The following is a 42,864-nucleotide window of genomic DNA, read 5'->3' as shown; positions in this document are numbered from 1 at the left end:
GCGCAGACTTCGCGCGCGCCAACCGCTTCGACGCCGCCAACCGCTTCGACGCCACTAGCCGCTTCGACGCCACCTGCGCCGCAGACCGGCGCGGCTGCCGGGACGCCGCCCGCTGCGGGCCAGATGCAGCCGATCCCGGACGTGCTCGATGAGGACACGCCGCCGCCCGCGCCGAGCGATGCGAGCGGTGAGGACACGCCGGGGGTCGAGTGACGATGCCGCGCCTCGAACCCTATACACCGACACCCGCGGCGCGCGCCGGGCGCATCGTCGTCACGGTTCTGCCCTTCATCATGGGCCTTGCCTGCGTGCTGCTTTCCTTCGTGCCGATGGGCCGCATCTTCGGCACCTCGGTCATGCCCGCCTTCGCGCTCATGGCGATCTATTACTGGGCGATCGTCCGCCCAGAGATGTTCCCGGTCTATGCGGTCTTTCTGGTCGGGCTCCTTTCCGATCTCCTCTCGGACGGGCCGATCGGGTTGTGGGCCTTCGTCTATGTGCTGACCTATATCGTCGTGCTCACCCAGCGTTTCCTTGCCGTGAATGCGCCGTTCTCGGTGTTCTGGCTCGGTTTCTTCATGGCGGCCGCGCTCGCCGGATTTGTCGGCTGGGGCGCCGCCTCGCTTTTCTACGGCACGGTCCTGCCGCTGAAGCCGATCGTCTGGCACATGTTCGTGACAGTCGCGACCTTCCCGATCTTTGCTATGATCTTCGGGCGCATCGAGCGCCGGATTCTTCCGACGGGCTAGGGGGAGCGCGGCGATGAAGTTCGACAGCAGGGACAACTCGCGCTACAAGACCTTCACGCGCCGGGCCGCGATCCTGGGCGCGGGGCAGGCGGCGGCTTTCGCCCTCCTCGCCGGGCGCATGTATTACCTTCAGATCCTGAAATCCGACGAATACCGGATGATGGCGGAAGAAAACCGCATCAACGTGCGGCTTCTCGCGCCGCTCCGGGGACGGATCGTCGATCGCTTCGGCACGGTTCTCGCCTCCAACCGGCAGAACTACCGGGCCGTCCTCATCCCTGAACAGACGCCGGATCTCGAGGACACGCTCGACAAGCTCGCCCGCATCGTTTCCATCACGCCTTATGATCGCAAGAAGATCATGCGAGATATTGCGCGCTCGCCGCGCTTCATGCCGGTCACGGTGGTCGAGGGGCTGACCTGGGAGCAGTTCGCGCAGATCAATATCAACGAGCCGGACCTTCCGGGCATCCAGCCCGATGTGGGCGAGACGCGGCATTATCCGTTCACGACGCATCTTGCTCATGTGGTCGGCTATGTGGGCGCGGTTTCGGAAAAAGATCTCAGCGCCGCCGAGGAAGTGCAGCCGCTGATGAGGCTGCCCGGCTTCCGGATCGGCAAGAGCGGCATCGAGAAGACCTATGACCCGAAGCTGCGCGGCACGGCGGGCGCGAGCCATGTCGAGGTCAATGCCTATGGGCGCGTGATCCGCGAACTCTCGAAGGACCCGGGCAAGCCCGGCGAGGAAATCGTACTGACGCTCGACATGGGCATTCAGGAATTCGCCTGCGAGCGGCTGAAGGAAGAGTCGGCAAGCGCTGTCGTGATGGACATTCACACCGGCGAGGTCCTCTCCTTCGTTTCGACGCCTGCCTTCGATCCCAATGATTTCAACATGGGCCTCAGCCAGGATCAGTGGAAGGCGCTGGTCGACAATCCCTACAAGCCGCTGACCGACAAGGCCCTTGCGGGGCTTTATCCGCCCGGTTCAACCTTCAAGACGGTGACGGCGCTCGCCGCGTTGCGCGCCGGGATCGACCCCAACCGCACCATTCATTGCAGCGGCCAATATGCGCTTGGCGATCACTTCTTCCATTGCTGGAGGAAGGAAGGCCATGGCTCGATGAACATGCATGATGCGATCAAGCATTCCTGCGACATCTATTTCTACGATGTCGCTCGCCGCATCGGCATCGATGCGATCGAGAAGATGGCGAGGGAATTCGGCCTTGGCCAGACCTTCGATCTGGAAATCCCCGGCGAGAAGCAGGGCATCGTTCCGAGCCGCGCCTGGAAGCGGGCGGTGACGGGCGTTTCCTGGCAGCAGGGCGAAACGCTCATCACGGGCATCGGCCAGGGTTTTCTGCTGACGACGCCGCTGCAGCTTGCCGTGATGACGGCGCGCCTCGCCAATGGTGGCTATGCGGTTAAGCCGCGCCTCACCCGCGCGATCGGCGGCGAGCTTCTGCCGGTGCCGCAGGCGCCGAAGATCGACGTCGATCCGGAATGGCTGAAGATCGTGCAGGGCGGAATGAATGGCGTTTCCAACGAGCCGGGCGGAACGGCCTTCCGGGCGCGTATCACCGAAGCGGGGATGGAGCTTGCCGGCAAGACGGGCTCGGCGCAGGTGAGGCGCATCAGCATGGCCGAGCGCCTTGCCGGTGTGCGCAAGAACGAGGCGCTTGCATGGCATCTGCGAGACCACGCGCTCTTCATCTGCTTCGCGCCGGTGGCGGAGCCCCGCTATGCGATGTCGCTCGTCATCGAACATGGCGGATCGGGCTCGGGTGCGGCGGCGCCCGCGGCGCGCGACATCATGCGCGAGGTGCAGTTGCGCAATCCGGTCAGCCGGCAGGCCTATGCGCCCTTGCGCGGCGCGCTCAATGCGGTTGAGGAGGGGTGATGCTCGATCTGCGCCGTTTCACCGGCCGGGAAATGCGGCTCGGCGACAAGCTCCTCGAATTCAACTGGGGCTTCCTGCTGCTCATCACCGTCATCGCGTCAATGGGATTCGCGATGCTCTACTCGGTGGCGGATGGAAGCTTCTCGCCCTGGGCCTTGAAGCAGATGCTGCGTTTCGCGCTCGGCGTGGGCATCATGATCGTCGTGGCGATGATCGACCTCAGGCTGTGGATGCGCGTCGCCTATCCGCTTTACGGGGTGGCGCTGGTGCTCGTCACGGCCGTCGACATTGTTGGCTTCAAGGGCATGGGGGCGCAGCGCTGGCTCAATCTCGGCATCATCCAGCTTCAACCGTCCGAAGTGATGAAGGTCGCGCTTCTGCTGGCGCTTGCGCGATATTTCCACGGGCTCGCGCTCGATGAGGTTTCGCGGCTGAGGAATCTCATCGTGCCGCTCCTCCTCATCGCGGTGCCCGTCGCTCTCGTGGTGAAGCAGCCGGACCTTGGCACGGCGATCCTTCTCACAGTTTCGGGCGTCGTCATCTTCTTTGCCGCCGGGCTTGCTTGGCGCTATTTCGTCGCCGGCGGGCTTGCCGTGCTGGCGGCCATTCCCATCGTCTGGGATCGCCTGCACGATTACCAGAGGGACCGCGTCTTCACCTTTCTCGATCCCGAGCGCGATCCGCTGGGCGCCGGCTATCACATCCTGCAATCCAAGATCGCCCTCGGATCTGGCGGCATCTTCGGCAAGGGCTTCATGGCCGGCACACAGGCCCATCTGAACTTTCTGCCCGAGAAGCAGACCGATTTCATCTTCACGATGCTTGGCGAGGAGCTCGGCTTCATCGGCGGGATCACGCTGCTCGCCTTCTACTGCATCGCGCTCGCCTTCGCCTTCAGCGTGGCGTTGCAGAGCCGTAACCAGTTCGGCCGGCTATTGGCGATGGGCGTGGCGGTGAGCTTCTTCTTCTATGTGTTCATCAACGCGGCCATGGTGATGGGGCTTCTGCCGGTGGTGGGTGTGCCGCTGCCGCTCGTCTCCTATGGCGGTACGGCGATGCTGTCGATCATGTTCGCCTTCGGCCTGCTGATGAGCGTTTACGTCCACAGAAATCTCGAAATCTCCCGAAGCCCGAGCGCCTTCTGGTGATCCGGCAAATGGTCCGGAACAGGGGCAAAAGGACATAGGGAGGTTTTTTCCAAGTGTGCTGGACAGGCTCCGTCAGCTTTGCTATAGGCAGCCTCCTGCAAGGGATTTGGTGGTCCCAAGGATCCGACACCATGACTGTTCCCGCGAGATTCGGGGGGGCAGGCACCGGTCGGGCGCATAGCTCAGTTGGTAGAGCAGCTGACTCTTAATCAGCGGGTCCCAGGTTCGAGTCCTGGTGCGCCCACCAAACTTTCCGCCGCGGCCGGGCAGCCGCCCCGTTTAAATGCCAGATTGCAGCACCGAGGGTAGCGAGGTTTAGGGCGCGATCGTTGCCGCCTCGTTCTTTATCGGCGCCATTGCGGGAGCGTCTGCGGTGACCGCGGGAAATGCCTCGGCGGGGAAGCTGGCAATCGTTGCACCATCCGGGCCGAGGATTGAGACGGACACGAGCTTTCCGTAAAGCACGGCGCGGTGAGGGCCATTTTCCGCCCCGGTGACGGTAAAGGCGACGCGCGTTTCAACATTGCCTTTGCGATGCTCAACCTCGTTCAATAGTTTTTCCGCCGCGCTACGAGCGAGAGTAATGCCGTCAATCTCCACCCAGCGGTCGAGCGCGAGATTCATTTCATCGGGCCGGAACCCGAAGCGAGCGCCGCTCCCAATGAGGCCTGCAAGAGCCGGCACCGTTCCGGCATCATCCGCAGCCAGATTTTCCTTGATCTTGTAGACGGCCATGCTCCGGGCTTTTTGAGGCAGGCCGGGCGATGGCTGATAGGCGGCGGGCGTATTTGACGGCACGCCATAAACGAGATCGAGCGCGGGCATCAACAGATCGAACAGGCCGGGTCGCACACGAGGGCGGCTATAGCAGCACTTCGAGATCAGTTTTCCGGTGTTATCGTCATAGCGCAGCTCAAGGAGCGTGGATTTCGCGATCAGCGTGTCCGGTGCCGCCTTGATGCGGGTGGCGATATCGGCCTTCAAGACAGGCGCAAGCTCCGCGCTCGCCATGCCGGGATTGCGATCCTTGACTTGTGCGGCGGAGAAAATCGGCTCCATGCCGCGAGATGGCGCGTGGGAAAAATAGTGCGACTGCGCGGCGCGTATCTGCTCCTCTGCAAGCTTGTTCCAGATTTTATCGCTGAGCAGATTTGGGTTGGTGCGAAGCGCATTCAACATGATGAGGTAATAGCTCATCGGAGCCGCGCCGTTGGATTGCGCCATGACAGGCGGCGTAAAACCGATCATCGTCACGGCGATTGCGGCCATTGCCACATGTCTTGCAGTATCCAGAGGACGTTTCAATATATTCACCTCAAATTGGCGGCTTCCTTTGCATTCTGTGCTATCAGTTCAGTTGCTTCATCCAGCGATGCAGGGCAGACACTGACAGCTCGCACGCCGTAGATGCGTGCCAGGCTTTCTCTCGTGGAAAGTTGGCGTATCAGCTCCAGATAGTCCGGGTGCACACTATTGTGCCAGAAACTAAGCACTGTTCGATGGAGCTGTCCGTTCACGACTTCCCTGTCATATGTGCATGTGAGGATTTCGTAGTCGGATGGTTGGTCAAGCCTTGATGCATATCGCTCGATGATGGCGTCATCTTCAGCCGGCGAAGCCAGTTTCCAGAGCTTCAGCGTCATGGAAACAGTTTTTGATGGCCAGGTTTTTGTCTCCACCAGTTTTCCAATGCCAGGATAGCGCGGCGAAGGCTCTCCATTTTTCTGAGCTGTTTCTGGCTGCGCAGGGGAATGCGTGGATTTCTGGTAAGTGAAATCCAGATCGACAGTGATGTTGGACATTCCGTAGATCGAAAACTGGTCTTCCAGATTGTCGATGTCCGTCATGTACGAGAATGTTTCGAGGCGCTCACCATTGCCGCATTTCTGCAGTTCCTCCTTCGACCATACATATGCCTCGAAAGCATTTTCAGGGTGCACGCAGAATTTCTCTTTTCTTGTGGGCCACTCTATCTGGTCGCCGCCAGTCACCTCGACATGGAGCCAGATTTCGTAATACTTCACGTCCTGCAGAGGCACGGTGTATTCGCACTTGCTGGCTGGAATTTTCCACCAGCCCTGACGGCGCCATCCGGTCGCCATGAGTGCCGCGATGCCCCAGGGAATGGCTTGCGTTGCAACGGCAACTACAACGTCATGAGTTTTGTTCGTGTTGCAGACCAGAAGCGAATCCGTTGTGGAATCCCAGGCTTCCGCAGGCTCGATCAAAAAAGCGGAAAGAACCCCCGCAAGCAGCAGGGCGAGACCCCTCTTGAGCCTGAACCTGGATGCGATCATCGAGATCTTTCCGGACCGTCCGCTCTTTACCGTCATCATACTGATCGCATGGACGTGAGGAGTCGATAATTGAGGGTGAGTACTCCGATTGGCGACCGCTTGTCGCCTCAGGTCAAAAACGTCTTTCTTCCCAGCGCGGCTGGATGAGTTTCGCGGTGCAGCTCATGCGCGGGTTTGGCGGCATGGCCCGCGCCGGACGAGATGGGCAATACGGCCAGTGCGAGGAGATGCTTTCTCACCGGTTTACCTTTCCGGAAAGGGCCACTGCATCAATCCAGCCACAAAACGGCTATGGTGTTCACTGACTGGCGGGGCGCTGGAAGCCAGCCGCGCAAATGAGATGAGTATGAGCAAGGCCTTCACAAAAGAGACTGATGAAGACGATGACGGCCATGATGCAGCAGATACGCTGCCGGCCGGCTTCAAGAATTACATCACGCCCGAAGGGCTCGAACGGCTCCACGCGGAGCTGCGGCACCTGCAGCGCGTCGAGCGGCCCAAGGTGGTGGAGGTGGTCGCCTGGGCGGCGGGGAACGGCGATCGCTCGGAGAATGGCGACTACATCTACGGAAAGAAGCGGCTTCGCGAGATCGACCGGCGGATGCGCTTTCTCGCCAAGCGGATCGAGATTGCCGAGGTTGTCGATCCGGCGCTGCAAAAGAACCGGGAGCGTGTCTATTTCGGTGCGACCGTCACCTATGCCACGGCGGCGGGCGACGAGCGGACGGTCCGCATTGTCGGCGTCGATGAGGCGCGGCTCGAGGAGGGCGAGGTGAGCTGGATTTCGCCCATCGCCCGGGCGCTGCTCAAGGCGGAGGAAGGCGACACGGTCGAGCTTCGCACACCCGCCGGGCCGGAAGCGATCGAAGTGGTGAAGATCAGCTATGGCGGCCGGTGATTTGCGTCGCGCCGCCATGCTAGCTTCGCTTTCGCGGGCACGGAAGATTCGGGAAGCGAAGGGCACAGGGGATGCGTACTCTCGACGAGTTGATGGCGGGCTACAGGGCCGAGCTGATTTCCCCGGTCGATGAGGCCGGGCAGGCTCTGGTCGAGCGGCTGATCGCGCCCAACGGAGATGCGATTCTGCGCGACATGCTGGCGCTCCGTGCGGAAACAGATCGGTTCATGCTTGGGCGGATCGCGGCCGCAAAGCCGGACGATGAGGGCATAGGCCCGCGGGCGGCCTATCCGGTGAGCTACTGCCTCGAGATCACGCGGCGGATGCTGCACCTCATGGGGCGCGCGCCCGCGCCCGCTCATATGACGGGGCTCGGGGCGATCCAGGAATTCGCCCGCGCCGGGGGCGTCGTCAAGCGCGTATGGGGCACGCTTCGGGACACCTATTTTCAGAATGCCATTCAGGTCGGCAACTACTATCTCGATGTGGCGAACGACACGGTCAATCCGAAGAAGGACAAGATCGAGCTTCTCCCGATGGCGGAGGCGAATTTCCGCAGCGTGGAGAATTTTTTCGAGTTCCAGAAAGTGGGGCGGGGCTATTGGGAGAGCCACATGATTCCCAATCGCCACTTCCCGAACCTCGCGCCCTATTTTCCTGTCATCACATTTTCCAGGCGCGGCGTGATCCGGCTCGACAGCGCGAATGCGTTCATGTTCCCGATGAATATCGAAAAGGGATTCGAGCCCGCCCGCGAATTCGTGCTGGGGGGCGAGGTGTCCGGCGGGGCCGAACCCTATGTGGAAGTACTCGCCCGGCTTGCGGCCCTTGACCCGCGCATGAGCGATCCGTCGAGCTTGCTCTGGTTCACGAAGGTCGCCGACAGAACGCGCCTTGAGGAAAGCTTCGTCCGTGTGCGAGGGCTTGGCCGTGCGGCGCTCGAGGCCGATGTGCAGCGCGTACTTGGCGTCGATCCCATACTGGGCAAGGGGCGGGCAGCGCAGCCGGCGCTTCACTAGGCCACGAAAGAAAACGGCCGGGTGTTCTGCCCGGCCGTCTTGTCACTTGCGATTTCAGCTCGCCGCCGATGCGCTGCGCTGGCGCTTCCGGCTGCGGCTTCCGGGCCGGTTGCGGCTTTCATGCCGCCTTGCCTCTCCATCGCGGGCCTCGCCCTGCGCCGGGCGGCCATGGCGCTTCGGCTTGCCGCCCCGGTGCCTCTTCGGCTGGCCGTGGGGCCGCTCCGGCCGCGGGCTTCCGCCTTCGCCGGCCTGCGGCGTATGCGGAGCGGTCTCGCCGATCAGCGGGCGCGTATCGACCACGGCAAGCGAACGGCGCGTCAGGCGCTCGATCGCCTTCAGATGCGACCGCTCCGAGGCGTCGCAGAAGGAGAGCGCAATGCCGCTCGCGCCGGCGCGTGCCGTGCGGCCGATGCGGTGGACGTAGCTTTCCGGCTCGTTCGGCAGTTCATAATTGACGACATGCGTGATGCCATCGACGTCGATGCCGCGCGCGGCGATGTCGGTTGCGACGAGCACCCGGGCGCGGCCCGAGCGGAACTCCTCGAGCGCCTTCTGACGCGCATTTTGCGACTTGTTGCCGTGGATCGCTTCCGAGGCTATCCCGCCCTTTTCGAGCTGCTCGCTCACCCGGTTCGCGCAATGCTTCGTGCGAGTGAAGATGATGACGCGCGACATGTCGGCGTTCTCAAGGAGCTTTGCCAGAAGCTCGCGCTTGCGCTTCTGATCGACGAAAAGCACATGCTGCTCGATGCGATCGACGGTCACGACTTCCGGCGTCACCTCCACGCGAACGGGAGATTGCAGGATGTCGGCGGCAAGCGACTCGATCGACTTCGGCATGGTCGCCGAGAAGAGAAGCGACTGGCGCGCGCGCGGCATGGCGGCGATGATCTTCTTCACGTCATGCACGAAGCCCATGTCGAGCATGCGGTCGGCTTCGTCGAGAACGAGCGTCGTCGTCTCGTCGAGGCGGACATGCCGCTGGTTCATCAGGTCGAGAAGGCGGCCCGGCGTCGCGACGAGAATGTCGACACCCTGCGAAAGCGCCTTCACCTGGCGGAACTGGCTGACGCCACCGAAGATGACCGTGTGACGCAGATGCAGGTGCCGGCCATAGATGCGCAGGCTTTCGTCGATCTGGATGGCGAGTTCGCGCGTCGGGGCGAGGATGAGCGCGCGCACGCCGCGCGGCGTGCGCTTGCGCTTTTCATTGGCGAGCTTCTGCAGGATCGGCAGCGAGAAGGCAGCGGTCTTGCCGGTGCCGGTCTGGGCGAGGCCGAGGAGATCGCGGCCTTCGAGCAGCGACGGGATCGCGCGGAACTGGATCGGGGTGGGGGTTTCGTAACCTTCCACGCTGAGCGCGCGGCAGATGGGCTCGGCAATGCCAAGCTCGGCAAATGTAGTGGACGTCATTCGATAAATATACTTTCTGACAAGCGCAACGAGCCGGCTCGAATGGCCGGACCTTCAACGCGGGTTTTCCGCGTCCAACGCGCTTGGATCGGGGGATCTGACTGTTTCGGGATTAGGCGCAGCCCGGGCGCATGGCCCATGGGGGCGGCGCAAAGCGCGCTCGCCAAAACAATCTCGCGCTAAATGCGCTTTTGTTCCGCTGATGTCAAGCAGCGAAGAGTGACTGCGAATTCATCATGCAATCCAGAGGCATAAGCGATTGTCGTTCGGCCCCAATGGGGGCATGATCGCCCGAATTGAAGGCGCGCTCCGGGGCAACGATGATCACAGCCTATGTCAGAACGAACGGTACCCTCAGCTCGCATGCTGTAGAACCGTCCGGCGTGATCCCCGAAGATGTCGTCTGGATAGATCTTCTCGAACCGACGCCAGAAGAAGAGCGCTTCGTCGATGAGGTGCTCGGCCTCGACGTCCCCTCCGAAGAGGAAATGCAGGAGATCGAGGTTTCGAGCCGTCTCTATCAGGAGCGGAATGCGCTTTACATGACGGCGACCGTCATGACAGGCGCGGACACGGCGAAGCCCGGCCGCTCCCCCGTGACCTTCGTTCTAGTGGGGCACCGTCTTCTCACGCTGCGCTATGCGGAGCCTCTGCCGTTCCGCGTCTTCGCGGCCAAGGCGCGGCGCCATGCGGCGAATTTCAATACGGGCGAGGAGGTGCTTGCCGGTCTTCTCGATGCGATTGTCGATCGCGTCGCCGATATTCTCGAGCGCGTGCAGGGCGAGATCGACATACTTTCCAGCGAGATCTTCGTCCGGGAAGAGAGCGCCCCCAAACTCGATTTCGACGAGGTGCTGAGGCGCATCGGCAGGACGCAGGCGCTGACCACGCAGGCGCGGGAAAGCCTTGTCAGCATCGCGCGCCTCCTGAGCTTCATCGGCAGGCCGGCGGAAACCAAGCTGCCGAAAGCCTTCGAGCGCGGCTTCAAGACGATCTCGCGGGACGTCATGGCGCTCAGCGATCATGCGAGTTTTCTGGCGAGCAACATCAACTTCATGCTCGATGCCACGCTCGGCCTGATCAACAGTGAACAGAACGGCATCATCAAGATTTTCTCGGTCGCCGCCGTCGTCTTTCTGCCGCCAACGGTCATCGCCAGTATCTATGGCATGAACTTCCAGAGCATGCCCGAACTGGGCTGGTCGCTGGGCTATCCGTTCGCGCTGGGATTGATGGTGCTTTCGGCCGTTCTTCCCTATTACTATTTCAAGCGTCGAGGCTGGCTCTGATTCGCCGCTCGGGAAGCGCGAAAGTAACCTTCCGCCGCCGGAAATAGGATCAAAATCCCTTGCGGCAGCGGGCAATAAAAGGTTCACTACGCGCGAACAAGCAGGGCGGGTTCCGCCCGGAGTGCCCGGAATATGGGCGGTTTCGGGGGACGCGAGGCTGAACCCGCGAGAAGTCGTGTTTAGCGCCGGCCCCGCGCCAGCAAGAGGGACGCATGGGCCTCAAGGTTCTGATACTCGGTGTCAATGGCTTCATCGGCAGCCATCTCAGCGAAACCATTCTCAAGACGCGCGACTGGGAGGTCTATGGAATGGACCTCCAGCAGGACAAGCTGGACGGCTGTCTTGGCCACCCGCGTTTCCACTTCGTCGAAGGCGACATCACGATCAACAAGGAGTGGATCGAGTATCACGTCCGCAAATGCGACGTGGTGCTGCCGCTCGTCGCGATCGCGACGCCCGCCATCTATGTCTCCGATCCGCTGCGTGTGTTCGAACTCGATTTCGAGGCGAACCTCGCTGTCGTGCGCTATTGCGTGCGCTACAAGAAGCGCGTGGTCTTCCCCTCGACCTCCGAAGTCTATGGCATGTCGCCGGACAAGGAGTTTGACGAGGAAACGAGCAATCTCGTGCTCGGGCCGATCAGCAAGCAGCGCTGGATCTATTCCTGCTCGAAGCAGCTTCTCGATCGCGTGATCCATGCCTATGGGCTCAAGGGCCTGCTGCGCTACACGCTCTTCCGCCCGTTCAACTGGATCGGGCCGAAGCTCGACAACATCCAGGCGGCGAATGAAGGCTCGTCCCGCGTTCTGACGCAGTTTCTCGGCAATATTCTGCGCGGCAAGGATATTCAGCTCGTCGATGGTGGCGCGCAGAAGCGCTGCTTCCTCTATATCGACGATGCGATGGGCGCGCTGATGAAGATTCTCGAGAACGGGAACGGCATCGCCGATCAGCGCATCTTCAACATCGGTAATCCGAAGGCGGAGCTTTCCATCGCCGAGCTTGCCGAGATGATGCTGTCCGTCGTGTCCGAGTTTCCGGGCTATGAGAATGTGCGCGACCGTGTGCGGCTCGTGAAGACGAGTTCCGGCGAATATTACGGCCAGGGCTATCAGGACATGCTGGTGCGCGTGCCGTCGATCAAGGCGGCGCAGACGCATCTCGGCTGGCAACCCACGACGGATGTGAGAAGTGCCATCAAGCAGACGGTCGAATTCTATATCGACCAGTTCGGCTCCGGCGCCGACAGAGGGGCGGTCGAAAGCGAATTGCTGTGAGCATGGCGGAATGAGCGCACCGAAGCTCGCCATCAAGATCGACGTCGATACCGATCGCGGCACTCGCGAAGGCGTGCCGGCGCTGCGCGACCTGCTGCGAAAGAAGGGCGTGCCCGCCACCTTCCTGTTCTCGCTCGGCCCGGACAATACGGGCCGCGCGATACGCCGGATTTTCCGTCCGGGCTTTTTCAGGAAGGTGAGCCGCACGAGCGTCGTTTCGGTCTATGGCCTGCGCACGCTGATGAATGGCGTGCTGCTGCCCGGCCCCGACATCGCCAGGCGCAATGCGGCGGTCATGCGCTCGGTCGCCGATGCGGGCTTTGAAACGGGCATCCATTGCTGGGATCATGTTTTCTGGCAGGACAGGCTTTTCGCGCTGAGCGAGGCGTGCGTGCTGGAGGAATTCGGCAAGGCGCGGCGGGCCTATGAGGAGGTTTTCGGCAGGCCCGCAAGGACGGCGGGCGCCGCCGGCTGGCAGGCGAATGCGGCAAGCCTCGCCGCCTATGATGCCGCCGGGCTCGACTATGCGACCGATGTGCGGGGCGGCGCGCCCTTCTTCCCGGCGGTCGGCGCCCGCAGGTTCAGGACGCTGCAGATCCCGACGACGCTGCCCACGCTCGACGAGCTTATGGGCAGGCCGGAATATCCGCTGGGGAAACTTGCTGATACGCTGCTTGCGCGGCTGGAACCGGGGAAGCTCGATGTCTTCACGATACATGCCGAAATCGAGGGCATGAGCATGCTCGACTGGTTCGGACAGTTCATTGATCGCGCGAAGGAGCGGGGCGTCGCCTTCGTCTCGCTCGCCGACGAGGCGGCGGCGCTCAACGCCCGGCGCGATGCCGTGCCCGTCGCCCGGCTCGATCAGGGCGAGGTCGATGGCCGGTCCGGCACGCTCGCCGTGCAGGGCGCGCGCATCGAGGAGCGGGCCGCATGACGAGATATCTTCCGCTCATCTTCACCGGCGTCCTGCTGAATGCGGTGGCGCAGCTCGCCCTAAAGCAGGGCATGCGCCAGATCGGACATTTCGATTTCACGCCGGCGACGCTCTTCGCCATGAGTTGGCGGATCGGCACGAACGGCTATGTCGTGCTCGGCCTTGCCTGCTATGTCGTCAGCGTCGCGGTGTGGCTTCTCGCCCTGTCGCGCGTCGAGGTGAGCTTCGCCTATCCGATGCTCTCGGTCGGCTACATCGTCACCGCAGTCGCGGCATTTTATTTCTTTGGAGAGGCGCTAACGCCGGTCCGTATCGCCGGAATCATCGTCATCATCTTCGGCGTATATCTGATTTCACGGACCTGAACCCGAGCCAGCGGATCTTCGATATGAGTGACGCCACGATCACCGAACCCGATGCGAAGACGCTTCAAAGCGCGCCTGAAATCAGCATCGTCATCCCCGTCTATAACGAGGCGCAGAACCTGCCTCTGCTGTTCGAGCGGCTTTGCGCGGTGGTCGACCGGATGGGGCGGCCGTGTGAGGTCGTCTTCACCGACGATGGCAGCAAGGACAATTCGCTCGAAATCCTGAAGGGATTTGTCACGAAGCGCCCGGACATCATTCGCGTCGTGGAGTTCGATCGCAATTACGGCCAGCACATGGCCGTCATGGCGGGGTTCGAGACGGCGCGCGGCGAGATCATCGTCACGCTCGACGCCGATCTGCAGAACCCGCCGGAGGAAATTCCGAAACTCGTCGCCGAGATCGACGCCGGCCACGATGTCGTCGGCTCCTATCGGCGGAACAGGCAGGACAGCGTCTTCAGGACGCTCCCCTCGCGCATCGTCAATCTCGTCCGCGAGCGTATCACCGGCATCAAGATGCGCGATCAGGGCTGCATGCTGCGCGCCTACAGGCGGAGCATCGTCCGCATCATCGTCGAGAGCGGCGAGACGTCGACCTTCATCCCGGCGATGGCGCAATTCTATGCCGAGCGGCCGAGCGAGGTGGAAGTGGAGCATGCGGCGCGGCATGCAGGCGTTTCCAACTATAATCTCTACAAGCTCATCCGGCTCAATTTTGACCTGATGACGGGCTTCAGCCTCGTGCCGCTGCAACTTTTCACCATGGTCGGCATGGTGGTGTCGGGCGCGAGCCTGCTCCTCGTCGTCTACATGCTGTTGCGGCGTCTCTTCATCGGACCGGAAGCGGAGGGCATCTTCACGCTTTTCACCATCCTCTTCTTCCTGCTCGGCGTGGTGATTACGGGGCTCGGCATTGTCGGCGAATATGTCGGCCGCATTTATCAGCAGATCAGGGCTCGTGCGCGCTTCCGCATTCGCGCCATTCATGAGAAGCGCTGACCGCAGTGTCCGACCGACCGGCAAAGCAGGGGATCGTCGTCTTCGCCTATAGCGAGGTGGGGCATGCCTGCCTCAAGGCGCTGCTCGATCGCGGCGAGAACATCCTCGCGCTCCTCACGCATGAAGATGCGGCGGACGAGCGGCTCTGGTTCCAGTCCTGCGCGCATCTCGCGCGTGAGCGCGGCGTGCCCGTCTATACGGCGGAGCCGAAGGATCCGGATGTCGAGCGCACGATCCGCGATCTCGCGCCCGATCTCATCTTCTCCTTCTACTACCGCAAGATGATACCGGAGCGCGTGCTCTCGCTCGCGCGGCTCGGCGCCTACAACATGCATGGCTCGCTCCTGCCGCGATATCGCGGCCGGGCGCCGCTCAACTGGGCGATCATTCATGGCGAGAAGGAAACGGGCGTCACGCTTCACGTCATGGTCAAGGCCGCGGATGCGGGCGACATCATCGATCAGGAAAGCGTGCCGATAGGGCCGGAGGAAACGGCCGGCGAGGTTGCGCAGCGCATTCCGGCCGCGGCCGTCAGCGTCATCCTGCGCCAGATCGACCAGCTGAAAGCCGGGACCGCGGTGCGTCATGCGCAGGACGTGTCGCGGGCGAGCTATTTCGGCATCAGGCGGCCGGAGGATGGCCGCATCGACTGGTGGCAGACATCAGCAGACATCTTCAATCTCGTGCGCGCCGTTGCGCCGCCCTTTCCCGGCGCTTTCACGGAGGCGCGCGGGCGCAGGCTCATGGTCTGGAAGGCGCGCGTAACCGCGGGCACAGGGCGCGCCGGCGAGGTTATTTCGCTTTCGCCTCTCGTCATCGCGACGGGCGAGGGCGCGGTGGAACTCGTGCATTTCGGCTATGAAGGAGAAAACGACACAGGTGCGAGCGCTTCGGTTCTCGCAAGCCTGCATGTCGGCGATCTATTGGGGGACGGGGTTTGAAGCTCGGTGAAATTCTCGACAGACGCGGCGTGATGGCGCTTCTCGCGCTTCTCTTCGTCGCGCTTTTCCTTTTCGATATTGGCGGGCGCACGCTCTCCTCGCCGGACGAGGGACGCTATGTCGAAATTCCGCGCGAGATGGTCGAGAGCGGCGACTATGTGCTGCCGCGTCTCAACGGCATTCTTTATTTTGAGAAGCCGCCGCTTTTCTACTGGCTCGAAGCCTCCGCCATAAAGGTTTTCGGCATTTCCGAATGGTCGATGCGGCTCTGGCCGGCCCTGCTCGGTCTTTTCGGCTGCTGGATGACCTATGCATTCGGCCGCCATTTCTACGGGCGGACAGCGGGCGTCGTCTCGGCGGGCGTACTGGCGACGACGCTGCTTTATTACGCGCTGGCCCGCTTCATCATTCTCGACATGGCCGAGGCCGTGTTCATGACGGCCGCGCTCTTCGCCTTTCTTCTGTCGGCAGAGGAGAAGGAGGAAAGACGCGCGCTCTGGTGGGCGCGGGCGGGCCACGCCGCCGCGGCGCTCGCCGTGCTGTCGAAAGGGCTCATCGGCGTCCTGCTGCCGGGGCTGGTCGGGCTCGTCTGGGTGGTGATGCTCGGGCGCTGGTCCTTCGTGCGGCGCGCCTTCTGCCCGTCGGGCATACTTATCTTCCTCGCCATCGCCACGCCCTGGCATGCGCTTGCGGCGATGAGGAACCAGGATTTCCTCTGGTTCTACTTCGTGCATGAGCATCTCCTGCGCTTCACCACCGATGTCCACAGGCGCGAAGGGCCACTATGGTATTTCGTTGGCGTGCTGGCCGTCGGCTTCCTGCCATGGACCGGCTATCTCTGGAATGCGGTGAAGGAAGCCCTGCCCGCGAGCTGGGCGAGGCGGCGCGAGCGCCCCGTCGAGCTGTTCCTGATCCTCTGGGCGGGGGTCATCTTCGTCTTCTTCTCGGTGTCGAGTTCCAAGCTGCCGCCCTATATCCTGCCGATCTTTCCGCCGCTGGCGCTTCTCACGGGACGCCTGCTGGCGCCGCGCCTCGAGGCGATGGAGAAGGACGATCTGCCCATCGGGCGGATTTTCTTCATCGGCATATTCGCGCTGCTCGCAATTGGCGTTCCCGTTGCCTATCTGACGCCGATCTTCGCTGCGAACGAGGATGTCGGGCCCTATCTCGACATCGTCGCGCCCTTCGTCATTGCGATGGCGGCGATCTTCGCCGCGCTGGTCATCGCCGCGATCGTTCTTCCCCGCCGCTATGGCATAGGCGCGACGGTTGCCAGCGTGACGCTTGCGGGCGTTCTCGGCTGGACGGGCGTCAGTCTCGTCGCCTCGGCGGCCGATCCGAATTCGGTGAAGCCCGTCGCCGATGTCATCAACACCTATCGCAAGCCGGGTGAAATCGTCGCGAGCTACGGCACGCTGTTTTACGATCTGCCGCCCTATATCGACGATAAGGTGCTCGTTGTGGACAATACGGGCGAGTTCGTCTTCGGCATGTCACAGGAAGATGTGAGCCGCTACCTGACCGACTCGGCGCAATTCGCGAAGATGTGGAACGGGGAGCAGCGGATGTACATGGTGGCGCGCACCAGATACTTCCGGACATGGGAGGCGGAAGGACTCGCGCGGCGCATGTGCATCATCAAACGCACGAACAGGGCCGTTGCCGCCGCCAATTATCGCGTGCTCGATGCGGAGGGACGCTCGATCTGCGATCCGTGGTACGACCATGAGGGCGGATCGTCTCAAGGCACAGAAGGGCCGCGATCGTGAATGCGGGAAGCCGCACCGACTGGTTTCTGATACGCCATGCGCCGGTGCAGGGGCAGGAGGCGCGATATTACGGCCAGCTCGATGTGGCGGCTGAGCCGGTGAGCCCGGTCGTCGCCGCCGGGCTTTCCCGGCTGTTGCCGCCGGTCGCCGTCTGGATGTCGTCGCCGCTTTCGCGCACACGGGCGACGGTGCTGGCGCTGAAGCTCGGCGCCGATCCCATCGCGATACAAGATTTCACCGAGCAGAATTTCGGCCTCTGGCAGGGGCGCGGCCATAACGAGGTCTATGCCGCGAACAAGGGGTTTGACTGGAACAATCCGGCGAAGATCAGGCCGCCCGAAGGCGAAAGTTTCGCTGATCTCACCGCCCGCATCGCCAATGCCATGGAGCGGCTGACCGCGCATTATGCGGGCCACTCCATCGTCGCCGTCACCCATGCAGGCGTCATCCGCTCCGCGATCGGATTTGCCCTCGGCCTCGATCCGGGTACGGCGCTTCGCATCGACATTGCGCCGCTGTCGCTGACGCGGCTCACCTGCCGCATCGTCAATGGCGAGCCGGTGTGGAGTCTCGGCTGCGTCAATTACGAAGTCGTCGTCTGAAGGCGCGTTCCTGGTCCGCTTTGGTGGAAGCTGCCCTAGTCCGCCTTGGCGGAAGCTGCATCGTCTCCGAGCGCGGCGAGCATGGCGCCGATGCGTTCTTCCAGGTGCTGAAGGGCGGTTGCCAGCCGCGCCGTGCGCTGGCCGGTCATGTCCTGGAACGAGGATGCCATGAAGATACCGCGCGCATGCGTGTCGAGTTCGTCGCAGAGATCGCCGTCCGCGCCCTGTCCGCGCAGCCGCTCGCCGATTTCCTGAACGCGCTCCGCGGCGGCGAGAATATCGCGTGTCGCCCGTTCCGCCGCCGAGGCGATGGCATCTAGATCGGCCGCTTCCGCATGATGCGGGCCGCCATCTCCGCTTGGTTTGATCGCGGCGAGGTCGCTGCGGGTCTCCTCGATGGATTTCCGCATCTCTTCGAGATCGTGGCGGATGTAGCGCGCGGCGGCGGCCTCCCTGCTGCCGGTCGCCGCCTCGTATAGCCTTTCGATGGCGTCGAGGAGTTCGGCCGTGTTGGCGGCGCGGTTGCGGCGCGCGAATTCGGCGAGGAACCAGCGTCCGCGCGCGCTCTCGCTCACGGCCTCGACGATGGCCTCATAGTCCGATTGGCTGCTGGCCGCGGGTTCGCTCATCTGATCTCCATCAAGCGCAAGCCACGCATGTGGTTTCGCGGTCGCGCTCAAGCCGGGATGGCGGGCGAAGGGCGATTATCCGGACGATTGCTTACCTTTTGCTTATCATTGCCGCGTGGCCCCGGCCTTGCGGCGGGGGCCAAGGCGTGGCACCCATGGCGGAATGAAACCCCGCGCAAGGAAAGACCGATGACCGCCCGTCAACTGCCCATCGACATCGAAGCCGTGAAGGGGTTCATGGATGCGGAGGAGGGCTGGGCGCTTCACGATGCGGCGCTCGATGCCTCAAGGCGCGGGCCTTGCCTCGAGATCGGCTCTTATTGCGGCAAGTCGACCGTCTATATCGGCGTCGCCTGCCAGAGAAACGGCGCGGTGCTTTATGCGCTCGACCATCATTACGGTTCCGAGGAAAACCAGAAGGGCTGGGAGCATCACGACGCCTCGCTCTACGATCCGGAGACGGACCGCCTCAACACGTTTCCGCTCTTCCGACACACGCTCAGGCTTGCGCGTCTCGAGGATACGGTCGTGCCGGTCGTCGCGCCCTCGACGGTCGCCTCGAAGGGCTGGGCGACGCCGCTTGCCATGGTTTTCATCGATGGTGGGCATGGCATGGAGCCCGCGCTCGACGACTATCGCCATTGGGCGCCGCGCGTGATGCCGGGCGGCGTGCTGGCGATCCATGACGTCTTCCCGGACCCGAAGGATGGCGGCCGCCCGCCCTATGAGATCTACAAGATGGCGCTTGCGTCCAATCTCTTCGCGGAAGAGCGGGCGGTGAAGAGCCTGAGGCTACTCCGCCGCCTCGGCTAGCGTGCGCTCGGCGAAGAGGCGGGAGGCAGGCGTGGTGCCCGTCACCGCATCGGTTGCGAGGATGACGGCCGCCGCGGTCCAGGCCGGCCTTTCGGCGGGCCAGGCGACGTTCTGGTCGAACTGGAAGCCCATCCAGTAGGCGCCGCATTCCGCGCGCCATTGATGCTGCCAGGAAAGAAGCTCCTCGGCGCGCTTGCGTTCGCCCGCAACTAGAAGCGCCATGACGAGTTCGGCCGATTCCGCGACCGTCACCCAGGGCTGGTCGAGCACGCAGCGGCAGCCCTTGCCTTCCTCGACGAAGATGTCCCATTTGGCCGCGAGGCGCTTGCGGGCCGCCTCGCCCGTGACGGCGCCGGAGAGTACCGGATAGTACCAGTCCATCGAGTAGCGGTCCTTCGGCTCCCAGGTCCGGTCGAAGCGATGGGGCTTCTCGCGCAGCGCCTCGCCGAGCCGCACCCGCGCCGCGCTCCATTCGCGCGTCGGGTGGCCCAGTTCGCGCGCGATATGGATCGCACATTCGAGGCTCTTGTAGATCGACGAGCAGCCGGTCACGAGCGCATCGTCTTCCGGCGTATGCGGATCATTGGCCGCCCAGCGCACGTCGCCATGCGCGGTCTGATGCGCGACGACGAAGCCGATCGCCGCTTCCACATGAGGCCATATTTCCACGAGCCACTGGCGGTCGCGCGTCACCAGATAGTGATGCCAGGCGCCGGTGGCGATATAGGCGGTGAAGTTCGTGTCGCGAATGGGCTTGCCCGCGCCTTCATCGCCGCCCGTATACTGATGATCGTCGTCGAAGGGAACGGCCGAGCCGAGCTGGCCCCACCATGAGCCGTCGGGGAGCTGCGTTTCTGCAAGATAGCGAAAGGCGCGCCGCGCATGCAGGGTCTCGCCGATGACGGTGAGGCCCATCGCCGCCTCGGTGTGGTTCCACGGGTCGATCACGCCGCCGTCGTACCAGGGGATCGCGCCATTGTCGCGCTGCAGGTCGAGAATGCGCGCGCGCGCGCCATCGAAGAAGTTGTCGGGAATGGCATCGCCGAGGGTGAGAAGTGTCATGCTCACGCCGTTCCCTTGGTGAAATAGAGGACGACGCTCTTGCCCATCAGCGGACCGGCCACCTTCTCGAGCGTTCGCGTCAGCCACGGCCGCTCCAGAATGTCCCATTCGAGAAAGCGCTTGTAGAGATTGACGATCTTCACATCCTCGCGCTTCACGCCGAAGGCGCATTTGAGCCACCAATAGGGCGAGTGGAGGCCATGCGCGAAGTGCTTGTAGAAGTGCCTGAGGCCCTTTTCCTCGACCGCGCCCTTGAGTTCGCTTTCCTTGAAGATGCGGACATGGCCGCCGGGCTCATTGTGATAGTCGTCGCTGAGCGCCCAGCAAACCCATTCCGTCCAGAAGCGCGGAACGCTGATGGCGAGAGTGCCGCCAGGCTTCAGCACGCGCGCGATCTCGCTGACCGCCTGACGGTAATCCGGGATGTGCTCCAACACTTCCGAGCAGATGATCTTGTCGAAGGTCGCATCGGCGAAGGGCAGTTGCAGCGCATTGCCGACCGAGAGCGAGTAGTGGTGCTTCTCGATCTCGTCCGGGTCCGTCCAGGCGGGGAAGAGGCCGGGCTTTCCGGGCGTTGCATCCGAACCGCCGAAAGCGGCGACGAAACCATCGCGCGTATGCTTCACATCCTCGAAGCCAAGGTCGAGGCCGACGACATGGCAGCGCGCATGGAAATACATGGCATGGACGTGACGGCCCCTGCCACAACCAAGGTCGAGCGCTCGCTCGCCGTCCTTAAGCCCGAGCGTGTTCAGATCGACGGTCTGCATCAGCTATGGTCTGCCTGTAGATTTCGGTGACTTCGCGCGCGGCGCGCTCCCATTTGAACTTCGCGAGAATACGCTCGCGTCCCGCCGCGCCGAGGCGCGCGCGGGCTTCCGGATCGTCGAGAAGCGCGCCGATCGCGGTTGCGAGCGCGGCCGGGTTCGAGTGCTGGACGACGATGCCCGCATCGCCGACGACCTCGGGCAGCGAGCCGCCATTGGTGGCGATGACCGGCGTGCCGCAGGACATCGCTTCGCCCGCCGGAAAGCCGAAGCCTTCATAGACCGAGGGCGAGATCGCTATCGTCGCCTCGTTGTAGATCTCGGTGATCTGCTCGTCGGTGATGCCGCCGATGAACTCGACCTTGTCCATGATGCCGAGTTCGCGCAATTCGTCCGACGTGTTGCCCTCGCGCAGGCGGCCGATGACCCTGAGCTTCAGGTTGGGGCGCGTCTTCAAAAGCTCCGCATAGGCGCGGATGAGATAGATGAGGCCCTTCAGCGGCACGTCGGCGCTGGCGCAGGCGACGATGAGATCGTCGCGGCGCTTGATATGCGGCATCGGTCTGAACTGGACGTGATCGATGCCGTGGAGCACGAGCCGGGTGCGCTCCGGCTTCACGCCGAATTCGCGCACGATATCGCGGCGCGTGCTTTCGGAAACGACGATCAGCGGATCGAGCTCGCGCGCCACCTTCATCTGCATGTTGAGGAAAGAGTACCAGCGCCGCTTGAACAGCCGCAGCTTCAGCGTCTTGGCATGCGCGATGTCGATGCGGCGATCCATGGTGATCGGGTGGTGGATCGTGCCGACGATCGGCAGGCCCATGTCCCGCAGTTTGAGCAGGCCCCAGCCGAGCGTCTGGTTGTCGTGGCAGACGTCGTAATCCGAGACAGTGCCGCGGACATAGCGCGCCATGCGCTCGCAGAATGTGTAGGGCTCGGAGAAGCCCCCGGTCGCATGGCTCCACCACTCATAGAGGTCGATCGGCCAGGCGAACATCCAGGGCCGCAGCGAGCGGATCGGATGCGGGTTGGCGTAGAGGTCGAGCGAGGGAAGCTTGATGAGCTTCACGCGCGGATCGAGTTCGGGATAGGGCGGCCCGGAAATCACGTCGATCTGGTGGCCCATATCCGCGAGCGCCTTGGCGATGTGGCGCATATAGACGCCCTGGCCGCCGGTCGTGGGGTTGGAGCGATAGCTGGGCAGGAGGATACGCAGGGGCCGGTCGCCTGCTATGGCGGCCTGCTTCGCATGTGCATCCAGCGTTTTCGGGGCGTGAGCAATGTTCATCGATTCATCGCCCGTCTCATCGCGCTCCAGCACTTGCGACATGCGTGGTGTTCCTTGCTCTGGTCTGTGCCGATGGCGGCGCGGAGTGTGAAGGGGTTCCTCACATCTATCTCATGCTGCGCCGCGGTCAAAATGGTGGCGGATCATAACGGCTAAGGCCTTGAGCAACAAGCGCTTACACGATTGTAAATACCGCAGGCGGCCTGAAATTAATGGCAGACGTCAATTTTGTTTGTGCCCTAAGGCAATCCTCGAGATGGCACGCAAAAAGACGGCCGGCAATGTGCCGGCCGCCGGATTTCTGCGCATATCCCCGGTTCTCCCGACCAATGCCGCCCCTGGCGGCCGCATCGCGAGATCGGGGAGGCGGGTTCAGCCGAAGCGCCGCTTCAGCCAGTCGACCATCAGCGCGTTCAGGGCCTCCGGCTGCTCCGATTGGGTCCAGTGGCCGCAATTCGCAATGACATGCTTTTCGAGGTCGGGGACATATTGCTCCATGCCATCGGCCATGGAGGGCCTGAGCACATAGTCGTCGGCGGCCGAGATCATCAGCCCCGGCACGTTCACCTTTTCAACGATGCCTTCCGACTGGCGCCAGTTGCGCGAGAAGTTGCGATACCAGTTGATGCCGCCTTCATAGCCCGACTTCTCGAAGGCACGGACATAAGTGTCGAACTCCTCCTTCGTCAGCAGCTGTTCGCCGCCCCATGTGCTTTCGTCGGCCTGGAACGCCTTGAGGAAGGCGAGGTTTTTTTCGGAAGCGGGCCGCGCGTCGAATTCGGCGAGCGTCATGCCGCTCCTGCGATACCAGAAGCGCATGGAGCGCGCGACATCGGCCCCGAGCAGCTTTTCCGCCTCGCCGTATTTCTGGAAATAGACGATGTACATGTCCTCGCCGAAGACCATCCTCATGCCTTCGATCGGATCGATCGGCCCGCGCGGGATGAAGGGCGTGTTGACGCCGATGACGCCCGCGACACGGTCGGGATGCATGAGCGGCATCTGCCAGACGACGAAGCCGCCCCAGTCGTGGCCGGCGAAGATCGCCTTTTCGAGGCCAAGCGCATCGAGCAGGCCGACGAGGTCGCCGGTCAGGTGCTGCATGTCATAGAGCGGGATCGCGTCGGGACCCTTCGGGCCGCCGGTATTGCCATAGCCGCGCTGATCCGGCGCGATGGCGCGGAAGCCGGCCTTGGCGAGCGCGGGGAGCTGGTGCCGCCAGGAATAGGCGATCTCGGGAAAGCCGTGGCAGAGAATGACGGGCACGCCGTCCTTCGGCCCCTCCTCATATACGGCCATGTCGAGGCCGTTGGTCTTGACGTAGTAGGGCTCCGGAAACGCCATTAATTTTCTCCCGTTTGGAATTTTCTCAAGTGTCGGCTTTCAGCCGCTCGAAATCCACCGTCGGCGAAAGGCCGAGCGATGTCAGCATGGCGCGGCGGCCGGGGCCGAGCGTCGGCGGATAGAAGGCCGCGTTGCGCTTGCGGCCACGGAACCAGACGCGCAGAACCTTCGCCATGTTGCGCATGTCCTTCAGCCAGAGCGAGGGATGTTCGATCATGTGGAAGCCGCGCATGAAGGCGCGCATCAGCGTCACATCCGAGCGCACGGCGGTCATCACACCATCTTCCATGAAGCTTGCCAGCAGTCTCGCCTTGAGGCTCGGCCTGTAGTCGGGATTGAGCGCGTTGCGGGCCGCGCGAATGGCGGCGGTGTCCTGCTGCACCATCGTGTCGTAATAGGGCCGCAGGTTCTCCTCGACGCGGGCGTGGAAGGCGACCGCGCGTTCGGCCGGATCGGCGATCTCTTTCAGCACATCGCGCAGGAGATGCGCCTGCACGGCGGCGAAGGAGCAGCCGCGCCCATAGAGAGGATTGGTGCGGATGACGCCGTCGCCGAGCGGGAAGAAATTGAGAGCGAGCGGCTTTCCGTCCTTGACCATTAATCGCCAGCGGCTCTGCAACTCGCCCATGCCGAAGACGCGGCTCCGCGCTTCCGATGTTTCGGCCGAGGTCCAGCGCGCGATGCCGGGGATCTGGGCGCAGATATGGTCGAAGATCTCTGGACGGACGATCGCGCGGCGAAGCTCCATTTCCGTTTCCGGCACGGCCAGCGTGATCGAGAAGCAGCGATTATCGGCGGGGAAGAGGCCGTATTTGATGTAGCGCATGTCGGCGGCGCCCGGAAATTCGGTGCGCTCGGGTTCGGCGACGCCCTCGCGAAGACGGTAGTGCCGCGTGAAGTAGACGATGCCCGCGGGCGCCACCGTCTCCTCGATGGCGAGCCCGTGTTCCTTGAACCAGTCGACCATGAGGCTGTTCTTGCCCGAGCCATCGACGATGATGTCGGCGCGTATCTCGCGCCTGCCCGTCGCATCGTCCTCGGCGATCACGCCCTTGACGGTGAGCGCGTCGCCGTTGCGCTCGGCCAGCAGGCCGCGCACGCGCGTCTCGTTGACGAAGCGGACGCCGGGCTGGCGGGCGACATAGCGGCGCATCACGAGTTCGAGCGTGGTGCGCCGGCTCGTCAGGATGGTGAGGTCCGCATCCTCGTCGATGGGCGTGTAGTCCGGCAGGAGCTTCAGCGGCACCATGTTGCTGAAGGGGATCGCGACGCAGCCCGCGTCCAGCAGGTCCTGCAAGAGATCGGGGTAGTTGTCGCGGATGAGCTTGTAGAGACGGGCGAGAAAGGCGTGGCTGTGGCGCAAATGGCCGACGCCTTTGCGCTCCCACTTCTCGAAGGCCTCGTCCGCCGAGGTTTCCGGCGGGGGAGCGTCGCGGTCGAGGACGGTGACGTGCCGGCCCGGGCCGTTGAGTGCGAGCGCCGCCGAAAGCCCCGCAATGCCCGCGCCGATGATCAATACCTCTTCGCCCATGCTCACTCCCCTTCACACGCGCCTTGCTTACCCCGGTCGTTTTTGAAAACTAGACCGTAGTACAGCGAAGATAGGGAGGGGCGCCGGGCCTGTCCAGACGGATCGACGCTTCGATCCGCCATTTTTTTAGAGATGACTCATCTTTGAAAGGAGGCTCAGGCGGGTGCACGAAGGCCCGCCGCGAGGAGGCAGACCCAGCCGATCATGAAGGAGAGCCCGCCGATAGGTGTCACGAGCACGAGGGCGCGGCTTCCGGTGAGGCCGAGAACATAGAGCGAGCCCGAAAAGAGGAGCGTGCCGATGACAAAGGCCGCGCCCGCCGCCGAGACGAGGCTCGACGGTTCGCGCGAGGCGAGCCAGGCGACCGCGAGGAGCGCCAGGGCGTGATACATCTGATAGCGTGCGCCGATCTCGAAGGCGTTGAGCTGGTCGGCCGGCACCTTGTTGGCGAGGCCATGCGAGCCGAATGCGCCAAGCGCGACGGCTATCAGTCCCGACAGCGCGCCGGCGGTCAGCCAGAGTTTCATCGTCTTTTCCCTTTTCCATCGTCTTGTCTATCCCTTGGGCGGCGCACATGCTGCACCAGGAAGAGCAAGGGAGGAAGACATGACCGATTTGAGGCGCATCGTCACGGGGCACAATGCGGCGGGTAAATCCGTGGTCGCCATAGACGGGCCGCCCGCGCGCCAACTCGGCGCGGATGCGGGCGGATTGTTCGAGATATGGAACACCGACGGCGCGCGCATCGACAGCTACGACCGCACCGACCGCGCTGATATCGATGTCGTGCTCTCGCCCGCGAAGGGCGGTTCCAAATTCCGCTGGTTCCGTATCGCGCCGACGCCGCCCGGCACACCGCGCGAGGTGCTGGAAGCGGCCTATGCCGACGCCTTCGCGCAGATGGGCGCGTCACACGAGCGCGTCGACACGACGCGCCATCCCGGCATGCACAAGACGAAGACCATCGACTACATCATCCTGCTGGAAGGCGAGGTGACGCTTTATCTCGACGAAGCCGAGGTTCGTTTGAAGCCGCATGATGTCGTCGTGCAGCGCGGCACCAATCACGCATGGGTCAATACCGGCACGACGCCCGCGCTGCTGGTCGCAGTGCTGATCGACGCGGATGTCGTCGTGTGATGTCCATTTCCGATTTTCATACCGCGCGTCTCACAGCCACGCCGCTTGATCTCGGCCATCTCGATGAACTTTGTGTTCTGCACAAGGATGCCGAAGTGTCGAAATTTCTCGGCGGCGTGCGCGATGAGGCGGCGACGCATAAATACATCACCGACAATGTTGCGCATTGGCGCGAATATGGTTTCGGCACATGGGCCTTGCGCGACAAGGCGGGCGCGTTTGCGGGCCGCTGCGCGTTGCGGCACATCACCATCAATGATGTGGACGAGGTGGAGATCGGATATACTTTCCATCGCGCTTTCTGGGGGCAGGGGCTTGCCACCGAAGTTTCCCGCAAGGTTCTTGAGATCGGATTTGAGGCTTTGGCGCTGCCCACCATCATCGCCTTTGCGGAGGTGGAACACAGAGCCTCGCGCCGCGTAATGGAAAAGCTCCGCTTCCGGTTTGAGGCCGACCGCGAGATCAAGGGCGCGCTTTGCGCGGTTTACAGGCTTCAGGCGCCATGAACATCAACCCGCTCGTTCCCGAACTCTACGTCGCTGACTTTGATCGAAGCCTCGCCTTCTATCGCGACATGCTCGACTTCCAGATCATGTATATGCGGGCCGAGGAACGTTTCGCCTTTCTGGAGCGGGAGGGCGCGCAACTGATGATCGAGCAGTCCACCGACCCCGCGCGCATATGGGCGGCGGCGGAGCTTGCGCATCCCTATGGACGCGGCATCAATCTGCAAATCCGCGTCCGCAATGTCGATGCCTTGCATCAAAGCCTTGCGGCTGCGAGCATCTCCTTCTTCGTTGCGCTGGAAGATAAATGGTATCGCCGCGACGAGGAGCTTGTCGGCAATCGCCAGTTCGTCATTCAGGACCCGGACGGTTACCTGCTGCGCTTCTATGGCGATCTCGGTGCAAGGCCCGTGATGCGCGCCTGAATTACTTCGCCTGCGCCGCGAGAGAGCGCCGTAGCGTATCCAGTGAGGTCTTGCGGATGCGCTCGAGATCGGTCGAAGCGTCGATCAGCCATTGCGTGCTGATGCCGAGAATGAGGCTGCCGATCATCAGCGCGGCCGCTTCCGCATCGAGATCCTTCGAAATCGAGCCTTCCGCCTGTCCCTCGCGAATATGCGCCTCGAAGCGTTCCTTCGCCTTCATGTGCGAGGCGGCGAAGGCCGCGCGGAGATGCGAAAGCGTTGCGACCGATCCCGCCATGGCGACGAAATAGGAGCGGATGGCCTGCTCGCGCTCGAAATTGCGCAGATAGATGTCGACGGAGGAAAGGATCGCGTCGAGCCCGGTCATGTCGGCCCGGCCTTCCGCGGAGGCAAGCTCCATCGAGCGCTCATGGAGATAGTCGATCAGCGCCTCGATCATGCCGTCCTTCGAGCCGAAGCGCTGGCTCGCAAGGCCGCGGCTATAGCCTGCCCGCGCGCCGACCTTCTCGAAGGTGGCGGCGTTGAACCCTTCTTCGGCGATGAGTTCGGCGGCCGCCAGCAGAAGCCCACGGTCGGATTCCGCTCGCCGCTCGGCCTGCGTCCGGCGCGGGGCCCGGCTGCGGCGGGGAAGGGTCAGGTTTCCGGTCGAGTCGGCCATTTATGCTCTTTACTTAGTTGTTGGACGTATAGCAACATTGCCGTCAACGATAATCAAGCGGGCGGAACCTCGAAATTCGCTCGAACAAATTGCACTGAAAGGGAGCGGCCCCGATGATTTCACAGGACATCGCCAACACGATCGTCGACCCGAAGGCCTATGCGGCCCAGACGCCGGTCGATGAGGCATTTTCCTATCTTCGCAAGGAAGCGCCCTTCGCGCAGGCTCAGCCCGAGGGCTACGACCCGTTCTGGGTGGTGACGAAGCATGCGGACATTCTTGAGGTCGAGCGCCAGAACGAGCTGTTCCACAATGGCGACCGCGCGGCGACGGTGACGCCCGTGGTCGTCGATCGCAGGGTCCGGGAGATCATGGGCGGCTCGCCCCATCTCGTGCGTTCGCTCGTGCAGATGGACAATCCCGACCACATGAACTACCGCAGGCTGACGCAGGGCTGGTTCCTGCCGCAGAACCTGAAGAAGCTCGAATCCCGCATCCGCGACATCGCGAGGGTCTTTGTCGACCGCATGGCGGAGATGGGCGGAGAGTGCGATTTCGCGCGCGACATCGGCCTCTATTATCCGCTGCATGTCATCATGGAAGTGCTGGGCGTGCCGGAGGCGGATGAACCGCGCATGCTCAAGCTCACGCAGGAGCTGTTCGGCAGCAATGACCCCGATCTCAACCGGCGCGGCGAGAAGCTCGATTTCGAGGCCGGGCTCGCGGCCATGCAGGAAACGATCGGCGACTTCATCACCTATTTCAACGGCATCACCGAAGATCGCCGCCGCTGCCCGCGCGAGGACGTGGCGAGCGTCATCGCCAATGGCCAGATCGACGGCCAGCCGCTCGATCATTTCGCGGCCATGTCCTACTACATCATCGTGGCGACGGCCGGCCATGACACGACGTCTCACACGACAGCGGGCGGCCTGCGCGTGCTGGCCGAGCAGCCGGATGCCTTCAAGCGCCTCAAGGCGGACCCATCGCTCATTCCCTTCTTCGTCGAGGAGACGATCCGCTGGGTGACGCCGGTGAAGCACTTCATGCGCACGGCGACTGCGGATGCCGAAGTGCGCGGGCAGAAGATCGCGAAGGGCGACTGGCTCATGCTCGCCTATCCTTCGGGCAATCGCGACGAAGAGGTGTTCGAGGATCCCTTCACCTTCAAGATCGACCGGACGCCGAACAAGCATGTCGCGCTCGGCTATGGCGCGCATGTCTGCATCGGCCAGCATCTCGCGCGGCTCGAAATGCGCATCTTCTGGGAAGAGCTTCTGAGCCGCCTCGACTCGATCGAACTCAACGGGACGCCGCTGCTCTCCGAGGCGAATTTCGTCTGCGGTCCGAAGTCCGTTCCTGTTCGCTACAAGATGCAGTGATCGTCTCACCCGAAAGGAACGCATGATGGCGGGCGCATTCCGTACATGGCAGTGCCGTACCTGTGGCTTCATCTATTACGAGGCCGAAGGCCTGCCGCTGGACGGCATCGCGCCCGGCACGCGCTGGGAGGACATTCCCGATGACTGGGTTTGTCCCGACTGCGGCACTCCAAAGGCCGAGTTCGACATGGTCGAGTTGGACTAAGCGTTCCCGCAACGTCTGCCAGGGGAATGGCCGGCACCTCCCATGGGTTGCCGGACATTTCCCGCATACATGATTGAAGCGCGGCGGCGAGGTTGACCTTGCTACCGCCGCCCTTCATCCTGCATTCAAAATCCAAACAGAAAGCCCGGCGGAAAAGCCGGCAAGGGAGGCCGCATGCTCACGAAAGCCGACGATTATCCGATCCACCAGACGCCGGAGCCCATCGCCTTTTCGGGAACCGACCGGAACTTCTACGACCGCTATTTCTTCAACGGCTATACGCGGAACGGCGATGTGTTCTTCGCCGCCGCGCTCGGCGTCTATCCGCACATCAACATCATGGACGCATCCTTCTGCGTCGTGGTGAAGGGCGTGCAGTACAATCTCCATGCCTCGCGCCATCTCAACATGGAGCGCCTTGACACGCAGGTCGGGCCGATCGCGATCGATGTCGTCGAGCCGCTGAAGTCGCTGCGCATCCGCGTCGCGGATAACGAGCACGGCATCAAGGCGGACGTCACCTTCCATGCGCGCGCCATTCCGCTCAAGGAACCGCGCTTCACGCGCCGCAACGGGCCGCGCACGATGATGGACGTGACGCGCCTGACGCAGAACGGCACCTATGAGGGCTGGATCGAGGTCGCGGGCGAGCGCATCGAGGTCACTCGGGATGCCTATGTCGGCACGCGCGACCGCTCCTGGGGCGTGCGCCCGATCGGCGCGGCCGATGCGCAGCCCATGGTGCCGCCGATGGACTTCCAGTTCTACTGGCTCTGGGCGCCACTCAATTTCGATGACCGCATCACGCTCTTCCACGTCAATGACGACGAGCATGGCGAGTCCTGGAACATCAACGCCGTCATGTGCGGCCTCGATGGCGCCGAGCCGGAAGAAATGGCGAAGTGCCGTGCCGAGGTTCAATACGTGCCGGGTTCGCGCCATGCCAGATCGGCGACGCTCTTCTTCGAGCACCGCAAGGGCGGCACCACGCGGATCGAACTGACGCCGAAGTGGAACTTCTACATGCTGGGCCTCGGCTACGGGAACCCGGAATGGGGGCACGGGGCTTACAAGGGGCCGCTCGCGGTCGGCTTCGAGTCTTTCAAGCTCGACGACATCAAGTCCTATGTGCCGCCGCATCTCCACATTCAGGCCTTCGTCACCGCGAAGATGACGCTGCCGGACGGCCAGACGCGCGAGGGCGCGGGCATTCTCGAGCAGCTCATTGCCGGTCCTCACGCGCCTTCCGGTTTCAAGGGCGCGATGGATCCGGCGCCGCTGGCATAAGGGGGCGATGATGGAAGACATTGCGACGCGCTTCGCCGCCTATCTGCAACACAGGATGCCGCAGGCCTCGAATGTCGAGGTCAGCGGCGTTTCGCGCATTCATGGCGGCGCGAGCCGCGAAACCTTCAGGCTCAACGCATCCTGGGAGGAGGGGGGACGCAAGGTCGCGCGGCCTCTCATCCTGCGCCGCGATCCTGTGGCGAGCCTCATCGAGACGGAACGCGATCTCGAATACAACGCCTATCGCGCGTTCCATCCGACCGGGCTTCCGGTGCCCGAGCCGCTCTATCTCGAGACCGATCTCAAATGGCTCGACCGTCCCTTCTTCGTCATGGAGCAGATCGTCGGCTGCGCGGCGGGCTCGCCCTTCAATGCCGACCCATATGGTCCGCATGCGGAGAAGCTCGGCCGCCAGTTCTGGACCCATCTCGGCAAGATCGCCGGCGCCGATCCGGAGGCGATCGGCATCGCGCAACATATGAAGCCCGTCGCGCCGGATGAAACCTGGCGGCGCGAGCTTGAGCACTGGGAAAAGGTGATCGACGAGGACGAGCTGTGTCCGCAGCCGATCGCGCGTGCCGCGATCCGCTGGATGCGACGCAACCCGCCGCCGCCCGCGCAGAAGATTTCCGTGGTGCATGGCGACTACCGCACGGGCAATTTCCTGTTCGACGGCGAAGGCGACATCAGGGCGATCCTCGACTGGGAGATGTGCCATCTGGGCGATCCGCTCGAGGACCTCGCCTGGGCGGCGGACCCGCTCTGGGCCTTCGAGAACCGGGAACGGCCGGGCGGCATGATCGGCCGCGCCGAAGCCTTTCGCATCTGGGAGGAGACGAGCGGGCTCAGGATCGATCCCAAGGCGCTGCGCTGGTGGGAAATCTTCAACTCGCTCAAAGGGCTCGCGATCTGGATTTCGGCGGGCAAGGAATATCAGACGGGCGCCAGCCGCGATCCGATCCTCGCCCTGTCGAGCTGGTATCCGACCGACGTTCACAACCGCGTGTTGGCCAATGCGCTTGCCACGCTCTCGAAGGAGGCGCGCTCATGAAGCCGGAAGTTGATGTCGTTCTCGGCGGATTTCTCGGAACGCTGCTGACGGAGATCGCGCCGCAGCTCGGGGCGGAATATTCGCTGGGCAGCGTCGGGCTCATCGCCATGACGGTTGGCATGGCCGCGCAGGAGTTCGACCGGGCGGCGGATCTCCGCGTCGCGGAAAACCGCGAGATGCGGGCGCTCTTCTCCGAAGCCGCGAAACTCGTCGGCGACCGGGGGCTTGCGGCGCGTCTCAAGGAGGCGGCCGCCTCGCAGGACGGCTCGTTCCGCGTGAGCGCGCTCAACGCCACGAATGACGAACTGGCGAAGCTGCTGATCGAGCTTCAGGCCCATGTCGAGGAATCGAAGGCGGACTGGGCCGCACCCTTCGAGGCGAAGCTCTGGGACTATATCGTCGGCGCGGCGGAGCGCAGGCGCGTCGTCCTGCCGACCTTCGGCTAGCTGCGGACAATCCCGCTTCGCGGCGGGAAAGCTTTGGGCTATGAGTGAGCGGCCCGGATCACGGGCTTTTCGGGCCTCCGATCCATGCCGCTCGCCGTCCGCCTTTCGCTCTTCTATGCCTCGCTCTGCCTCTTCGGGGGCGTGCAGCTGCCCTTCTTTCCCGTCTGGCTGAAATCGAAGGGCCTGGGCGCGCAGGAGATTTCCTACATCATCGCCGCGACCATGTTTCTGCGCATCGTCGCGGGGCCCGTGGTCGCCTTCCTCGCCGACCGCCTCGGCGACAGGCGCCGCATCGTCATCCTTCTGTCCTGGGGATCGCTCGGGGCGGTTTCGCTCTATCTGGTGGCGTCCGGCTTCTGGCAGATTCTCATCGCCACGCTCATCCTCATGTCGCTCTTCCCCTCGATCACGCCACTGATCGAGACGACGGCGATGAAGGCGGCGCATGAGCAGGGCATTGATTATGGCCGCGTGCGGCTCTGGTGCTCGATCACCTTCATAGCGGCAAGCTCGGGCACGGGCTGGCTCCTCGAATGGCAGCCCGCGAGCATCATCGCCGTCTGCCTCGTCGGCGCCATCGCGGTCAATCTCGCCGGCGCCCATCTCCTCGCGCGCGAGGTGCCGCAACCGAGGCTCGCGGTGCACCCCGGCGGCCAGCTCAGGGCGGCGCTTGCATTCACCCGGCAGCCGCTGTTCCTCATTGCTCTGACGGCGGCAAGCCTCATCCAGTCGACTCATGCGGTCTATTATGCATTCGGCACGCTCAACTGGCAGAAGCTCGGTTACAGCAGCGACGTGATCGGCGTTCTGTGGGGCATCGGCGTCGTGGCGGAGATCATTCTCTTCGCCTTTTCCGGCCGCGTGGTGGCGCGGGTCGGCGCGGTCCGGATGATGAGCCTCGGGGCGGCGGCCGCCGTCTTCCGCTGGACCATGATGGCGTTCGATCCGCCGCTCTGGATGCTCTTTCCGCTTCAGGCGCTTCATGCCTTCAGCTATTGCGCCGCACATCTGGGCACGATCCATTTTCTCACGCGGGCGACGCCCAACGCCTTCGCCGCGACCGCGCAGAGCCTTTATGCAGCGCTTTCGGCCGGCGTGCTCATGGGGCTGATGACGCTTGCGGCGGGATCGCTCTATCTGCAGTTCGGGGCGGGAGCGTATCTCCTCGGCGCGGGCACCGGCGTCGTCGCATTCCTTGGAACATTGGTGATCGGCGCGCGGTGGAACGGGGGCAAGCTTGCTCCCGATGCAATGCAGGACGAGGGAACGCCGAGCGGCGATCAGGGGCGGAACGGCGCCGGGTGCTGAATGACGGACCGTTCCGCTGCGTCAATCGCGGTGCAAATTCTTGTGCATTGACAATGCGTCCGCGCGCTCCAGCTTATTGGGACAACGAAACTCGATAAGGGAGGCGCATATGCGTGCGGTGGTTCTTCACGACAGTGGCATTGAAAGTCTGAAACTCGAGACGCGCGAGGTGCCGAAGGCCGGACCCGGCGAAATCGTCGTCCGGCTGAAGGCGGGCTCGCTCAACTATCGCGATCTCGCCATGGTGCAGGGGCTCGGCCGCGCCCAGCCGAAAGTGCCGCTCGTGCCGCTCTCGGACGGCGCGGGAGAGGTGGTCGAGGTCGGCGCGGGCGTGAGCCGGGTCAAGGTGGGCGATCTCGTCTGCCCGAGCTTCTTCCAGGCGTGGATTTCGGGCGGCCCGACCGGCGCCGGGCTCGCCTCGTCGCTTGGCGGCCCGACCGATGGTTGCGCGCAGGACTATATCCGGCTTTCCGCCGAGGGCGTTTCTCTGGCGCCGAAGAATCTTACGGCCGAGGAAGCGGCGACGCTTCCCTGCGCGGCGCTGACGGCATGGCGCGCGCTCGTCGTCGAGGGCGGGCTGAAGCCGGGCGACACTGTGCTTGCGCAGGGCACGGGCGGCGTCTCCATCTTCGCGCTGCAATTTGCGAAGGCCGCGGGCGCGCGCGTCATCATCACATCGTCGTCCGATGAAAAGCTCGAACGCGCAAGGGCGCTCGGCGCGGATGCGACCATCAATTACGTCAAGACCCCCGACTGGGCGAGCGAGGCGCGCAAGCTCACGGGTGGACGCGGCGTTGATCATGTGGTCGAGGTCGGCGGCGCCGACACGCTGCCGCAGTCGATCATGGCGGCTCGGCTCGGCGGCCATGTCGCCGTCATCGGACTTCTTTCGGGCATGGTGAAGGACGTGAACGTGGCGGCGATCTTCTCGCAGAATTTGAAGATCAGCGGCATCACGGTCGGCAGCCGCACCCATTTCGAGGACATGGTGAGGGCGATCGAGCAGTCGGACATTCATCCGGTGATCGACAAGCGCTTCTCGCTCGGCGACGCGCAGGCCGCCTTCACCACCATGAAGGGCGCATCGCATTTCGGGAAGATCGTTCTCAATATCGCGTAGCGGCATCTCCGTGCCGCCTCTCCCCAAGGGCGAGGGAGGCGGCGCGGGCGCCCCTCAGCCCCAGAGCGCAGGCATGGGCGGCATCATCGTGCTGTCTTCATAGCGGATCGCATGTTCGCGATCCTTTGCGAGAAGGAGCGGCCCGTCGAGATCGACGAACTCCGCGCCTTGCGCGAGAAGCGTCGCGGGCGCCATGGCGAGGGAGGTTGCGACCATGCAGCCGACCATGACCTTCAGATTGCGCCGCCGCGCGCAGCGGATGACCGAAAGCCCTTCGGTGAGGCCGCCCGTCTTGTCGAGCTTCACATTGACATATTGATAAAGGCCGGCGAGCCGCGTCATGCCCTCGAGGCCATGGGCGGATTCATCCGCACAGAGAGGGATAGGACATTCGATCCCGCGCAGCGCCTCGTCTTCCCTGGCGGGCAGGGGCTGCTCGATGAGCACTACATCGAGGGCGGCAAGCTCGCGGGCGAGCGGCAGAACATCGGCGGCTTTCCAGCCTTCATTCGCATCGACGATGAGCCTTGCGCTGGGCGCGCCCTCGCGCACCGCCGCGACGCGGGCGATGTCCGCGCCGTCGCCGGCGAGCTTGAGCTTGAGGAGCGGCCGTCCGGCGGCTGCCTTCGCGGCCTCGCGCATCGCGTCCGGCTCGGCGAGGCTCAGCGTGAAGGCGGTGACGAGCGGCTTCGGCTCGTCGAGCCCGGCGAGCTTCCACACGGGCACACCGCTGATCTTTGCTTCGAGATCCCAGAGCGCGCAGTCGATCGCATTGCGTGCCGCGCCGCGAGGCATGGCGCGCTGAAGCTCCTCGCGCGTCATGCCATCCTCGATCGCATTGCTCATGGCGCGAATGGACCCGGCGACATCCTTCACCGTCTCGCCATAGCGCGAATAGGGCACGCATTCGCCGCGTCCGGCATGGGCGCCTTCGCGGATGGTGACGGCGATGACCTCCGCCTGTGTCTTCGAGCCGCGCGAAATCGTGAATGATCCCGCGATGGGCCAGACTTCGGTATCGATGGAAATTTCGCGCATGGACATATGGCCTCTCACAGGGAGGGGCGGATGATGCCGCGCGCCGCGCTTTCAGCCAAGATTAAAGAAGTCCAAACGCGATCAGATACGGCCTGCGAACCAGGCGCCGTTCCAGTGCTCGCCGGGCGGGTTCGCCTCGTATTGGGCGATCCGCGCCTCGTAGAAATCGTAAAGCGTCGGAATGGCGCCATTGAGCTTGCGGCATTCCTTGATGGCCGCGCGCGCATCGCCCCAGCGCTGCTTGCGGTAGGCGGCGAAGATGAGCGCGTGGGCTTCCTGAAGGGCACGGAATTTCGGATTGGCGCGCATGATCGGATCGCCGAGCAGGGCATAGACGCGGCGGCCTTCCGGATGGCGGGGCGTCGCGATGAGGTCGATTTCGAGCAGCGCGTAGCGGTCGCCGACGGCGCGCTGGGTGCCTTCGCCGACGATGATCGCGGGGCCGTAGTTCCGCGCATTGCGCTGGAGGTAGGCGCCGAAGCTCACAGGCTCGCCAAGGACGCCATATTCGAAATTCAGGATCGCGCCCATATTGCCGGTGATGGCCGTTCCGCTGTCGATGCCGATGGAGAGGCTGAGGGGCACATGGCTCAGATGCTGGCGCCGCGCATCCTCCTCGAGAAACTCGTTCAGCGCTTCCAGATTTTCGACCATGCGCAGCGCCGCGTCGCACCCCTTCGAGGGGTGGTCGTGAATGTCGAAGGGCGCGTTCCACACGGCATAGAGCGTATCGCCCACGGTGCGATCGACCATGCCGTTGCGGTCCTGAACGATCTTCGTCATGGGCGAGAAGAAGCGGTTCAGAATGTCGGCATAGGCCTTCGGGTCCTCGAGGTAGCGGTCGGCGATGATGTTGAAGCCGCGCAGGCCCACGACGAGCGAGGTGACGGGGCGGAGCTGGCCCTCGGCCTGGATGAGGCGGGGATGGGCATGCACCCTGGCAAGGCCCGCGCGCGAAAGGCGCCGCGCGAACTGCGCGTCGATGAAGCGCGTCTGCTCCTCGGAATGGAACTTCGTCATCAGCGCGCAGGTGAGGCTCGCGAGGATGAGCGTCAGCGCGCCGAGCGCGGGGTCGATGAGCCAGCGATGCGTCTCGAACGCCCACCATGAGGCATAGGCTTCCCCGCCGATCAGGATGAGCGTCAGGAGGAAGCCCCAGCGGAAGCGGAACCGGCTGAGTAGCAGGATGACGAGCAGGCCGCCGACGAAGATCAGGAGCTGCTCGGCGCTCGATGCCCAGCCCGGCCTTACCAGAAAGGCGCTGTCGAGAATCTGGTCGATCGCATTCGCCGCGATGGCGCCGGAGGGCAGGGCGATGCCTGCGGGCGTGTCATAGAGGCGCTCGATGCCATTGGCCGAAACGCCGATGACGGCGATCCGCCCCGCGAGCGAGGGGAGCCCGACGCTGCGGTCGAGAAATTGCGTGGCGGGAATGGACGGCCGCGTGTCCGGCCCGCCGAAATAGAGGCGCAGCGCGCCCGTCGTGCTCGTCAGCGCCAGAAGGTCCGCCCCTGCGATCTCGATGCGCTCGACGCCGGGCTCCATGCCGAAGGTGAAGCCGGTATCCGATTCGATCACACGGACGCGGTAGCCCGTGCCGCCGCGCGCCACCCGGAGCGCCTCGAGCGCGTTCGAGGGGTAGAGGGTACCGCCGAGATTGACGAGCATGGGAAGGTTGCGCACCACGCCCGTCGCCGCGCGGTCGGCGAGCGTCGCGCCGTTCCCCTTCGCCGCCTGCTCGAAAATTGGCAGGCTCGGGCGCCAGAGCGAGAATCCGGGCGTGTAATGGCGAGCGTCGCTTCCTTCGGTCAGGATGGAGCCCGCATTCTCCGGCGCCGTCATGCCGTTGACCGGGGCCTTTCCGGGCACGAAGGAGACGACCGAGGGCGTCGAGCCGAGAAGCCTGGCGAACTCTCGGTCGCGGTCCGGCAGCTCGCCGAGGGCCTGGCCGAGATTAGCGCCGGAGGGAAGCTGCGGAAGCGGCGACCAGAGCTTGAGAAGCTCGGAGGCGGAGGTCGCATCATCCTCCGAAAGCGGCATGTCGAGCAGGATGGCGCTCGCGCCGGCGGCCCGCACGCGCTCAACGAGGTCCGTCACCCGCTTGCGGGGCCAGGGCCAGGGGCCGAGGCGGCTCATCCCCTCGTTTCCGATGTCGATATAGACCGTGCGCGGACCTTCGGGGCCAGCTCTGCGCGGCTCGATGCGCTGGTAGATGTCGAAGACCTGATTCTGAAGCCAGCTCGCGACGCCGCCGAAATCATAGATGGATAGACCCAGGCTCACGACGAGCACGAGACCCGGAAGGATCGCGGAAAGTCTGCGGAACGCTGGTGTCGAATTCATCGTCTGTTTCGCCTCGGCGTCCCGTGCAGGATGCCGATTCCCCCGAATTGAGCGTCTGGCCTTGCCATTGTCCTGTTGCGGGACAATTACGAAGGGTATCCGCACATGCGCTGCAGATTCCATTCCAGAGCGGCAAGGGGGAAGGGCGGGACCGGGCTTTTTGCCGGGCCTTTCATGCAAAACGGCCCCGCCATCGCTGGCAGAGCCGCTTCTGCAGTCGTCAACTCATATGCCGGAGCACATGGGCGCCGACAATCCGGATCACTTTTCGTGGCCGGTCGCCTTTTCAAGATAGGCGATCAGGTCCTTGCGGTCCTGCTCCTTCTTGAGTCCCGGGAACGTCATGTTCGTGCCCGGAACGTAGGCCTGAGGCTTTTCGAGATAGGCGAGAAGCGTATCGTCGTTCCACTTCAACCCCTCCGCCGCCTTCTTCTTCATGGCCGCAGAGTAGTTGTAGCCGGCTTCGGCCGCGACGCCGCGCTCGAAGATGCCATAGAGATTCGGTCCGACCCTGTTCGGGCCGTCTTTTTCAACCGTGTGGCAGGCCTGACATTTCTTGAAAATCTTTTCGCCCTTGGCGGCGTCGCCATCGGCGTAGGCCGCGCCCGATACCGTCATGGCGAGCGCGAGCACGGCCATTCCGCTTAGAATTGCCTTCATAGTGGAGAATCTCCCTTCCATCCTGTGTCGAACTTGCAGGGCGCCTGATGGGGCGGATCTTGGCCCCCGGTTGGCTCTGGTATGCAACTGCAAGCTAAACTAAGTTTCGTCCAAGGTAAGGGACTGCGTCAAACTGGCGCGGGGCCCGGGGCTCGCGAGGACCGAATTTGACGCAAGCGTCAGGGGCTGTTCAGGCCGTGCAGGCAGCCTCTTTCAAGGTGGACACGGACGGTAGCGCGCTGCGTCTCCTGCCGTCGGGCGACTGGTCGGTCGCGTCGATCCTCCAGATCGACGAGGAGCTGCGCCGCTTTTCCGCCATGCCGGCCGGCAAGAGCAAGGCGGTCTTCGACATGTCCGGCCTTGTGCGGCTCGATACGGCCGGGGCCTGGCTCATCGACCGGACGGCGGCGGCGCTGAGCGCCCAAGGGGTCGAGGTCCGGTTCGAGGGGCTTGAGGAAGGCCAGCGGATCATTCTCGACAAGGTGAGCGAGGGCGGACAGCCCAAGCTGGCTCCGCCAGCCCGCGAGCCGTTCCTCATCGAGGTTCTCGGCAGGATCGGGGCGGCCGTCGTCGCGGTGGGGCACGATGCGGTCGCCTTCGTCGATTTTCTGGGCGCGGTGCTCGCCACGATCTGGCGCGGCATCAGGTCGCCGCGCCGCTTCCGCCTCGTCCCGCTCGTGCATCACATGGAGAAGGCGGGCTTCAACGCGCTGCCGCTCGTCTGCCTGCTCACATTTCTCATCGGCGCCGTCATCGCGCAGCAGGGCGCGGTGCAGCTTCGCCGCTTCGGCGCGGATATATTCACGGTCAATCTCATCGCCATCATCTTCCTGCGCGAAGTGGGAATCCTGCTCACGGCGATCATCGTCGCGGGCCGCTCCGGCAGCGCCTTCACGGCCGAAATCGGCTCGATGAAGATGCGCGAGGAGATCGACGCGATGCGCACGCTCGGCCTCGATCCCATGGAGATGCTGGTGGTGCCGCGCGTGCTCGCGCTCGTCTTCACGCTGCCGCTGCTCACCTTCGTCGCCGACATCATGGGCCTTCTCGGCGGCGGTGTTGTCGCCATGATCGAGCTGAACATGTCGCCCTCCGTCTATATCGAGCGGCTGAACAGCGCGGCGCAGTTCTGGACCTTCGGCGTCGGGCTCCTGAAGGCGCCGTTCATGGCGCTCGTCATTGCGATCGTCGGCTGTCGGGCGGGGCTCGATGTGACGGGCAGCGCCGAATCCGTCGGCACACAGACGACAAGCTCGGTCGTGAGGTCGATCTTTCTCGTCATCGTTCTCGATGCGATGTTTGCGATCTTCTTCACCAGGATCGGAATCTGACCGATGGCAAATGGCGATACGATCATCGAGGTGAGGGGCCTCAAGAACCAGTTCGGCGACCATGTCGTGCACGAAAATCTCGATCTCGACGTGCGGCGCGGCGAGGTGCTGGGCATTGTCGGCGGTTCGGGCACGGGCAAGTCCGTGCTGATGCGTTCGATTGTTGGGCTTCGCAAGCCCGACGCCGGACACATTCGCGTGTTCGACATCGACCTCGACAATGTCACGGAGGAAGAGCGCCGCCTCGTGGAGCGGCGCTGGGGCGTGCTCTTTCAGGAAGGCGCGCTTTTTTCCGCGCTGACCGTCGCGCAGAATATCCAGGTCCCGTTCCGCGAGCATCTCCATATGGACCCGCAGCTCATGGACGAGCTGGCGGCGGTCAAGATCGCCCTGGTCGGCCTCAGGGAAGGGGCGGCCGACCTTTATCCATCGGAGCTTTCGGGCGGCATGAAGAAGCGGGCGGGACTTGCCCGCGCGCTGGCGCTCGATCCTGAAATCCTCTTTCTCGACGAGCCGACGGCGGGGCTCGATCCCATCGGCGCGGCGGCCTTCGATGAACTCATCCGAGACCTTGCCCGGACGCTCGGCCTTACCGTTTTCCTCGTAACTCACGATCTCGACACGCTTCATGCCATCTGCGACCGGATTGCGGTTCTGGCGGAGCGGCGTGTTATCCTGATCGGGACGCTCGACGACATGTTGCGGAGCGACCATCCCTGGATCCGGGAATATTTCCACGGACCCCGGGCGCGAGCGGCCTTCGCAGGCAAATAGGCAAAGGCTCATGGAAATCAAATCCAACAATGTCCTGATCGGCACTTTCGCGCTGGTGGTCATCTTCTGCGCCTTCGCCTTCGCGCTGTGGATCGGCCATGTCCAGCTCGACCGCCAATACGCGTATTACCAGATCGTCTTTCAGGGCTCGGTGTCGGGCCTCAGCAAGTCGGGAACAGTGCAGTTCAACGGCTTGCCGGTGGGCAAGGTAGTCGACCTGCATCTGGCGGAGGACGATCCGAACAAGGTGATCGCGCTCATCCAGATCGACGCGCGCACGCCGGTGAAGGAAAGCTCGGTGGCGCAGCTCGAGCTTTCGGGCATCACCGGCGTCGCCGTCATCGAGCTGACGGGCGGGAAGCCGGATTCGAAGCCGCTGCTGCCAAAACCGGGCGAAGCCTATGCGACCATCCGGGGAGCGCCATCGACGCTTCAGGAGCTTGCCATGTCGGCGCCTGACACGTTGCAGAATGCGAACAAGCTCCTTGCGCGTCTCAACGAGATCGTGCGCGTCAATCAGGAGACGATCCGCAGCACGCTTCAGAACCTCGACCAGATCTCGACCGCGCTGGCCGGAAGCTCCGGCGACATGCAGAAGGCGATCACCAATCTTTCGGATGCCTCGCAGCATCTCGCGGCCTTCAGCCGCAATGCCGACGGCTTCATGAAGAACGATGTGAAGGGCCTTGTCGCGGATGCGCGGGAAACGGCGCAGGCCTATCGCCGCGTCGCCGACAATCTAGACCGGCTCGTGCAGGCGAACGGCCCCGCCATCGACAGGCTGGGCCGCGAGGGGCTGACGCAGATACCCGATCTCATCGCGGAGACGCGCGCCCTCGTGACCGCGCTCGACCGGATCGCCTCGCGCGCGCAGGACGATCCCGCCCGCTATCTCACCGGCAACAATGTTCCGGAAGTGAAGGCCAGATGATGCAGCATCCTTTCGTCATGCGGGGAATCGGCGGCTGGGCGAGGGGGCTTGTGCTCGCTCTCGCCATCGCGCCGCTCGGCGCCTGCGCGCTCGCCAATGCGGGAAGCGGCCCGGCGCCGCAGCTCTTCACGCTGACCGTGGCGCACCCGGGGAGCCATGAGGCGACGGCCGCCAAGGGGCCGCCCATCGAGGTCGCGGAATTCTCCGCACCCGCCGCACTCGACACGACGCGCATCGCCCAGCAGTCGACGCCCAACGAGATCGCCTATTACGCGGATGCGCGATGGGCGGACAGGGCGCCGCGCATGATCCAGATGCTGATGGTCGAGACGCTCGAGAATTCCGGGCGCTTCGATGCGGTTTCGCCGCAGGGCGCGGGCCTCAGGGTGGATTACGAGCTCATGGGCGATATCCGCCAGTTCGCGGCCGTGCCTTCCGCCAATGGCGACAAGAACGAAGTACGGATCGACCTTCTCGCGCGGCTGGTGAAGAAGGACGAGCGCAGCATTCTCGCTTCCGGCCGTTTCAGTGCGCATGCGCCGGTCGAGGGGTCCGGCATCGCGCCCATCGTGCGCGCCTATGATGCGGCCCTGCGCGGCGTTCTCGACGGCATGGCGGATTGGGCGGCGCAGCAGGCGGCCTTGGCCGGAGGCGGCAGGACGGCGCTCTCCGGCCGCTAGCGGATCAGGAGAGCTTGCCGCTTGCCTGCGCGAGGATGAGATAGGCCTTGCCCGTATCCGACGTCAGATAAGTTTCGACGAGGATGTTCTCGCGGTCGCGCGTGCGGGCGGAGGCGAGCAATCGCTCGAAAAGCGACACGAAGCGATCGACATGCTCGCGGAACTCCGCGTCGTCGCGGTATTTGACGGCGATGCGGTCATAGAGCTGGCGCCCGGCCATGTTGTAGAGGCGGCGGGCGAAGACGTTGCGCTCTCCGGCCTGATAGCGCTGCCACAATTCGGGGGGAGGGTTCTGCTCGAGCGCGCGATCGAGATCGACGGCGAGCGCCTGCAGCGTTTCGATCACCTGAAGCGACGAGCGGTGAAACTCGCTGTCGCTTGCGGCATCGCTGCCCGGATTTGCAGCATTCGACGGCGCGTCCCGCTCGCGCTCGGCGGCGGCGAGTAGATCGGAGATGCCCCAGCGCCTCGCCGTGCGGTCGGCGGCGGGATGAGGCGCATCGGACCAGTGCGGCTCGCGGCGCGGGGCGGCGG

Annotated in this window: 42 protein-coding genes, 1 tRNA gene and 2 pseudogenes; 30 read left to right on the top strand and 15 right to left on the bottom strand. The window is 63.7% G+C overall.

The window, feature by feature from the left end; translation table 11 throughout:
• The 5 genes and pseudogenes from WBG82_RS11490 to WBG82_RS11470 form a co-directional block, all read left to right on the top strand.
• Positions 1 to 213: pseudogene (locus WBG82_RS11490) on the top strand (hypothetical protein); the annotation flags it as partial.
• 2 nt (positions 214 to 215) lie between these two features.
• Positions 216 to 749, top strand: a complete 534-nt coding sequence (gene mreD, locus WBG82_RS11485) for a rod shape-determining protein MreD (RefSeq protein ID WP_424424662.1) — start codon at positions 216 to 218, stop codon at positions 747 to 749.
• 13 nt (positions 750 to 762) lie between these two features.
• The gene (mrdA, locus tag WBG82_RS11480) at positions 763 to 2,652 is read left to right on the top strand and encodes a penicillin-binding protein 2 (protein WP_424424660.1); all 1,890 of its coding nucleotides are present in this window, start codon (positions 763 to 765) and stop codon (positions 2,650 to 2,652) included.
• Positions 2,652 to 3,800: a rod shape-determining protein RodA gene (rodA, locus tag WBG82_RS11475; RefSeq protein ID WP_424424659.1), complete on the top strand. Its 1,149-nt coding sequence runs from the start codon at positions 2,652 to 2,654 to the stop codon at positions 3,798 to 3,800. Before mrdA ends, rodA begins: the two co-directional genes overlap by 1 nt.
• Positions 3,801 to 3,971: 171 nt before the next feature.
• Positions 3,972 to 4,047: transfer RNA gene (locus WBG82_RS11470), tRNA-Lys, on the top strand.
• 68 nt (positions 4,048 to 4,115) lie between these two features.
• Here the strand turns inward: WBG82_RS11470 and WBG82_RS11465 are convergent.
• Together WBG82_RS11465 and WBG82_RS11460 are read right to left on the bottom strand one after the other, a co-directional pair.
• The gene (locus WBG82_RS11465) at positions 4,116 to 5,069 is read right to left on the bottom strand and encodes a hypothetical protein (protein ID WP_424424658.1); all 954 of its coding nucleotides are present in this window, start codon (positions 5,067 to 5,069) and stop codon (positions 4,116 to 4,118) included.
• A gap of 41 nt (positions 5,070 to 5,110) precedes the next feature.
• Positions 5,111 to 6,097: a hypothetical protein gene (locus WBG82_RS11460; protein ID WP_424424657.1), complete on the bottom strand. Its 987-nt coding sequence runs from the start codon at positions 6,095 to 6,097 to the stop codon at positions 5,111 to 5,113.
• 346 nt (positions 6,098 to 6,443) lie between these two features.
• On the opposite strand from WBG82_RS11460, the gene greB reads away from it, so the two are divergent.
• Together greB and WBG82_RS11450 are read left to right on the top strand one after the other, a co-directional pair.
• Complete coding sequence (gene greB / locus WBG82_RS11455; RefSeq protein ID WP_424424656.1) at positions 6,444 to 6,995, top strand: transcription elongation factor GreB; 552 nt, start codon at positions 6,444 to 6,446, stop codon at positions 6,993 to 6,995.
• Between the two features lie 71 nt (positions 6,996 to 7,066).
• The gene (locus tag WBG82_RS11450; RefSeq protein WP_424424655.1) at positions 7,067 to 8,014 is read left to right on the top strand and encodes a hypothetical protein; all 948 of its coding nucleotides are present in this window, start codon (positions 7,067 to 7,069) and stop codon (positions 8,012 to 8,014) included.
• Between the two features lie 54 nt (positions 8,015 to 8,068).
• Here the strand turns inward: WBG82_RS11450 and WBG82_RS11445 are convergent, their stop codons facing one another.
• Positions 8,069 to 9,427 carry a DEAD/DEAH box helicase gene (locus WBG82_RS11445; protein WP_424424654.1) on the bottom strand — a complete coding sequence of 453 codons (1,359 nt, stop codon included), beginning with the start codon at positions 9,425 to 9,427 and terminating at the stop codon, positions 8,069 to 8,071.
• 320 nt (positions 9,428 to 9,747) lie between these two features.
• Here WBG82_RS11445 and WBG82_RS11440 point away from each other — a divergent pair, with 320 nt between their 5' ends.
• The 8 genes from WBG82_RS11440 (at position 9,748) to WBG82_RS11405 (ending at position 17,608) form a co-directional block, all read left to right on the top strand.
• Entirely contained in the window at positions 9,748 to 10,716 is a 969-nt protein-coding gene (locus WBG82_RS11440; protein ID WP_424424653.1) for a magnesium transporter CorA family protein, read from the top strand.
• A gap of 212 nt (positions 10,717 to 10,928) precedes the next feature.
• Positions 10,929 to 11,993 carry a bifunctional UDP-4-keto-pentose/UDP-xylose synthase gene (locus WBG82_RS11435; RefSeq protein ID WP_424424652.1) on the top strand — a complete coding sequence of 355 codons (1,065 nt, stop codon included), beginning with the start codon at positions 10,929 to 10,931 and terminating at the stop codon, positions 11,991 to 11,993.
• Between the two features lie 10 nt (positions 11,994 to 12,003).
• On the top strand, positions 12,004 to 12,930 hold the full coding sequence (locus WBG82_RS11430) for a polysaccharide deacetylase family protein (protein ID WP_424424651.1): 927 nt from the start codon (positions 12,004 to 12,006) through the stop codon (positions 12,928 to 12,930).
• Positions 12,927 to 13,295, top strand: a complete 369-nt coding sequence (locus WBG82_RS11425; RefSeq protein ID WP_324297770.1) for an EamA family transporter — start codon at positions 12,927 to 12,929, stop codon at positions 13,293 to 13,295. Before WBG82_RS11430 ends, WBG82_RS11425 begins: the two co-directional genes overlap by 4 nt.
• Positions 13,296 to 13,318: 23 nt before the next feature.
• A complete protein-coding gene (locus WBG82_RS11420) occupies positions 13,319 to 14,296 on the top strand; it encodes a glycosyltransferase (protein WP_424424650.1) in 978 nt (325 codons plus the stop codon).
• Positions 14,297 to 14,301: 5 nt separating this feature from the next.
• Complete coding sequence (locus WBG82_RS11415) at positions 14,302 to 15,237, top strand: formyltransferase (RefSeq protein WP_424424649.1); 936 nt, start codon at positions 14,302 to 14,304, stop codon at positions 15,235 to 15,237.
• The gene (locus tag WBG82_RS11410) at positions 15,234 to 17,006 is read left to right on the top strand and encodes a phospholipid carrier-dependent glycosyltransferase (protein ID WP_424424648.1); all 1,773 of its coding nucleotides are present in this window, start codon (positions 15,234 to 15,236) and stop codon (positions 17,004 to 17,006) included. The genes WBG82_RS11415 and WBG82_RS11410 overlap by 4 nt, the downstream gene beginning before the upstream one ends.
• Positions 17,003 to 17,608 (top strand): histidine phosphatase family protein, encoded by a 606-nt coding sequence (locus WBG82_RS11405; protein WP_424424647.1) that lies wholly within the window; start codon positions 17,003 to 17,005, stop codon positions 17,606 to 17,608. The genes WBG82_RS11410 and WBG82_RS11405 overlap by 4 nt, the downstream gene beginning before the upstream one ends.
• Before the next feature lie 35 nt (positions 17,609 to 17,643).
• Here WBG82_RS11405 and WBG82_RS11400 read toward each other — a convergent pair whose 3' ends face one another.
• Complete coding sequence (locus WBG82_RS11400) at positions 17,644 to 18,237, bottom strand: hypothetical protein (protein ID WP_424424646.1); 594 nt, start codon at positions 18,235 to 18,237, stop codon at positions 17,644 to 17,646.
• Positions 18,238 to 18,426: 189 nt separating this feature from the next.
• On the opposite strand from WBG82_RS11400, the gene WBG82_RS11395 reads away from it, so the two are divergent.
• Positions 18,427 to 19,050 (top strand): class I SAM-dependent methyltransferase, encoded by a 624-nt coding sequence (locus WBG82_RS11395; protein ID WP_424424645.1) that lies wholly within the window; start codon positions 18,427 to 18,429, stop codon positions 19,048 to 19,050.
• On the opposite strand, the gene WBG82_RS11390 is transcribed toward WBG82_RS11395, so the two are convergent.
• From WBG82_RS11390 to WBG82_RS11365, 6 genes are all read right to left on the bottom strand, one after another.
• Positions 19,030 to 20,112 (bottom strand): prenyltransferase, encoded by a 1,083-nt coding sequence (locus WBG82_RS11390; RefSeq protein WP_424424644.1) that lies wholly within the window; start codon positions 20,110 to 20,112, stop codon positions 19,030 to 19,032. The two genes, WBG82_RS11395 and WBG82_RS11390, sit on opposite strands and share 21 nt — an antisense overlap.
• Before the next feature lie 2 nt (positions 20,113 to 20,114).
• Positions 20,115 to 20,882 (bottom strand): class I SAM-dependent methyltransferase, encoded by a 768-nt coding sequence (locus WBG82_RS11385; protein WP_324297755.1) that lies wholly within the window; start codon positions 20,880 to 20,882, stop codon positions 20,115 to 20,117.
• On the bottom strand, positions 20,848 to 22,212 hold the full coding sequence (locus WBG82_RS11380; protein WP_424424643.1) for a glycosyltransferase family 4 protein: 1,365 nt from the start codon (positions 22,210 to 22,212) through the stop codon (positions 20,848 to 20,850). Before WBG82_RS11380 ends, WBG82_RS11385 begins: the two co-directional genes overlap by 35 nt.
• A gap of 330 nt (positions 22,213 to 22,542) precedes the next feature.
• A complete protein-coding gene (locus tag WBG82_RS11375; protein ID WP_424424642.1) occupies positions 22,543 to 23,514 on the bottom strand; it encodes an alpha/beta fold hydrolase in 972 nt (323 codons plus the stop codon).
• A 25-nt stretch (positions 23,515 to 23,539) separates the two neighbouring features.
• Entirely contained in the window at positions 23,540 to 25,045 is a 1,506-nt protein-coding gene (locus tag WBG82_RS11370) for an FAD-dependent oxidoreductase (RefSeq protein ID WP_424424641.1), read from the bottom strand.
• A 155-nt stretch (positions 25,046 to 25,200) separates the two neighbouring features.
• The gene (locus WBG82_RS11365; protein ID WP_424424640.1) at positions 25,201 to 25,572 is read right to left on the bottom strand and encodes a DUF423 domain-containing protein; all 372 of its coding nucleotides are present in this window, start codon (positions 25,570 to 25,572) and stop codon (positions 25,201 to 25,203) included.
• 79 nt (positions 25,573 to 25,651) lie between these two features.
• Here WBG82_RS11365 and WBG82_RS11360 point away from each other — a divergent pair, with 79 nt between their 5' ends.
• From WBG82_RS11360 to WBG82_RS11350, 3 genes are read left to right on the top strand one after another with little or no spacing between them, the layout of a single operon-like run.
• A complete protein-coding gene (locus WBG82_RS11360) occupies positions 25,652 to 26,185 on the top strand; it encodes a cupin domain-containing protein (protein WP_424424639.1) in 534 nt (177 codons plus the stop codon).
• Entirely contained in the window at positions 26,185 to 26,691 is a 507-nt protein-coding gene (locus tag WBG82_RS11355; RefSeq protein WP_424424638.1) for a GNAT family N-acetyltransferase, read from the top strand. Before WBG82_RS11360 ends, WBG82_RS11355 begins: the two co-directional genes overlap by 1 nt.
• Positions 26,688 to 27,116, top strand: a complete 429-nt coding sequence (locus WBG82_RS11350) for a bleomycin resistance protein (protein WP_424424637.1) — start codon at positions 26,688 to 26,690, stop codon at positions 27,114 to 27,116. Before WBG82_RS11355 ends, WBG82_RS11350 begins: the two co-directional genes overlap by 4 nt.
• A 1-nt stretch (position 27,117) precedes the next feature.
• Here the strand turns inward: WBG82_RS11350 and WBG82_RS11345 are convergent, their stop codons facing one another.
• Positions 27,118 to 27,774 carry a TetR/AcrR family transcriptional regulator gene (locus tag WBG82_RS11345; protein ID WP_424424636.1) on the bottom strand — a complete coding sequence of 219 codons (657 nt, stop codon included), beginning with the start codon at positions 27,772 to 27,774 and terminating at the stop codon, positions 27,118 to 27,120.
• A gap of 113 nt (positions 27,775 to 27,887) precedes the next feature.
• Between WBG82_RS11345 and WBG82_RS11340 the strand changes: the two genes are divergently transcribed.
• From WBG82_RS11340 to WBG82_RS11310, 7 genes are all read left to right on the top strand, one after another.
• Entirely contained in the window at positions 27,888 to 29,156 is a 1,269-nt protein-coding gene (locus WBG82_RS11340; RefSeq protein WP_424424635.1) for a cytochrome P450, read from the top strand.
• A gap of 25 nt (positions 29,157 to 29,181) precedes the next feature.
• On the top strand, positions 29,182 to 29,361 hold the full coding sequence (locus WBG82_RS11335) for a rubredoxin (protein WP_324297743.1): 180 nt from the start codon (positions 29,182 to 29,184) through the stop codon (positions 29,359 to 29,361).
• Between the two features lie 174 nt (positions 29,362 to 29,535).
• A complete protein-coding gene (locus tag WBG82_RS11330) occupies positions 29,536 to 30,648 on the top strand; it encodes a hypothetical protein (RefSeq protein ID WP_424424634.1) in 1,113 nt (370 codons plus the stop codon).
• 7 nt (positions 30,649 to 30,655) lie between these two features.
• Positions 30,656 to 31,699, top strand: coding sequence for a phosphotransferase family protein (locus WBG82_RS11325; protein ID WP_424424633.1), 1,044 nt, complete (start codon positions 30,656 to 30,658; stop codon positions 31,697 to 31,699).
• Complete coding sequence (locus WBG82_RS11320; RefSeq protein ID WP_424424632.1) at positions 31,696 to 32,145, top strand: hypothetical protein; 450 nt, start codon at positions 31,696 to 31,698, stop codon at positions 32,143 to 32,145. Before WBG82_RS11325 ends, WBG82_RS11320 begins: the two co-directional genes overlap by 4 nt.
• A gap of 84 nt (positions 32,146 to 32,229) precedes the next feature.
• Entirely contained in the window at positions 32,230 to 33,453 is a 1,224-nt protein-coding gene (locus WBG82_RS11315; protein ID WP_424424631.1) for an MFS transporter, read from the top strand.
• A 109-nt stretch (positions 33,454 to 33,562) separates the two neighbouring features.
• Positions 33,563 to 34,573, top strand: coding sequence for a zinc-dependent alcohol dehydrogenase family protein (locus WBG82_RS11310; protein WP_424424630.1), 1,011 nt, complete (start codon positions 33,563 to 33,565; stop codon positions 34,571 to 34,573).
• Between the two features lie 54 nt (positions 34,574 to 34,627).
• On the opposite strand, the gene dgcA is transcribed toward WBG82_RS11310, so the two are convergent.
• The 3 genes from dgcA to WBG82_RS11295 form a co-directional block, all read right to left on the bottom strand.
• Positions 34,628 to 35,611, bottom strand: a complete 984-nt coding sequence (gene dgcA, locus WBG82_RS11305; RefSeq protein WP_424424661.1) for an N-acetyl-D-Glu racemase DgcA — start codon at positions 35,609 to 35,611, stop codon at positions 34,628 to 34,630.
• A gap of 81 nt (positions 35,612 to 35,692) precedes the next feature.
• Complete coding sequence (locus WBG82_RS11300) at positions 35,693 to 37,954, bottom strand: CHASE2 domain-containing protein (protein WP_424424629.1); 2,262 nt, start codon at positions 37,952 to 37,954, stop codon at positions 35,693 to 35,695.
• Positions 37,955 to 38,215: 261 nt separating this feature from the next.
• Positions 38,216 to 38,614, bottom strand: a complete 399-nt coding sequence (locus tag WBG82_RS11295) for a c-type cytochrome (RefSeq protein ID WP_424424628.1) — start codon at positions 38,612 to 38,614, stop codon at positions 38,216 to 38,218.
• A gap of 197 nt (positions 38,615 to 38,811) precedes the next feature.
• On the opposite strand from WBG82_RS11295, the gene WBG82_RS11290 reads away from it, so the two are divergent.
• From WBG82_RS11290 to WBG82_RS11275, 4 genes are read left to right on the top strand one after another with little or no spacing between them, the layout of a single operon-like run.
• The gene (locus tag WBG82_RS11290; protein ID WP_424424627.1) at positions 38,812 to 39,945 is read left to right on the top strand and encodes an MlaE family lipid ABC transporter permease subunit; all 1,134 of its coding nucleotides are present in this window, start codon (positions 38,812 to 38,814) and stop codon (positions 39,943 to 39,945) included.
• 3 nt (positions 39,946 to 39,948) lie between these two features.
• Positions 39,949 to 40,719: an ABC transporter ATP-binding protein gene (locus WBG82_RS11285; RefSeq protein ID WP_424424626.1), complete on the top strand. Its 771-nt coding sequence runs from the start codon at positions 39,949 to 39,951 to the stop codon at positions 40,717 to 40,719.
• Between the two features lie 10 nt (positions 40,720 to 40,729).
• Entirely contained in the window at positions 40,730 to 41,650 is a 921-nt protein-coding gene (locus tag WBG82_RS11280; protein WP_324297723.1) for an MlaD family protein, read from the top strand.
• Positions 41,647 to 42,330, top strand: a complete 684-nt coding sequence (locus tag WBG82_RS11275; RefSeq protein WP_424424625.1) for an ABC-type transport auxiliary lipoprotein family protein — start codon at positions 41,647 to 41,649, stop codon at positions 42,328 to 42,330. Before WBG82_RS11280 ends, WBG82_RS11275 begins: the two co-directional genes overlap by 4 nt.
• A 4-nt stretch (positions 42,331 to 42,334) precedes the next feature.
• Here WBG82_RS11275 and WBG82_RS11270 read toward each other — a convergent pair.
• Positions 42,335 to 42,864: pseudogene (locus WBG82_RS11270) on the bottom strand (kinesin); the annotation flags it as partial.

The organism is Parvibaculum sp. (assembly GCF_049671045.1).
Lineage (GTDB): Bacteria > Pseudomonadota > Alphaproteobacteria > Parvibaculales > Parvibaculaceae > Parvibaculum.
Note: the sequence above shows the minus strand (reverse complement) of the source record. Positions and strands in the feature narration are given on the sequence as shown.

Bases quoted from the DNA above. Each gene is read 5' to 3' on its own strand.
- greB (WP_424424656.1), top strand. From the start codon at position 6,444: ATGAGCAAGGCCTTCACAAAAGAGACTGATGAAGACGATGACGGCCAT.
- WBG82_RS11385 (WP_324297755.1), bottom strand. From the start codon at position 20,882: ATGCAGACCGTCGATCTGAACACGCTCGGGCTTAAGGACGGCGAGCGA.
- WBG82_RS11345 (WP_424424636.1), bottom strand. From the start codon at position 27,774: ATGGCCGACTCGACCGGAAACCTGACCCTTCCCCGCCGCAGCCGGGCC.
- WBG82_RS11395 (WP_424424645.1), top strand. From the start codon at position 18,427: ATGACCGCCCGTCAACTGCCCATCGACATCGAAGCCGTGAAGGGGTTC.
- WBG82_RS11295 (WP_424424628.1), bottom strand. From the start codon at position 38,614: ATGAAGGCAATTCTAAGCGGAATGGCCGTGCTCGCGCTCGCCATGACG.
- WBG82_RS11285 (WP_424424626.1), top strand. From the start codon at position 39,949: ATGGCAAATGGCGATACGATCATCGAGGTGAGGGGCCTCAAGAACCAG.
- WBG82_RS11450 (WP_424424655.1), top strand. From the start codon at position 7,067: ATGCGTACTCTCGACGAGTTGATGGCGGGCTACAGGGCCGAGCTGATT.
- WBG82_RS11300 (WP_424424629.1), bottom strand. From the start codon at position 37,954: ATGAATTCGACACCAGCGTTCCGCAGACTTTCCGCGATCCTTCCGGGT.
- WBG82_RS11360 (WP_424424639.1), top strand. From the start codon at position 25,652: ATGACCGATTTGAGGCGCATCGTCACGGGGCACAATGCGGCGGGTAAA.
- WBG82_RS11370 (WP_424424641.1), bottom strand. From the start codon at position 25,045: ATGGGCGAAGAGGTATTGATCATCGGCGCGGGCATTGCGGGGCTTTCG.
- mreD (WP_424424662.1), top strand. From the start codon at position 216: ATGCCGCGCCTCGAACCCTATACACCGACACCCGCGGCGCGCGCCGGG.
- WBG82_RS11425 (WP_324297770.1), top strand. From the start codon at position 12,927: ATGACGAGATATCTTCCGCTCATCTTCACCGGCGTCCTGCTGAATGCG.
- WBG82_RS11390 (WP_424424644.1), bottom strand. From the start codon at position 20,112: ATGACACTTCTCACCCTCGGCGATGCCATTCCCGACAACTTCTTCGAT.
- WBG82_RS11375 (WP_424424642.1), bottom strand. From the start codon at position 23,514: ATGGCGTTTCCGGAGCCCTACTACGTCAAGACCAACGGCCTCGACATG.
- WBG82_RS11365 (WP_424424640.1), bottom strand. From the start codon at position 25,572: ATGAAACTCTGGCTGACCGCCGGCGCGCTGTCGGGACTGATAGCCGTC.
- WBG82_RS11380 (WP_424424643.1), bottom strand. From the start codon at position 22,212: ATGTCGCAAGTGCTGGAGCGCGATGAGACGGGCGATGAATCGATGAAC.
- WBG82_RS11310 (WP_424424630.1), top strand. From the start codon at position 33,563: ATGCGTGCGGTGGTTCTTCACGACAGTGGCATTGAAAGTCTGAAACTC.
- WBG82_RS11400 (WP_424424646.1), bottom strand. From the start codon at position 18,237: ATGAGCGAACCCGCGGCCAGCAGCCAATCGGACTATGAGGCCATCGTC.
- rodA (WP_424424659.1), top strand. From the start codon at position 2,652: ATGCTCGATCTGCGCCGTTTCACCGGCCGGGAAATGCGGCTCGGCGAC.
- WBG82_RS11440 (WP_424424653.1), top strand. From the start codon at position 9,748: ATGATCACAGCCTATGTCAGAACGAACGGTACCCTCAGCTCGCATGCT.
- WBG82_RS11430 (WP_424424651.1), top strand. From the start codon at position 12,004: ATGAGCGCACCGAAGCTCGCCATCAAGATCGACGTCGATACCGATCGC.
- WBG82_RS11465 (WP_424424658.1), bottom strand. From the start codon at position 5,069: ATGGCCGCAATCGCCGTGACGATGATCGGTTTTACGCCGCCTGTCATG.
- WBG82_RS11275 (WP_424424625.1), top strand. From the start codon at position 41,647: ATGATGCAGCATCCTTTCGTCATGCGGGGAATCGGCGGCTGGGCGAGG.
- WBG82_RS11320 (WP_424424632.1), top strand. From the start codon at position 31,696: ATGAAGCCGGAAGTTGATGTCGTTCTCGGCGGATTTCTCGGAACGCTG.
- WBG82_RS11340 (WP_424424635.1), top strand. From the start codon at position 27,888: ATGATTTCACAGGACATCGCCAACACGATCGTCGACCCGAAGGCCTAT.
- mrdA (WP_424424660.1), top strand. From the start codon at position 763: ATGAAGTTCGACAGCAGGGACAACTCGCGCTACAAGACCTTCACGCGC.
- WBG82_RS11420 (WP_424424650.1), top strand. From the start codon at position 13,319: ATGAGTGACGCCACGATCACCGAACCCGATGCGAAGACGCTTCAAAGC.
- WBG82_RS11350 (WP_424424637.1), top strand. From the start codon at position 26,688: ATGAACATCAACCCGCTCGTTCCCGAACTCTACGTCGCTGACTTTGAT.
- WBG82_RS11280 (WP_324297723.1), top strand. From the start codon at position 40,730: ATGGAAATCAAATCCAACAATGTCCTGATCGGCACTTTCGCGCTGGTG.
- WBG82_RS11315 (WP_424424631.1), top strand. From the start codon at position 32,230: ATGCCGCTCGCCGTCCGCCTTTCGCTCTTCTATGCCTCGCTCTGCCTC.
- dgcA (WP_424424661.1), bottom strand. From the start codon at position 35,611: ATGCGCGAAATTTCCATCGATACCGAAGTCTGGCCCATCGCGGGATCA.
- WBG82_RS11325 (WP_424424633.1), top strand. From the start codon at position 30,656: ATGATGGAAGACATTGCGACGCGCTTCGCCGCCTATCTGCAACACAGG.
- WBG82_RS11435 (WP_424424652.1), top strand. From the start codon at position 10,929: ATGGGCCTCAAGGTTCTGATACTCGGTGTCAATGGCTTCATCGGCAGC.
- WBG82_RS11355 (WP_424424638.1), top strand. From the start codon at position 26,185: ATGTCCATTTCCGATTTTCATACCGCGCGTCTCACAGCCACGCCGCTT.
- WBG82_RS11445 (WP_424424654.1), bottom strand. From the start codon at position 9,427: ATGACGTCCACTACATTTGCCGAGCTTGGCATTGCCGAGCCCATCTGC.
- WBG82_RS11335 (WP_324297743.1), top strand. From the start codon at position 29,182: ATGGCGGGCGCATTCCGTACATGGCAGTGCCGTACCTGTGGCTTCATC.
- WBG82_RS11330 (WP_424424634.1), top strand. From the start codon at position 29,536: ATGCTCACGAAAGCCGACGATTATCCGATCCACCAGACGCCGGAGCCC.
- WBG82_RS11460 (WP_424424657.1), bottom strand. From the start codon at position 6,097: ATGATCGCATCCAGGTTCAGGCTCAAGAGGGGTCTCGCCCTGCTGCTT.